At 58.8% G+C, this 56,467-nt stretch carries 55 protein-coding genes (1 of these 55 cut by a window edge); 22 read left to right on the forward strand and 33 right to left on the reverse strand.

Features of this window, described 5'->3' with window-relative positions:
• Positions 1-244: 244 nt before the first annotated feature.
• Positions 245-688 (forward strand): transposase, encoded by a 444-nt coding sequence (locus tag COA55_RS12845; RefSeq protein ID WP_290502488.1) that lies wholly within the window; start codon positions 245-247, stop codon positions 686-688.
• A 171-nt stretch (positions 689-859) separates the two neighbouring features.
• Here the strand turns inward: COA55_RS12845 and COA55_RS12850 are convergent, their stop codons facing one another.
• Together COA55_RS12850 and COA55_RS12855 are read right to left on the reverse strand one after the other, a co-directional pair.
• Positions 860-2,119, reverse strand: a complete 1,260-nt coding sequence (locus COA55_RS12850; protein ID WP_290502489.1) for a PepSY-associated TM helix domain-containing protein — start codon at positions 2,117-2,119, stop codon at positions 860-862.
• 76 nt (positions 2,120-2,195) lie between these two features.
• Positions 2,196-2,798: an HPP family protein gene (locus COA55_RS12855; protein WP_290502490.1), complete on the reverse strand. Its 603-nt coding sequence runs from the start codon at positions 2,796-2,798 to the stop codon at positions 2,196-2,198.
• A gap of 196 nt (positions 2,799-2,994) precedes the next feature.
• Between COA55_RS12855 and COA55_RS12860 the strand changes: the two genes are divergently transcribed.
• Together COA55_RS12860 and COA55_RS12865 are read left to right on the forward strand one after the other, a co-directional pair.
• Positions 2,995-4,758: a monovalent cation:proton antiporter-2 (CPA2) family protein gene (locus tag COA55_RS12860; RefSeq protein WP_290502491.1), complete on the forward strand. Its 1,764-nt coding sequence runs from the start codon at positions 2,995-2,997 to the stop codon at positions 4,756-4,758.
• A gap of 151 nt (positions 4,759-4,909) precedes the next feature.
• On the forward strand, positions 4,910-7,042 hold the full coding sequence (locus COA55_RS12865; protein ID WP_063519713.1) for a TonB-dependent siderophore receptor: 2,133 nt from the start codon (positions 4,910-4,912) through the stop codon (positions 7,040-7,042).
• Between the two features lie 212 nt (positions 7,043-7,254).
• Here COA55_RS12865 and COA55_RS12870 read toward each other — a convergent pair whose 3' ends face one another.
• The 7 genes from COA55_RS12870 to coaD all read right to left on the reverse strand — a co-directional run bounded on the left by COA55_RS12870 (position 7,255) and on the right by coaD (position 12,926).
• Positions 7,255-7,674, reverse strand: coding sequence for an SRPBCC family protein (locus tag COA55_RS12870; RefSeq protein ID WP_290502492.1), 420 nt, complete (start codon positions 7,672-7,674; stop codon positions 7,255-7,257).
• A gap of 162 nt (positions 7,675-7,836) precedes the next feature.
• Positions 7,837-8,868, reverse strand: a complete 1,032-nt coding sequence (locus COA55_RS12875; RefSeq protein ID WP_290502493.1) for a nitronate monooxygenase — start codon at positions 8,866-8,868, stop codon at positions 7,837-7,839.
• Positions 8,869-8,897: 29 nt separating this feature from the next.
• Entirely contained in the window at positions 8,898-9,422 is a 525-nt protein-coding gene (locus COA55_RS12880; protein ID WP_290502494.1) for an AAA family ATPase, read from the reverse strand.
• 8 nt (positions 9,423-9,430) lie between these two features.
• Positions 9,431-9,979 (reverse strand): GNAT family protein, encoded by a 549-nt coding sequence (locus COA55_RS12885; protein WP_290502495.1) that lies wholly within the window; start codon positions 9,977-9,979, stop codon positions 9,431-9,433.
• Positions 9,980-10,025: 46 nt separating this feature from the next.
• Positions 10,026-10,439, reverse strand: coding sequence for a PaaI family thioesterase (locus tag COA55_RS12890; protein ID WP_290502496.1), 414 nt, complete (start codon positions 10,437-10,439; stop codon positions 10,026-10,028).
• A gap of 88 nt (positions 10,440-10,527) precedes the next feature.
• The gene (ggt, locus tag COA55_RS12895) at positions 10,528-12,225 is read right to left on the reverse strand and encodes a gamma-glutamyltransferase (RefSeq protein WP_290502497.1); all 1,698 of its coding nucleotides are present in this window, start codon (positions 12,223-12,225) and stop codon (positions 10,528-10,530) included.
• A gap of 209 nt (positions 12,226-12,434) precedes the next feature.
• Entirely contained in the window at positions 12,435-12,926 is a 492-nt protein-coding gene (coaD, locus tag COA55_RS12900) for a pantetheine-phosphate adenylyltransferase (protein ID WP_007150106.1), read from the reverse strand.
• A 447-nt stretch (positions 12,927-13,373) separates the two neighbouring features.
• On the opposite strand from coaD, the gene COA55_RS12905 reads away from it, so the two are divergent.
• The 4 genes from COA55_RS12905 to COA55_RS12920 are packed head-to-tail and all read left to right on the forward strand — an operon-like array spanning position 13,374 to position 15,721.
• Positions 13,374-14,351 carry a hypothetical protein gene (locus COA55_RS12905; RefSeq protein WP_290502498.1) on the forward strand — a complete coding sequence of 326 codons (978 nt, stop codon included), beginning with the start codon at positions 13,374-13,376 and terminating at the stop codon, positions 14,349-14,351.
• Between the two features lie 2 nt (positions 14,352-14,353).
• The gene (locus COA55_RS12910; RefSeq protein ID WP_290502499.1) at positions 14,354-14,905 is read left to right on the forward strand and encodes an ATP-binding protein; all 552 of its coding nucleotides are present in this window, start codon (positions 14,354-14,356) and stop codon (positions 14,903-14,905) included.
• The gene (locus COA55_RS12915) at positions 14,902-15,306 is read left to right on the forward strand and encodes a roadblock/LC7 domain-containing protein (protein WP_063519699.1); all 405 of its coding nucleotides are present in this window, start codon (positions 14,902-14,904) and stop codon (positions 15,304-15,306) included. The genes COA55_RS12910 and COA55_RS12915 overlap by 4 nt, the downstream gene beginning before the upstream one ends.
• Before the next feature lie 55 nt (positions 15,307-15,361).
• Positions 15,362-15,721, forward strand: a complete 360-nt coding sequence (locus COA55_RS12920; RefSeq protein ID WP_290502500.1) for a hypothetical protein — start codon at positions 15,362-15,364, stop codon at positions 15,719-15,721.
• A 141-nt stretch (positions 15,722-15,862) separates the two neighbouring features.
• On the opposite strand, the gene COA55_RS12925 is transcribed toward COA55_RS12920, so the two are convergent.
• On the reverse strand, positions 15,863-16,930 hold the full coding sequence (locus tag COA55_RS12925; protein WP_290502501.1) for an SDR family oxidoreductase: 1,068 nt from the start codon (positions 16,928-16,930) through the stop codon (positions 15,863-15,865).
• Between the two features lie 103 nt (positions 16,931-17,033).
• Between COA55_RS12925 and COA55_RS12930 the strand changes: the two genes are divergently transcribed.
• From COA55_RS12930 to COA55_RS12940, 3 genes are all read left to right on the forward strand, one after another.
• On the forward strand, positions 17,034-17,432 hold the full coding sequence (locus COA55_RS12930) for a MerR family transcriptional regulator (RefSeq protein WP_290502502.1): 399 nt from the start codon (positions 17,034-17,036) through the stop codon (positions 17,430-17,432).
• A 167-nt stretch (positions 17,433-17,599) separates the two neighbouring features.
• On the forward strand, positions 17,600-18,151 hold the full coding sequence (locus tag COA55_RS12935) for a DUF4334 domain-containing protein (protein ID WP_290502503.1): 552 nt from the start codon (positions 17,600-17,602) through the stop codon (positions 18,149-18,151).
• A 175-nt stretch (positions 18,152-18,326) separates the two neighbouring features.
• Complete coding sequence (locus tag COA55_RS12940; protein WP_290502504.1) at positions 18,327-18,704, forward strand: hypothetical protein; 378 nt, start codon at positions 18,327-18,329, stop codon at positions 18,702-18,704.
• 56 nt (positions 18,705-18,760) lie between these two features.
• On the opposite strand, the gene COA55_RS12945 is transcribed toward COA55_RS12940, so the two are convergent.
• The 4 genes from COA55_RS12945 to COA55_RS12960 all read right to left on the reverse strand — a co-directional run bounded on the left by COA55_RS12945 (position 18,761) and on the right by COA55_RS12960 (position 23,634).
• Complete coding sequence (locus COA55_RS12945; RefSeq protein ID WP_290502505.1) at positions 18,761-19,624, reverse strand: PA4780 family RIO1-like protein kinase; 864 nt, start codon at positions 19,622-19,624, stop codon at positions 18,761-18,763.
• A gap of 186 nt (positions 19,625-19,810) precedes the next feature.
• Positions 19,811-21,421 carry a GMC family oxidoreductase gene (locus COA55_RS12950; RefSeq protein WP_290502506.1) on the reverse strand — a complete coding sequence of 537 codons (1,611 nt, stop codon included), beginning with the start codon at positions 21,419-21,421 and terminating at the stop codon, positions 19,811-19,813.
• A gap of 61 nt (positions 21,422-21,482) precedes the next feature.
• The gene (locus COA55_RS12955; protein ID WP_290502507.1) at positions 21,483-22,016 is read right to left on the reverse strand and encodes a twin-arginine translocation signal domain-containing protein; all 534 of its coding nucleotides are present in this window, start codon (positions 22,014-22,016) and stop codon (positions 21,483-21,485) included.
• A 175-nt stretch (positions 22,017-22,191) separates the two neighbouring features.
• On the reverse strand, positions 22,192-23,634 hold the full coding sequence (locus COA55_RS12960) for a coniferyl aldehyde dehydrogenase (RefSeq protein WP_290502508.1): 1,443 nt from the start codon (positions 23,632-23,634) through the stop codon (positions 22,192-22,194).
• Positions 23,635-23,962: 328 nt separating this feature from the next.
• On the opposite strand from COA55_RS12960, the gene COA55_RS12965 reads away from it, so the two are divergent.
• The 5 genes from COA55_RS12965 (at position 23,963) to COA55_RS12985 (ending at position 27,899) form a co-directional block, all read left to right on the forward strand.
• On the forward strand, positions 23,963-24,664 hold the full coding sequence (locus tag COA55_RS12965) for a TetR/AcrR family transcriptional regulator (RefSeq protein ID WP_290502509.1): 702 nt from the start codon (positions 23,963-23,965) through the stop codon (positions 24,662-24,664).
• A 444-nt stretch (positions 24,665-25,108) separates the two neighbouring features.
• Positions 25,109-25,723 carry a hypothetical protein gene (locus tag COA55_RS12970; RefSeq protein WP_290502510.1) on the forward strand — a complete coding sequence of 205 codons (615 nt, stop codon included), beginning with the start codon at positions 25,109-25,111 and terminating at the stop codon, positions 25,721-25,723.
• A 64-nt stretch (positions 25,724-25,787) separates the two neighbouring features.
• Positions 25,788-26,603, forward strand: coding sequence for a hypothetical protein (locus COA55_RS12975; protein ID WP_290502511.1), 816 nt, complete (start codon positions 25,788-25,790; stop codon positions 26,601-26,603).
• A gap of 594 nt (positions 26,604-27,197) precedes the next feature.
• Positions 27,198-27,536, forward strand: coding sequence for a hypothetical protein (locus COA55_RS12980; RefSeq protein ID WP_290502512.1), 339 nt, complete (start codon positions 27,198-27,200; stop codon positions 27,534-27,536).
• A 114-nt stretch (positions 27,537-27,650) separates the two neighbouring features.
• Positions 27,651-27,899 (forward strand): hypothetical protein, encoded by a 249-nt coding sequence (locus tag COA55_RS12985; protein ID WP_290502513.1) that lies wholly within the window; start codon positions 27,651-27,653, stop codon positions 27,897-27,899.
• A gap of 248 nt (positions 27,900-28,147) precedes the next feature.
• Here COA55_RS12985 and COA55_RS12990 read toward each other — a convergent pair whose 3' ends face one another.
• Positions 28,148-29,134, reverse strand: coding sequence for an alpha/beta fold hydrolase (locus COA55_RS12990; RefSeq protein ID WP_290502514.1), 987 nt, complete (start codon positions 29,132-29,134; stop codon positions 28,148-28,150).
• A gap of 105 nt (positions 29,135-29,239) precedes the next feature.
• On the opposite strand from COA55_RS12990, the gene COA55_RS12995 reads away from it, so the two are divergent.
• The 5 genes from COA55_RS12995 to COA55_RS13015 are packed head-to-tail and all read left to right on the forward strand — an operon-like array spanning position 29,240 to position 31,738.
• Positions 29,240-29,962, forward strand: coding sequence for a 16S rRNA (uracil(1498)-N(3))-methyltransferase (locus COA55_RS12995; protein WP_290502515.1), 723 nt, complete (start codon positions 29,240-29,242; stop codon positions 29,960-29,962).
• Positions 29,952-30,344 carry a DUF1294 domain-containing protein gene (locus COA55_RS13000; protein ID WP_290502516.1) on the forward strand — a complete coding sequence of 131 codons (393 nt, stop codon included), beginning with the start codon at positions 29,952-29,954 and terminating at the stop codon, positions 30,342-30,344. The genes COA55_RS12995 and COA55_RS13000 overlap by 11 nt, the downstream gene beginning before the upstream one ends.
• 40 nt (positions 30,345-30,384) lie before the next feature.
• Positions 30,385-30,810, forward strand: a complete 426-nt coding sequence (locus tag COA55_RS13005) for an MAPEG family protein (protein ID WP_290502517.1) — start codon at positions 30,385-30,387, stop codon at positions 30,808-30,810.
• Positions 30,810-31,145 carry a TfoX/Sxy family protein gene (locus tag COA55_RS13010; RefSeq protein WP_290502518.1) on the forward strand — a complete coding sequence of 112 codons (336 nt, stop codon included), beginning with the start codon at positions 30,810-30,812 and terminating at the stop codon, positions 31,143-31,145. Before COA55_RS13005 ends, COA55_RS13010 begins: the two co-directional genes overlap by 1 nt.
• Positions 31,146-31,162: 17 nt before the next feature.
• Positions 31,163-31,738, forward strand: a complete 576-nt coding sequence (locus tag COA55_RS13015; RefSeq protein WP_363970580.1) for a DJ-1/PfpI family protein — start codon at positions 31,163-31,165, stop codon at positions 31,736-31,738.
• A 38-nt stretch (positions 31,739-31,776) separates the two neighbouring features.
• On the opposite strand, the gene COA55_RS13020 is transcribed toward COA55_RS13015, so the two are convergent.
• The 18 genes from COA55_RS13020 to pilG form a co-directional block, all read right to left on the reverse strand.
• Positions 31,777-32,436, reverse strand: a complete 660-nt coding sequence (locus tag COA55_RS13020) for a YoaK family protein (protein ID WP_290502519.1) — start codon at positions 32,434-32,436, stop codon at positions 31,777-31,779.
• Between the two features lie 160 nt (positions 32,437-32,596).
• A complete protein-coding gene (locus tag COA55_RS13025) occupies positions 32,597-33,085 on the reverse strand; it encodes a helix-turn-helix domain-containing protein (RefSeq protein WP_290502520.1) in 489 nt (162 codons plus the stop codon).
• A 116-nt stretch (positions 33,086-33,201) separates the two neighbouring features.
• Positions 33,202-33,741, reverse strand: a complete 540-nt coding sequence (gene gloA, locus COA55_RS13030) for a lactoylglutathione lyase (protein WP_063521287.1) — start codon at positions 33,739-33,741, stop codon at positions 33,202-33,204.
• A 190-nt stretch (positions 33,742-33,931) separates the two neighbouring features.
• Positions 33,932-35,470, reverse strand: coding sequence for a DUF1254 domain-containing protein (locus tag COA55_RS13035; RefSeq protein ID WP_290502521.1), 1,539 nt, complete (start codon positions 35,468-35,470; stop codon positions 33,932-33,934).
• A gap of 205 nt (positions 35,471-35,675) precedes the next feature.
• Complete coding sequence (locus COA55_RS13040) at positions 35,676-36,635, reverse strand: slipin family protein (protein WP_290502522.1); 960 nt, start codon at positions 36,633-36,635, stop codon at positions 35,676-35,678.
• A 61-nt stretch (positions 36,636-36,696) separates the two neighbouring features.
• Positions 36,697-37,161 carry an NfeD family protein gene (locus tag COA55_RS13045; RefSeq protein ID WP_290502523.1) on the reverse strand — a complete coding sequence of 155 codons (465 nt, stop codon included), beginning with the start codon at positions 37,159-37,161 and terminating at the stop codon, positions 36,697-36,699.
• 338 nt (positions 37,162-37,499) lie between these two features.
• Complete coding sequence (locus COA55_RS13050) at positions 37,500-37,988, reverse strand: peptidylprolyl isomerase (protein WP_290502524.1); 489 nt, start codon at positions 37,986-37,988, stop codon at positions 37,500-37,502.
• An 87-nt stretch (positions 37,989-38,075) separates the two neighbouring features.
• A complete protein-coding gene (locus tag COA55_RS13055) occupies positions 38,076-39,596 on the reverse strand; it encodes a BCCT family transporter (protein ID WP_290502525.1) in 1,521 nt (506 codons plus the stop codon).
• A 179-nt stretch (positions 39,597-39,775) separates the two neighbouring features.
• Positions 39,776-40,768 (reverse strand): lysophospholipid acyltransferase family protein, encoded by a 993-nt coding sequence (locus tag COA55_RS13060; protein WP_290502526.1) that lies wholly within the window; start codon positions 40,766-40,768, stop codon positions 39,776-39,778.
• Positions 40,761-41,768, reverse strand: coding sequence for an MBL fold metallo-hydrolase (locus COA55_RS13065; RefSeq protein WP_290502527.1), 1,008 nt, complete (start codon positions 41,766-41,768; stop codon positions 40,761-40,763). Before COA55_RS13065 ends, COA55_RS13060 begins: the two co-directional genes overlap by 8 nt.
• Entirely contained in the window at positions 41,765-42,220 is a 456-nt protein-coding gene (locus tag COA55_RS13070) for a chemotaxis protein CheW (RefSeq protein ID WP_063520034.1), read from the reverse strand. Before COA55_RS13070 ends, COA55_RS13065 begins: the two co-directional genes overlap by 4 nt.
• Positions 42,221-42,300: 80 nt before the next feature.
• Positions 42,301-43,326, reverse strand: a complete 1,026-nt coding sequence (locus tag COA55_RS13075) for a chemotaxis protein CheB (RefSeq protein ID WP_290502528.1) — start codon at positions 43,324-43,326, stop codon at positions 42,301-42,303.
• Positions 43,323-50,516, reverse strand: coding sequence for an Hpt domain-containing protein (locus COA55_RS13080; RefSeq protein WP_290502529.1), 7,194 nt, complete (start codon positions 50,514-50,516; stop codon positions 43,323-43,325). Before COA55_RS13080 ends, COA55_RS13075 begins: the two co-directional genes overlap by 4 nt.
• Positions 50,517-50,682: 166 nt before the next feature.
• Positions 50,683-51,561: a CheR family methyltransferase gene (locus tag COA55_RS13085; protein WP_063519387.1), complete on the reverse strand. Its 879-nt coding sequence runs from the start codon at positions 51,559-51,561 to the stop codon at positions 50,683-50,685.
• Between the two features lie 31 nt (positions 51,562-51,592).
• Positions 51,593-53,617: a methyl-accepting chemotaxis protein gene (locus COA55_RS13090; protein ID WP_290502530.1), complete on the reverse strand. Its 2,025-nt coding sequence runs from the start codon at positions 53,615-53,617 to the stop codon at positions 51,593-51,595.
• A 58-nt stretch (positions 53,618-53,675) separates the two neighbouring features.
• On the reverse strand, positions 53,676-54,224 hold the full coding sequence (locus COA55_RS13095) for a chemotaxis protein CheW (RefSeq protein ID WP_007150053.1): 549 nt from the start codon (positions 54,222-54,224) through the stop codon (positions 53,676-53,678).
• Positions 54,225-54,235: 11 nt separating this feature from the next.
• A complete protein-coding gene (gene pilH / locus COA55_RS13100) occupies positions 54,236-54,604 on the reverse strand; it encodes a twitching motility response regulator PilH (RefSeq protein ID WP_007151610.1) in 369 nt (122 codons plus the stop codon).
• 32 nt (positions 54,605-54,636) lie between these two features.
• Positions 54,637-55,020, reverse strand: a complete 384-nt coding sequence (gene pilG / locus COA55_RS13105) for a twitching motility response regulator PilG (protein ID WP_063521389.1) — start codon at positions 55,018-55,020, stop codon at positions 54,637-54,639.
• 322 nt (positions 55,021-55,342) lie between these two features.
• On the opposite strand from pilG, the gene gshB reads away from it, so the two are divergent.
• Positions 55,343-56,296, forward strand: coding sequence for a glutathione synthase (gene gshB, locus COA55_RS13110; protein WP_290502531.1), 954 nt, complete (start codon positions 55,343-55,345; stop codon positions 56,294-56,296).
• A 105-nt stretch (positions 56,297-56,401) separates the two neighbouring features.
• Positions 56,402-56,467: the 5' portion of a TonB family protein gene (locus COA55_RS13115; RefSeq protein ID WP_290502532.1), read on the forward strand. It continues 813 nt past the right edge of the window; 66 of the gene's 879 nt are visible here — the first part of the coding sequence; it begins with the start codon at positions 56,402-56,404; its stop codon lies beyond the right edge, outside the window.

Genomic DNA, 56,467 nt, shown 5'->3' on the forward strand with positions numbered 1-56,467 from the left:
CTACCGTCTGTACCCTTGGGTCAGATGCTCCTTTGGTCCCTCCACCCCGGCAAGTCCTGCATGGTTGCAGGAAGAGCATTCAAACATACAAGCACCTCTCGAGGTGCGAACAGAAGCCTTTCCGCAACACCCACAGGTTTGGGCATAATTTATATGCCGGGGTTCGCACCTCGAGAGGTGCTCCTACAGGAAAATCAGACATTGCTTATATTGTGTTGTGATGGGGCAGGTAAGCATGCTTGTCATGACAGCTATCTATCACGGATCGCGTCTGCGTCAGGGGCGATTTTCAGAGCAGGGCCGGATTTACCATGTCACCACGGTGACCAAGGGTCGTTACCCCTATTTTTCCGACAGTCAGCTGGCCAGTCTGGTATGCCGCACGCTGCTCTGGAGCGACCTGTCTGGCGCGACAACAACGCTTTGTTATGCGCTGATGCCGGACCATTTGCATTGGTTGTTCCAGCTTGGGGAAGGCCAATCGCTACCCGGGGTGATGTTACGGGTGAAAGGCCGAAGTGGACGGCTTTGTGGCGCCTCTCTCTGGCAGCGGGGTTACCACGATCATGCGGTTCGCAAAGAAGAAAATATTCGGGATATTGCGCGGTATATCGTCGCAAATCCTTTGCGGGCTGGCCTTGTGCGTTCGCTAAAAGATTACCCGTACTGGAACGCCGTCTGGCTATAGCCCCCGGTAGGAGCACCTCTCGAGGTGCGAACCGCGCTTTGCGCGGAAATCGTCCGCAGGACGATCAGGAATATCAACACTCGACAGGTTTCAGAAAAGATAGGCGAGCAACGTAAGCGTTGTCGTCTCGCTTCGCTCGGTTCGCACCTCGAGAGGTGCTCCTACAGGTGCTTATTGGTAGGTGGCGGAGTTCAAGGCCATTTCCTGTTTACGCTTTCTGCTGGCCACCCTCGCCTTGCGTTTCTTCCACCAGATTACCAGGCCGGTGATGGAGAGCATGGCCACGGCGATGCCCATGATCGACACGATGATGCGGCCGGGCAGGCCGGCAATACGGCCGGAGTGAAGCGGGAATTGCAGTTGGTTGAAGACATCGGCGGCGGTGCCTTCCCAGGGCACTTCGTCACCGATCAAGTCCGCGCTCTTGCCATCATAGTAGAGGCTTTTCACCTTCATGCCGCCGCTGTCGTGGTCTTCACCCGGGTAGTAGAAACGCACGCCGAAGACTGCGAAATTGTCGCTATAGAAGGTATCGCCGATGGGCTCTTTCCAGCCGCGGTTGTCTGCTTCGGTGCGGGCTTTTGCAAATAATTCAGGCCAGCTTACCTGGGGCTCTACCGGATCATGCAAGGCGGTGGGTGTGCGTGTTTCAAACGGCCCGGGGGTGGTTTCTGACACCATGGACATGACCGGGTAAAAAATTTCCCGGTACAGGTTCAGGGAGAAAGAGGTAAAGGCCAGCATCAGCAGTAGCCCGAACACCCACAGCCCCACGGCCCGGTGTAGATCGAAGTTCAGTTTGTAGGCGCCCGCGCCACGACGAATCATCCAGGCCGGTTTCCAGCGTTGCATCCAGCTCTTGCCGCCGGGCTTTTGTACGCGGCGTTTGCGCGGCAGGGTCAGCGCCATGGCGATAAAGGTATCGAACAGCCAGACCATGGCGGCGGCCCCCATCAACCAGATGCCCCAGCGATCAATGCCCTTCCATTCCGGCAGGTGCAGGGTGAAGTGCAGCTTGTAAAGGAACGACATCAGGTGCTCCGGGTGCAGGGAGATTTTCCCCCACTCGCGCTTGCCGACAATCTCGCCGGTGACCGGGTCCACGAAGGCGTGGTCGTAACCCAGTTCATAACGCCGGCCGGTATCCGGGTTCACTTTGGCATCCACCCAGATTTCCGCGTTATGGCCGGGTTCGGCTTCCAGGCCAAAGAAGCTGGCACGCACCCGGGGATCGGCGTCTTCCACATGGCGCACCAGCTCGAGCATGGGCAGTGGTTCGCCCTGACTCTGGCTTTTAAACAGGTGGGGGTTGAGCCACTCGTCCAGCTCGTGGTCCCAGGAAATCAGTGCCCCGGTCAGACCGGCAATAATCAGGAAAACGGCAATGAAAAGGCCGAACCAGCGATGAAGCAGAACCAGAAATGCGCGCATGGGAAATCCAACCGGGGCTGACAATGCGGCGCAGCCTAGCATAAAAAGGAATCATTCTCATTACAGAATGTGTTGATCAGACGCCCGGTTGGCGGGGGGCCCATAGCGGGTAGCGAATGCCGGCCAGTCGATTGATCACGAAGGCCTGGCCCACCAGCAGGGCCACCGCGCTGAGCAACACCGGCAGCTGCTGCAGTTCGTGCATCAATCCCAGTGACACAATCAGCGCGGTGGCGCCGGCGGGCGGGTGGGCGACCCGGAACAGAATCATCAGTGCGCTGGTGAGCCCCAGCGACAGGCCGGCAGCGGCCACCCGTGACCATTCAACGCCGGTGATAAAGGCGGCCGGGGCATCGTGCAGGCCGCATAACCACAGTGATGCCCACCCACACAGGGCGCCAATCAGATGACCGCTGAGTACATTGCGAGGGGAAGCTGCTTCCGCCAGGGGCAGGTGGAACAGCAGGAAGGCCGTCGCACCCAGTGAGGGAAAGATAAACGCCTGCTGGGTCACCAGCGCCACACTGGCGATCAGCGCAATGCTGAGGCCGCCGTTGACCAGGTTGAACAGCGCCAGCACGACGCGGGGATTAAAGCGCTCACTCATGGTTTCCAGATGCAGCTGCCGCAACAGTCCACCGACCAGTTGTTGGCGGAGCTGATCACTTTCCTTACTCATGGTGCGCACTAATCCGGGGCAGAAAAAGAGCGCGCATACTAAGGCCTTGCGGCCGTTTGGGCAATTATGGTGCATTTTTTGCGACAAGCGGGTGTGGCGGATAGCGGGCGGCTTCATCAAGGTGTGGCAACGGTTTTTTAACAACGCAGGCCAGGCAAATCCGCTAGCATGAGCCAAGACAAAAAAGGAGATCGGTGTGGACGGATTTTTCTCGCAGGCGCTGGTGTTGCTGGGGGCGACACTGGTGTTGTTGCCGTTGTTTCAGCGGCTGGGGCTGGGCAGCATCCTTGGCTACCTGGCGGCCGGTATCGCAGTAGGGCCGCTGGGGTTTGGCCTGGTCAGTGGCGGTAACGATGTGCTGCATTTTGCCGAGCTGGGGGTGGTGCTGATGCTGTTTCTGGTGGGGCTGGAACTGGCCCCCCAGCAGCTGTGGGCGCAGCGTCGCCGCCTGGTGGGGCTGGGTGCCAGCCAGATGGTATTCAGCGCGCTGTTGTTGGCTGGCGGGTTTTGGCTGGTGGGTTTCAGCACCAACCAGAGTCTGGCCATCGGCGCGACGCTGGCGCTGTCGTCCACGGCCTTTGTAGTGCAGATGCTGGTGGAGAACAATCAGCTGGGTACCCCGCAGGGCCGCTCCGCGTTTTCCATTTTGCTGTTTCAGGATCTGGCGGTGATTCCCATCTTGCTGCTGTTGCCGGTGTTGGCTGGCGCCCAGGCCGGGGAAGGTAGTCCGCAATTGCTGGCGGGCCTGGCGGCACTGGTGGCCATGGTGCTGGCGGGCAAGTATGCGCTGAACCCCTGGCTGGGCTGGCTGGCCAAGCTGCGCAACCGGGAGTTGATGACCGCCAGTGCGTTGATGCTGGTGCTGGGGTCTGCGGCGTTGATGGAACACCTGGGCCTGTCCATGGGGCTGGGTGCATTTGTCGCGGGTGTGTTGCTGGCCAACTCGCCCTACCGGGAACAATTGGAAACCGACATTCAGCCCTTCAAGGGGCTGCTGCTGGGGCTGTTCTTCCTGGCGATCGGCATGACCATGGACCTGCGTTTGCTGTTGGACCACCCGGGTAATATTGCCCTCTTCCTGGTGATGCTGCTGGGCCTGAAGGCGCTGGTGCTGATAGTGATCAGCCGCCTGCGCGGTGGTGAGTGGCGCAGTACCTTCATGTTCGGCATTTTGCTCAGCCAGGGCGGGGAGTTCGCCTTTGTGCTGCTGACCCAGGCGCAAACATTGAACCTGCTCGACCCGGCCATCGCCGGGCAGCTCAATCTGGTGGTGGCATTGTCCATGGCGTGCACACCGTTATTGCTGAAGCTGATGGCGATGTTGTGGCCCAAGGCGAGTAGCAAGGGGCCACGCAAGGATCTGGAAGAAGAAAGCATGCCTGCGCACCACCCCCAGGTGGTGATTGCCGGGCTTGGCCGCTTCGGGCAGATCACCGCGCGGATTCTGGTGGGGCGCCAGATTCCCTTCACCGCACTGGATTCCGACCCGGATGAAATCGATATGCTGCGGCGCTACGGCAACGACGTGTACTTTGGCGATGTAACCCGGCTCGATCTATTGCACAACGCGGGCCTGGAGCATGCCAAGGTGCTGGTGCTGGCGGTGGACGATGTGGACGCCTCCCTGAAAGCCGCCGAACTGGTACGCCACCACTTTCCCAACGTGACCATCGTGGCTCGCGCCCGCGACCGCTATCACGCTTACAAGCTACATGCCCTGGGCGTGGATCAAGTGATTCGGGAAAGCTTTGAATCTGCCCTGCTCAGTGCCCGCCTGACGTTGATGCAGCTGGGCGTTCCCGAATCCACCGCCATTGATCTGGTACGCAGCTTCCGGGATCTGGATGAGCGCCTGCTGCTGGAACAGATTGAGCATCGTGCCGATGTGGACATGCTGGTGGAAACCAATGCCAAAGGCCGGGCGGAATTGCAGTCGTTGCTGTCGGAGGGAAAGCCGTAGCGGTGTCATACAGCAATCAGTATTGAGAATAGTTTGCATCTGCATTACTATCCCGGCCCAAGTTTCCGGTCTGCCGCGCTGACGAAAGGGACGTTATTGGCGGCAAGGCTCCGAAGGCCGGGGGATCGCAGAATTAGCCACAGGCACTACCATGATCATCTATGCTCGCGTTTTGAGTCGCTCTCTGGCGGCTTCCCTGCTGCTGTGTCCGCTGGTCTCCACGGCCGCGCAGACTGATACCGACAACAGTGTCCACGAAATTCCTGAAGTGACGGTCAACGCTGAAAGCAACCAGGGTACCCTGGCAGATACCTCGGAGAGCTACGCCCCGAAAACCCCGGTGAGTGCGCCCACCGGCCTGGCGCTGACCCGCCGGGAAACACCCCAGTCGGTGTCGATGGTAACGCGGACGCTGATGGATGATTTCCAGATCGTCTCAGTCAGCGAAGCGCTGGCGGCCGCGCCGGGTGTGGTGGTGGACCAGGTGGAAACCGACCGGGTGTATTACAACGCCCGGGGTTTTGAAATCACCAACTACCAGTACGATGGCCTGGGCATGCCGCTGCCCTATGAAATCGTCAACGGTGATGTGGATACCAGCCTGTTTGAGCGGGTGGAAATCGTGCGCGGTTCCAATGGTCTGATGACCGGGTTGGGAAACCCGTCCGCCACCGTCAACTACGTGCGCAAGCGCCCTACCCTGGATAATCACACGACGCTTTCTGCCAGTTACGGTTCCTGGGATAACCGCCGCATGGAAGTGGACACTTCCGGCAGCCTGACCGAGAACGGCCGAGTACGTGGGCGCATGGTTGGCGCCTATCAGGATCGCAATTCCTACCTGGATCGTTACGAGAATGAGCGCGGCGTCTTCTATGGCGTGGTGGAAGCCGACCTCACCGACTCCACCCTGTTCACGCTGGGCTACAGCTACCAGAACAGCAACGCGGACAGCCCCATGTGGGGGTCGCTGCCCCTGTTCTACTCCGATGGCTCTCCCACTGACTACGACGTGGAAACCAGCACCGCAGCGGATTGGGCGTACTGGGACAGCAACACCGAATCCGTATTCGCCGAACTGCAGCAGCGTTTCGATAACGGTTGGGAAGCCAATGCGGTGTACACCTACCGCAAAATGGAAGGTGAATCCGAACTGTTCTACGTCTACGGCACCCCGAACAAGGACGAAACCGGCCTGTTCGCCTACCCCAGCTACTATGAAGACAAGGTCACCGAGCGTGTGTTCGACTTGTATGCTCGCGGCCCGTTTGAAGTGGGCGGCCGTGTTCACGAAATGGTCGTTGGGGCTAACTATGCGAAAGGCCGCATTGAGGAAACCTCAAACTATGGCCGGGGTATTGGTACACCGCTGACCCCGGATCAGGCTTTTGGTGGCAGTTACCCCAAGCCGCCCTTCGATGCCTCTATTGACGGCAGCAAGTGGGATGATCGCTACCGCAGTGCCTACCTGGCAACTCGTCTGAGCCTGGCCGACCCGCTGACCCTGATTGGCGGCGCACGCTATGTAGACGTAACTAGCGAAGGGGAAGGCTACGGTACCAGCAAGGATGCCAGCGCCAGCGAAACCGTGCCCTATGTGGGCCTGATTTATGATTTGACCGATGTGCATTCCGTTTACGGCAGTTACACCAAAATCTTCAACCCGCAGACCGAAGAAGATATCACTGGCCAACGGCTGGAGCCGGTGACCGGCGAAACCCAGGAACTGGGTCTGAAATCGGAATGGCAGGATGGCCGTATTTATACTGCGTTGATCGCCTTCCGTACGGATCAGGAAAATCTGGCGGACCCTGCCGGCATGATCGGCCCGGACACCTACTACGGTGGTGTGGACGTGGAAAGCTTCGGCTATGAAGGGGAAATCAGCGGTGAAATTCTACCCGGCTGGCAATTGGCTGGTGGCTACACTTGGCTGGAAATTGAAGACCAGGACGGCGATGAAATCCGCAACTACACCCCGCGGGAAATCTTCCGCCTGTCCACGACCTACCGCCCTGCGGCTATTCAGAAACTGAAAACCGGTGTGCAGGTCAGCTGGCAGGACAGCATTTACCGGGGCGGCACCGGCGGTGTACCGAAAACTACCCAGGACAGCTATGCGCTGGTGAACCTGATGGCCAGCTATGACTGGACCAAACACCTGACCACCACCCTGAACGTGAACAACGTGACCGACGAAAAATACTATAACTCGCTGTATGTGGGGCAGGCTTTCTACGGTGCACCGCGTAGTGCCAATGTGCGGTTCGACTATAAATTTTGAGAAGGCTGGGTGGGTGACGTCTACGGCTAACTCGCCCTGAGACAGCAAAAAAGCGCAACCGTTTAACGCCGACGTCTGCACAAGCAAGGGCGTCGGCGTTTTTTTATGTCTGAAACGTTAATACAGAGAGACGCGAGTGACGAGGTGCGAGGAACGAAAAGCAAATGCGATGGTGTTGTTCGCAACTCGTAACTCGCAACTCGTTACTGGAATTACAGTTTCAGCTTGTTCAGGCCCCGGCGAATGCCCTGTCCCAGGCCGGCTTTGATGATCGGGCCGATCAATGGCAGCTTGCCTTCAAACTCGATGGTGTAGTCCAGCTGGCTGCCGCCATTGGCCGCTTCGGAAAAGCGCATGATGCCTTTATGGTGCTTCAGCGGGCTGCCCTTGGTGATGGTGTATTCGATGCGCTCGTTGGGGACCACCTTGGTGACGGTTTCTTCGAACGGCGGCGCCACCAGAATCTGCATTTTCCGGGTGGAACCCACGCCGTTGGGGCTGTCCTGTCCGTCTTTAATGCGTTTGATCTTGGCTGGGGCAAAAATCAGCTCCAGGTTTTCGTGCACGCTGAGAAAGTCGAACAGCTTGTCCACGGAGAACGGAAACGTCTTGGAAATCTCGATGCGTTGCATGGCGGTTGCTCCCACTGGGGCCCGGCACGCCGCCGGGAAAGAGTGACACTGCCTAGGTGGCAGTAAACAGGGTGTTGATTTTGACGGCTGGCCGTTTGCCCGCAAGGTTAATTTGGGCCATAGCGCAGCCCTCGGCAGTTGCTCCGACCGGGCTTGCGGTCATCAGAACCCTTCAGCCAACCAGGCGGTCACCAAAGCGGCGCTGTCCTCACGGCAGCCGCCGGCATTCTGCCCGGCCCACAGTGGCGAACAGTCACCACTACCCTGCGCTTCTGCGGCGGCGCGTAATGGCCCGATAGCGTTGCCCGCCAGCGGGAATGCTGGCGCCGCATCCGGGAAGCAGCTCAGCTCGCGCATCAGCCGATTGACCATGCCCCGGGCGGGGCGCCCGGAAAAAGCCGTGGTTAATGCGGTGTGTTGGGCCCGGTCGCTGTTCAGCCATTCTCGATGCACGGGTTTGGTGGTGGCTTCCGGACACAACAGGTAGGCCGTGCCCACTTGCACGGCGGTTGCGCCTAACGCCATGGCGGCCCGCACGCCGGCCGGGCTGGCAATGCCGCCGGCGGCGATCACCGGAATGGAGACGGCATCGGCCACCTGCGGCACCAGACTGAAGGTGCCCTGCTGGCGGCTCAGGTCATCACTGAGAAAATGGCCCCGGTGCCCACCCGCTTCCAGCCCCTGGGCAATCACCGCATCGGCGCCTTGTGCCTGGAGCCAGAGTGCCTCTTCAACCGTGGTAGCGCTGGACAGAACCGTGGCCCCGGTGGCTTTTACCCGGTCCAGCAGGCTGGCCTCCGGCAAGCCGTAATGAAAGCTCACCACCGCCGGTGGAAAGCGTGCCAGCACTTCGGCGCAGTCGGCATCAAACGGCTTGCGCGAAGGGCCTTCGGGAATCGCTGATGGATCGGCGCCGAACTCGTCATAGTAAGGGAGCAGGGTTTCTGCCCAGCGTTGTTCGCCTTCCGGGTTGGGCGCCGGGGAATCGTGGCAGAAAAAATTCACGTTCCAGGGATTGTTGGTGGCGGCGCTCAGTTGCGTCAGCTGCTGCTCCAGACCAGCGGCATCGAGCATCCCGGCGGGCACGGATCCCAGCCCTCCGGCCTCACACACCGCTGCGGCCAGACGCCAGTCTTGCACCCCGGCCATGGGCGCCTGGATCAGTGGTAGAGAGGTGTTGAACAGAGATCGCATAAAATATTCCAGGTCGGCAGGAAAAAGGGTCAGCGAATCACAAGATCCAGTATAAATGCGGCCCGGTCGTTAACCGGGGCTCTGGGGACTTCAACCAGTGTGTAGCCGAAATGCCGATAGGCGGTCTGCATGATTTCAAAGGTAGCGACGGCTTCAGCAAACGACTGTTTGCGTTCCTTGTCGTTGGTAAAGATAGCGTCCCAGGGAGGGAAGAGGAAGACAGGGTTGTGGTATCGATACTTTTCACAGGCCTCAATCAAGGATCTGGGAACAGGCAGGCTTTCAAGGAGGGAGTAACCATAGATATCGACCAGCCCCCGGTCAAAAAAGACCGTCTCCTCATGGTCTGCAAAATGGGCATGCTGGGTTAGCTCAGCCGACAGCATTTGGTCACGAAAGGCGACCTTGTCCAGCCAGGGAACAGCCTTGCCGCCCTGTTCAACCTGCGATTGAATCACCCGGCGGCCGACTTCCTCGGAACAGTGAAAACCCAGGCTGGCAATATGCTCGATGACCGCGGTCTTGCCAGCGCCGGGTCCCCCGGTCAGCACCATGGGTGTTGTCATTTGCTGGAACCTGAGGGGCTTGCATGGCTGTCCGATGCGAGCAGTGAGTAGAGCGCCTGGTCCAGGAATCGGCCATAAAGCCTTTCCGATTGCCTGAGCGTGCCTTCATGGATAAAACCTAATCGTTCCGGCAGAGCCCGGCTTTGCCAGTTGTTGACGGCACAGCGAATCTCGATCCGGTTAAGGCCACATTCCTTGAAACCGATAGTAATGAGTTGCCGGACGGCAGTTGTGGCAATGCCTTGACCGGTGTGGTCCTGCCCGAGCCAGTAACCGATGGATCCTCTGCAGTGCGGTTTGTTAACGCTATGGAACCCGGTAACGCCGCATAGGGTGCCTGCATGAATAATGGCAAAAGTGGGCACACCATCGGCGGCGGCCATGCTTTTGGCGCCTTCAATAAAGTCTCGGGTGTCATCGACGGTGCGCACCTGATCCAGCCAGGGTAGCCACTCGCGCAGGAAGCAGCGATTGCAATCGGTGAGTGCAAACAACGCGGGCGCAAGGTCTTGATTGATTGGTTGCAGTATGACGTCGGGTTGCACGCGGCTATCCATCCGATGGCAGGGATTTTACCGTGCCGGGGGTGAGTTAATTTTTTGTGTCTACTTTGCTGATGGTGCCTTGGGCTACCGCGACGAGCCGTTCTTCGCCGTTATTCAGGGCGATCACTTCGCACTGGCAGACGGCCTGTCTCTTGCCACTGGAAAGCACGGTGGCGCGGGCGGTTAGTCGTTCTCCCAATGCCGGGCGCAGATAGTTGATCTTGTATTCGGAGGTGACAGAGTCACCCAGTACGGAGCCGCCGGCATAGGTAAGTGCATTGTCTGCCAGATAGCTGACAACACCGCCGTGGACAAAGCCATGCTGTTGTTTCAGTTCATCGCGAACGGCCAGGGTCAGCACGGCCTTGCCGGGCTCGAAGGCCTCCAGCTCCGTGCCAAGCAGAACACTGAATGGCTGGCTGCCGAGGATGTTTTTGCCGAATGAGAGAAGGTCGGTCATTGCGAGCCCCCGTATAAGGAACAGGAGGCTGCTTGCAGCGGGGTCGCTTGCAGGCAGCCCTTTGCCGTCAATTGGCGTGGGTTAATGGTTATTCCGTACCGGTTGCCGGCAATGTTTGTGGTGCCCGGACCTCGGCACTGCCAATGCCACGGGGGTCGCTGGCGGCGGTGACTTCGCCGCTGTTCTTGCCACTGCCCTTGCGCCACAGAATGGCCTGCATATTGCCATAATTGCGACCGGTGGAGACGACCTTGTGGCCCATCAGCATCAGGTCCTTGGCGGCCTGGCTGCCGACGAATTCCGGTTCGGCCTGCACTTCATCAGGCAGGAACTGATGGTGGAAACGCACGCGACTGACCCAGTCCTCGACCGGTTTATCGTTGGCGGCTTCAAGGACGCCCAGCATCACCATGGAGATGATGCGGCTGCCGCCGGGGGTGCCGAGAATGGCGATCCGGTCGTCGAATTCCACGAAGGTGGGGGTCATGGAAGACAGCGGGCGCTTGCCGGGGGCGATGGCGTTGGCCTCGCTGCCCACCAGGCCGTAGGCGTTGGGGGTGCCGGGTTTGGCGGAGAAATCGTCCATTTCGTTGTTGAGCAGCACTCCGGTGCCGGGGGCCACAAAGCCGCTACCGAACGGCAGGTTAATGCTCAGGGTGGTGGCGACCCGGTTGCCGTCTTTATCCAGTACCGAGAAATGGGTGGTGTGAAAGCCCTCTTCCACGCTGATCGGCTCGCCCAGGCTGCTGCTGGGGGTGGCTTTGTCCAGGGTGATGCTGCTGGCGCGCTGTTTGGCGTAATCGGTACTCAACAGCTTATCCACAGGCATATCCACAAAGTCCGGGTCGCCCAGATAGCGGGCCCGGTCCTGGTAGGCGCGGCGCATGGCTTCGATGGCCAGGTGCGGGGTCATGTCGCCGGTGTCACCGGCGTTGAACTGACTGAGGATATTCAGTGCTTCGCCCATGACGATGCCGCCGGAGGACGGCGGCGGTGCGGAGATAACCCGGCCGCCACGGAACTGGCTGACGGTGGGTGAGCGTTCCACCACGGTGTAGTTGGCCAGATCGTCCAGGGTCCAGATGCCGCCGGCCTGCTGCACGCCGTCCACCAGCTGTTTGGCCACTTCACCCTGATAGAACCCTGCGTTGCCCTGTTCAGCGATGGCAGTGAGTACCCGGGCCAGATCCGGTTGCCTGATCAGGTGGTTGTTGGGGGGCACCTTGCCGTTGTGCAGGAAGATGGCAGCGGCTTCCGGGAAGCGGTTGAGCACGTCTTCGCGGTAACCGGCCAGCTTGCGGTAATGCTCCTCTACGCGGAAGCCTTTCTCGGCCAGTGCAATGGCCGGGGCCAGAGTGGCAGTGAGGGGAAGTTTGCCGTACTTGTCCGCGAGATGGGCGAAGGCGGCGGCCTGGCCAGGGATGCCGGCGGCGCTGGGACCGTTTACCGCCCAGTCGCGCATCACCTTGCCATCCTTGTCCTGATACATGGTGGCCGTGGCGGCACCGGGGGCGGTTTCGCGTGCGTCTACAAAGGTCTGTAAACCGTCCTGTTCCCGGTGCAGCAGCCAGAAGCCGCCCCCGCCCATACCGGCAGAATAGGGTTCGACCACCGCCAGGGCAGCTGCCACGGCCACGGCTGCATCGAAGGCATTACCGCCCTGCTCGAGAATGTTGAGCCCGGCTTCTGTCGCCAGAGGGTGGGCGCTGGCCACCGCATTCTTGCCCGGCCCGGCCGCCTGGGCGGTGAGGGTGAGCAGCAGTAGTAACGGGATCAGGATGCGCATCGGGTGTCCTCCTTGAGAGCCGGTGGATGTGGAGCGGTGTCCGGCTTTTTTGCTATAGCAGCTGCGAGCCACAAGCTACGAGCTGCGAGTAAAACCGTTAGCGGCTTGCGGGCTATTGCCATTCTCAAGCAGCGCAGAGTGGCAGTCGGCTGAGGGTGCCCCGCTTTTTGATCTTCTCGCAGCTCGAAGCTCATAGCTCGCAGCTGCTCTTACTTCTGCCGCGCCTTGCGCTTCTCTTCCAGGGCCTCGGCGACCAGGGGTGGCACAAAGTTATTCACATCCCCGTCCAGCAGCGCGATTTCGCGAATCAGGGAGCTGGAAATAAAGGACAGGTGCTCTGCTGGCGTAAGGAACACGGTCTCCAGCTCTGGCGCCAGCTGGCGGTTCATGTTGGCCAGCTGGAACTCGTATTCAAAGTCACTGACCGCGCGCAGGCCCCGCAACAGGATGTTGCCGCCCTCCTCCCGGCAAAAATGGGCCAGCAGCTTGGAAAAGCCGGTGACCTTCACATTCGGCAGGTGCGATAGCACGCGCCGGGTCAGATCTACGCGCTCTTCCAGTGTAAACAGGGGGCCCTTCTTCTCACTGGCGGCGATGCCTACCACGACTTCATCGAACATTTTGGCGGCCCGTTCCACCAGGTCCAGGTGGCCGTTGGTAATCGGGTCGAAGGTACCGGGGTAAATTACGCGGTTGGTCATGCTTGGCTCGCTTTGTCGCGGTAGAAACCGTACCCGGGAGCACCCCGGATACCCACTGTGCCGCAAGCATACCCGATGCGGTGGCAGAGTTGCAGGCCTGTCCGGCGCGGCCCCACAGGCCGTATCGGCCGTCAACAGGGGACAAAATTCCTGAAAATGGCGATCTGGTGTAAGCATTTGCTTACACAAAGTCAGGGAAAAGACGTAGGTCCAGAGGCTTGCTTTTTAGTGGAGGGCCTGAAGAGCAATTATTTTTATAGGCTCATCCTCTTTTATCGTCCGCTTGTCGCCATCTGTTTGCTGGTGGAAATCGCACAGGACTAATTTGGGACTCAGGTCACATTACTTAATAACCGGCTTTAGCATCGGAAGCCGCCGGTCCCAGTGGGGGGGTCACCTGGCTGGGATCATCAGGGACAGATGCCGATTTCATGGACTATGAGAACGATGAAAAATCAACGGCTGGGCTTTGTAGGATTGGGGGATGATACGGCAAGCGCCTGCCTGTCCATGTTGAAGATCATGGATGGCCGGTCCGAAGTGAGCTGGAGTCATAGTGATCCCGACAGCGCAGATGTGCTGATGATTTCCTGCGATCAAACGGATGAAACACAGCGCTGGGCTCGCAGCGACAAGCCGCGCATTGTCGTATACGACAGTAATCAGAAAAAACCGGCGTCGCCGTTTGTTCTACAGCACCCCTTCCGGGTTATGCAGTTGTTGTCTGTACTCGACGAAGTGGCGGGCACCTTGGCGCTCGAAGGGCCGTCGGTACCCCAGCCCCATTCGCCCTCACAGGGCGTCGTGTCCTCTTCCACCGTATCCAATAGCGTTTCCCCTTTCTGGTTATCCCTGCATGAGGTGGTTAATGGAAGCGTGTCTAACCCGGCAGGGCTGCTGGTGTCGTCGTCGCCACATGGTTTGTTGTATTTCAAACCGGCGTCCCAGCGTTTCTATGCCAGCAAGGCGCTGTTCCGCCAGTTGGCTGCCGCCTCTGTAGAGTTGGGCCCTCTGACGCCGACTACCGAGGTCGTGTCGGACGAGATGGTCGCTTGCCCGCTGTTTTCTCTGTGTTGGATGGTGTCCCGCTACAGTGCCACGCACTTGGCGCCCTGGATGAACCCTGAAGGGGCCTTTCATCTTAAACGGTGGCCCAGTTTTGGCACGCTGGAAAAAAGCCGTACCCACTTGTCACTGTGTGCGTTGATGACCAAACGGCCGTTAACGCGTGAACAGGTTCAGCAAGTTTCACATTGCAGCGAGGAAGAGCTGGACCGCTTCATTAATGCCTGTGAGATGAGTGACCTGATGGTGTTCGAGGAAGCTGTTCAGGTGTCGCTGCCGCAGGCGTCTGCCGAAGAAGGAAAAGGACGCTTTGGTGGTTTGATCAAAGGATTGCGCAGTCGATTGGGGTTGAGTGCTTAGCAATGACAAATGACGAATTCAAAATTCTTTTCACCGGCCCCATGGGGGCAGGGAAAACCACGGCAATTACGGCGTTAAGTGACCAGGAATGTGTCTCCACGGATGTGGTGAATACCGATATCGATCAGTGCGACAAGGAAATGACCACGGCAGCGCTGGACTATGGGTACATCAATATCCCCGGTGGCGGTGGTGTGCGCTTGTATGGCACACCGGGCCAGGAGCGTTTCCGGTTCATGTGGCCGATTCTTGCCAATAATGCTGCTGGCGTGATTGTGCTGCTAAATGGCGAGCACCCGGATCTGGATAGCCACCTGTCAGTGTTTGTGGATGCATTCTGGGAGCAGGGTGCCATGCCAATGGTTATCGGTGTAGGCCGTCTGGCCAGCGAGGATTTTGAAGTGATCGAACGAATCACTGATACCTTGCTGGAACGCCATATTTCACCGCCCATTTTTTCCGTGGATGTCAGGGAAAAAGACGATGTTCTGTTACTGGTCGAGGCGTTGCTCTGCCAGATTGAAGTTAACGAAATGGGGATGATGCAAGCATGAAAGCTACCTCTCCGCTTGGAAAAACTGAAACGGCGGTTGCCCAGAAAGAACTGGAAAACTTTCAGGAAAATACCAAAGGCGTTACCTCCGCCGTGCTACTCAGTACGGATGGTTTTGAAGTGGCCTCGTTGCAGGTGAATAAGGATAGTGCAAGCCGGCTTGCGGCCATGGGCAGTTCATTGGCGGCGATCAGTTCTGCCATCGCCAAGGAAGCCGGCATTTCTGAATGCAGCCGGTTGATCGTCGAATCCGATGAAGGTGTGGTTGCGGTCATGAAGGTTCCGAATCTAAAACCTCCACTGGCACTTGCCGTGGTGGCTAACGATGCCTCTCTGTTGGGGCAGCTTCTCTGGGGGGCCAAGAACTGTTGTGCCGCTCTTGAGGAAAAACTAAAAAAGTAAATTTTATAACCCGTTAAAAATTTCGGGATAACACAAGTGTTGAAGGAGATTTACCATGGCGAATATCAAAGAAAGTATGGATACATTGCTGCAGTCTGATGGTGCCATGTGTACCGCCATTGTTGATGCCAACAGTGGTATGGTACTGGGTCAGTCCGGCACCGGGCTGGACCTGGAGCTGGCAGCGGCGGGTAACACGGAAGTGGTCCGCGCCAAATTGAAAACCATGAAGTCCCTGGGGCTCAATGACAAGATTGAAGACATCCTGATTACCCTCGGGACCCAGTATCACATTATTCGTCCGGTATCTTCGAAAGAAGGGCTGTTTATCTATCTGGTGCTGGACAAAAACAAATCGAACCTGGCCCTGGCCCGCCGTAACTGTCAGGAAGTGGAATCCACGCTGTCGTTGTAATCTGCTTTCACCCCGCCATGCCGATCGGGTGGCGGGGTTTTTTCTTTTCCTTTTCCCTTTTCGTGGCTTAACGGTTTCGTCCGGCGCACCTTCTGGCAGACGGCGGATCGCAGCCTGGCTCCTTCGCGTGCAAGCACGCTCCTACCGCCACTCTGCAGGGCTCAGCCCGGTGTGCTGTTGGCTGTAGTGCCGGGTACTCATTTCAATGACTTTTTCCATCTTGGGGACAGCAATCTGATGCTGCTTGAGAAAGTCTTCTGTGGCCGCCGTATCGAAACGCGTGGGTTGAATAAAATGAAGCGCTTCCGGGTAGGTGTTCATCAATGCCGGCAGGCCGGGTATGCGTAACAGTGCGGCGAGTACGGGCATGGGAATATAGCCACGGGGTGCGCGCTTGCCCATGTGGGAAGCCGCCTGCGCCAGCAGGGGCTGCAGGTTGGGTGTCTGCCTGTCCAGGGCCAGCAGTTTTTCAGGTACCACGTCGGCAGTGGCGGCCAGGCGGATGATGTCTGCCAGATGGTCCACTGCCACCAGGGGAAGCCAGTGTGCCCGGGTGCCGGGTACCAATGCCAGGCGGCCGCAGGCCAGGTTGTCGAGCAGGCTGTATAACGGTTGGCTGTTATCCAGCTCGCCGGTATGGCTATTGCCGGCAACGGTGGCGGGCTGAACTTCCACAAAATCGAGTGCGTGCTGTCTGGCAAAGGCCCGGGCGCGAATGGCCGCTTCCAGTTTACTGGCTTCATAGCCGCCAGCCCGCCGGTAAACCTTCGGCCATTCAGTGTGTGATGGGGTGGCGGGATCAATGCCAAGCCGATTCAGGTGCGCGTGATTTTCCAGCATAAAGCCGCTGATAAACACCAAACGGCATTGCTGGCGGCGGGCCAGTTCGGCCACGGCCAGGCTGCCGGTTACATTGGTGCGGCGGGCGGTTTCGGTATCGAGCCGCCAAGCGAAACGGGCGCCGAGGTGGATGACGGCATCGAGTTTGGGGAGCGCGGTGGTCAGGCCCAGTTCCGGTTGGTCCAGATCGCCGCTGATCGCCTGGAGCAAGTGGCCTTGCCCGCCGAGGCTGTCCACCTGCTGGCGCAGGGTGTCGAGTTGAACCTCGGGTTGTCGCAGCATGGCGACCACGGCGTGGTTATGGCGGGTCAGGCTGGCGCATACGTGGCGACCAATGAAGCCGGTAGCCCCGGTGATAAAGAAAGTCATGATGATGTCCTTTTCCTGTTTTCAGTGAGGTGCGGAGAAAGCTCATGACTACGCTAAGGTGTAGAGTATGCTCTAAGGTCAACAGGGAATAAGGGAGTGCCCTATGCGCATTGCAGAACTGGAACAGCGGACGGGTGTGAGCCGCCATACCTTGCGCTATTACGAGAAAGAGGGGTTGCTGCTGGAAGTGGGCCGCCGGGGCAATAATTACCGGGATTATTCGGAAAAAGCGGTGCAGCGGGTGGGCATGGTGCGCCAGCTGAAGGCGTTGGGGTTTTCGCTCAAGGAAATCCGTGAGGTGCTGGACGCCCTGCGCAGCGACAGTATTGATTGTGATCAGGGGGCGGCGTTGATGGCCGAGAAGAAAGCGGCGGTGGATGGCAAGATCGCTGAACTGAAGGCGGTCAGTGCCATGCTGGGTGATGAGCAGAAACGCTTGCTAGCCAGTGCCGAGGCGCAGCGGCGGCGCCAGTCCTGTCTCAGTGATTCAGCGGCTGACTAAACGCATTTGCCGTTGTTGTTTCCTTGCTGCGGGCAGCGCAGCGTTTCCTGTCAATTCTGGTGGTTTTGGTTAGTGCCCTGGTCGGACAAGTGCGTTTTTTTACTGGCACACGGATGGCGCGGCCATTAGCGTGATTTCCCTCTATTCACTACGTGCCAGGAATGCCCATGAGTCGTGCAACGCAAGCCAATCCTTCTGTTCAGGCTGTGCCGGGCCTGTCGTTCACTGCCGCAAAAGCACAGGGGCACGCGACCCGGGATGAGGCGCTGGCGATTTTTGATGCCCTGGAGCCAGTGGCGCTGGATTTCATGATCGGTGCCTGGGAAGGCGAAGGGTTTGAAACCGGGCACCCGCTGGACGGGGTGCTGGAGCGTTGCCACTGGCATGGCAAGCGTTTCGAGAGCGAAGAGCATGTGCACCCGCTGGTGTTTCGCAAGGTGTCCGGCAAGCTAACCTCGGTGAAGCCGTTGCTGGCCATGCCGGGGCTGGGATTGCTCGACCAGATGCCCTTTTTGAAGTCGTCGTTTGTGGGCAAGGTGTTCCAGTGGGTGCTGCCGCTGTTGTCCGGGCGCAAGTCCGCCGCGCGTCTGCGCACTACGACTTACCGGGGAGTGGCCACGGCGACCATGCAGTATGACAACCTGCCGATCAATGATGTGTTCCGCAAGGTGGACGACCACACGGTGCTCGGCATCATGGACCTGAAAGGCATGAAGTAGCCCTTTTTCTTTGTGTTGCGCCGGGATGACCGCTGAGGTTTCCTGCCGGATTGCGCCCTGAAACATCCGCTCATGGCATCCGTGGCGCAGGTTATCTGTGCCCTGCTGGGGGCTATTTCAAAATGCGTACAAATTTGCTCTAGTGAGGGTTCGCTTCAATGACAAGGAGGTTGTCATGCGAACCTGGATGATGGTGTTGTTGATGCTATCGCCGCTGGTGTCTGCGGAGTCGGTGGGTCGCCTGGAAGGCCGCAGTGACGACGGCCAGACGTTTGCTCTTGGTATGCAAAGCAGCGGCGTTGTCCGGTTACCCCAAGCGGCAGATAGCGGCGTCGACTCGATACACCGGTTCACGGATGAGCCTTGTGTCTTCATGAAGGGCGAGACCATGATGCTGGTGTGCTCCGGCTCGCCCGGCAATGGCCTGAGTGGTTCGTTGTACCAGCAGGAGGGGGAGCCGGAAAAGGAAAGCGGTGTAGTCACGATGAAGTGCGTACGTGGCTGTTCCGACAGGGTGCCGGCAGTGATGCAATACATTCCTGTCCAGTGTTGATTACCAGGGCACACGGGGGCTGAGCGTTTGCGCCAGACCCGTGTGTTCCACGTTGCTCAGTATCCGCCGTCCTCAGGATTGTCGCTGAGCCGCTCGCGGCGTTCCTGTTCTTCCTCGAAGGCCGCCTTGATCTCTGCCAGCACCTCATCCACATCGGCAATGTGCTCGTCGTCGTCCACTTCGCCGGTCAGTTCGCTGTCCGGTGTCAGCTCGCCGCTTTCATACAGCGCCCAGATTTCCTGCCCGTAGCGGCTGCCACGCAGTGACGGCGCGTACTGGCTGTAGTAACGGGTCATGTTGTCGACATCGCGGTACAGCATGGCTTCGGCATTGTTGTTGGCGGCGGCATCCACGGCCTGGGGCAGGTCAATGATCACCGGGCCGTAGTCATCCACCAACACATTGAATTCTGACAGGTCGCCGTGAATGATGCCGGCGCAGAGCATGCGTACCACGTATTGCATCATCAGGGCGTGGTCTTCTTCGGCCTGCTCGGCGGACATCACCACATCGCTGAGTCGCGGGGCCACATCGCCTTCATCATCGGTGACCAGCTCCATCAGCAATACGCCTTCGAGCATGTCGTAGGGCCTGGGGACGCGGACACCGGCCTGGGCCAGTAAGCGCAAGGCATCGACTTCGGCGCTTTGCCAGATCTTTTCCTGCTGCTCGCGGCCAAACTTGGAGCCTTTTTCCATGGCCCGGCTGCGGCGGCTGTTGCGTACCTTGCGCCCTTCCCGGTACTGGGCGGCTTTCTTGAAGTTACGCTTGGCGGCTTCTTTATAGACTTTCGCGCAGCGGATGTCCTGGCCACAGCGGACCACGAAGATATCGGCTTCCTTGCCACTCATCAGACGGCTGATGACCTCATCGACGAGACCGTCGTCGACCAGGGGCTGTAAACGTTGCGGGGTTTTCATGCCGCACTTATACCTTATTTGGCGCGCGGCTTCGCCTGCTTCCTGTGGTTTTCGTGCGGGAACCGGTGTTGGGGGCGACTAGGGCTCATATTGATGTGGCTACAGCATGCGGTTGCCACTGTCGGAGTTTGCTTGCAAACGAACCTCGACACCGGTTCGGTTGCAAGCAAACTCCTGCAGTATGGCTCAGGCTTTCAACTTTTCGGCCAGGCCGGAGGCGTTGCGAGCGCTGAGGCCGTAGATGGACAGCTGGGGGTTGGCGCCGATGCTGGTGGGGAACACGGAACCATCGATGATGTAGAGCCCGTTCAGGTGCTTGTAGCTGCCGTCGCTGTTGACGGTGCAGCGGCTCTCGTCCTGGCCCATGGTCAGGCCGCCCATCACGTGGGCGCTGCCCAGGCCGGTGATGACCGGGGCATAGTCCAGCTGTGCCACGCCTTCGCGGGCCGCTTTCCAGCTTTTGTAGTAGCCGGCATGGGAATGGCTGGGGCGCACTTCCTTGGCGCCGGCGGCGAATTGCATTTCCAGCATGCTCAGGTGGGCCCGCTTGGTGCCCTCCAGCAGGTAGTCATTTACCGGGTAATCCAGCAGCGGTTCACCATTGTCACGCAGTTCCACGACGCCACCCTGGTTCTCGTCATGGAAGCCGTCGCGGATCATGGCAATGGAGGCGGCCAGATTGGGCAGACGCTCGATTTCATCCCGTGCCCGTTCACCAAAGCCACCGATCAAGGCACTGGAGAGGCCCGGGTGCATGGGCATCATTTCCATTTTGTAGCCCGCAGGACCATCCACGCCGTGTTTGAAGGTGAACTCGTCGGAATACATGGACTGGGGGGCGCCGTAATACGGGGCGATTTCCTTGTCGTAGAGGCCGAAGGCAAAACTGGTGGGATGCAGGAAGGTGCGTTTGCCTACCAGACCATTCGGGTCCGGGGCGTCGGAGCGCATCAGCAGTGCCGGGCTCTGGATGCCGCCGCCGGCAGCAATCACGGTTTTCGCTTTCAGGGTCACGGTGGCGCCGGTGGGTACCTTGTCGTCATTCAGCGGCCGCACGCGCACCCCGGTGACGGTGTCACCTTCGATAATCAGGGTGTCCGCCTGGGCGCTGTGGATCAGCGTGGAGCCGTGATCCAGGGCGCCGGGAATGGTGGTGACCAGCATGGATTGCTTGGCGTTGGTGGGGCAGCCCATGCCGCAATAGCCGATGTTCCAGCAGCCGCTCACGTTGCGGGGAATCAAGGCGGAATGCCAGCCCCTGTCGTCGCACCCGCGTTTCATCACATCGTTATTGGCGTTGGGGGGCATGGCCCACTTTTCTACCTTGAGGCGGGTTTCCATTTGCTGGAACCAGGGGTCCAGCTGGGCACGGCTGAGGCCCTGCACGCCGAACTCGTCGTGCCAGTATTGCAGGGTTTCGTGGGGGGTGCGGAAACAGCTGGTCCAGTTGACCACGGTGGTGCCGCCCACGGTGCGTCCCTGCAGGATGGTCATCCCGGCATCCTTGGTGGCGCGCAGAGCGCCTTCCTGGTACAGGTCCCGGTAGGCTTGGCCTTCATCGAGCTTGAAGTCGTCGGAGCTTTTCAGTTTGCCCGCTTCCACCAGAATGACCTTGAGGCCACGCTGGCTGAGAATTTCCGCACTGACCCCGCCGCCGGCACCAGTGCCGACGATGATCACGTCGGCTTCCAGTGTGCGGTTGTCGGTGATGGTGCGCCCGTCGAGCACGTCCCAGCCGTTGGCCGGGTCTTTCCACGGGTCTTTCACATTGATGGTGAGGGTGGTCAAGTCCTGCATGGCGTTATCCTTTTTCTTTGGCTAGCAGTGCACACGCAATAAAGGCCGCAAGCGGCGCGTGTCAGGCAACGATTTTCCGGGGTGGGCCGGGGTAGCCGGTGCTGTGGGCGGCTTCAGGTTTCACATACCAAGCCATATAGATCGGCTGAGTCAGGCCCTTGAAGGCCATGCGGCTGAGGCCCCTTTCACTGGCGGCCCACTCGGTGAGGGTCTGCGTGAGTTCCGCTTCGCTCTGATCGGCAAAGCTGGCCCAGGTGCCGGTGATATACCAGCGGGCAGCGCCCAGCTGCATCAGGTCCAGCACCTGGAACAGCGCACCACGAGTGCCGGGCATGCCCCCATCGAGCAGGTCATCGAAGGCTTTCATGCCGTCTTCGGCAGTGGCGCCCACATCGGTGAGGGCGGAGCCAAGCACCGCCCCCACCAACGGGGTGAGTAGATCCACGTCTTGCTGTCGAAAGTGTTTGTAGCCGGGTGCGGGTCCGTCGTTACTGGAGCAACCGGTGAGCAAGGCCAATCCGGAACCGGTGGCCAGTACTGCACTGCCGGCGGCGCTCAGCTTGAGGAAGCCGCGGCGATTGATTCCCTGATCCATAGCGCACTCTTCTTTTTTTGAGTTGAAAGTAGCAAGTTGAAAGTTACAACGCGGTTGAGATTGTTGAGTCTTGTAATGCCTGGTCCGCGATTAACGGTAATGGCGCGGGTGTGGTCGTCCCAGGACAAAGGCCTTTCCCGCGCTTTTAAACTTTATACTTTGAACTTGAAACTGATCATTTCAGCATGAATTTGTCGATCATCTTGTGCATGCCACGGCCATAAGGCGGCAGGATAAACTTGGTGGCGTTGAACTTGCCTTTCTTGTAAATACCCTTGGCCTTGGAGAAGGTCTTGAAGCCTTCCGGACCGTGGTAGGCGCCCATACCGGACGGGCCGATACCACCGAACGGAATGTCATCCACACCCACGTGGGAGATGGTGTCGTTCAGGCAAACGCCGCCGGAGTGAGTGCTCTTGAGCACCTTGTCGCCGTTGGCCTGGTCCCAGTCGAAGTAGTACAGGGCCAGTGGACGGGGGCGCTCGTTCACGTAATCAATGGCGTCGTCCAGGGTCTTGTAAGGCACCACGATCATCAGCGGGCCGAAGATTTCGTCATGGCTGATCTGCATATCGTCGGTGACATTGAGCACCATGGTATGGGGCAGCTTCTGGCTGCCGCTGAAGTCTTCGTTGGCCGGGTTGATCTCGATTACCTCGGCGCCTTTCTCGCGGGCTTCGCTGACGTAGCCTTGCAGCCGTTTGAGCTGGCGCTCGTTGACGATGGCGGTGTAGTCCGGGTTGTTCACCATGGTGGGGTAGGACTGTTTTACCTGGGCGGTCCAGGCATCCACGAATTCGCGTACCCGGTTTTCCGGGCAGAGGATGTAGTCCGGGGCCACACAGGTCTGGCCGGAGTTCATGCACTTGCCGAAGGCAATCCGCTCGGCCACATCCTTCATGGGGAAGTCCTGACCGATGATGCAGGGGCTCTTGCCGCCCAGCTCCAAGGTCACCGGAGTCAAGTTGTTGGCGGCGGCACGCATGATGTGCTTGCCCACGGCGGTGGAGCCGGTGAACAGCATGTGGTCAAAGGGCATTTCGGAGAAAGCCTGGGCCACATCCACTTCGCCGTTGACCACGGCCACCTGCTCTTCCGGAAACGCCTCGCTGACCAGTTTTTCCAGCAGGGCGCCGGTGCGCGGAGTGGCTTCACTCATTTTCACCATCACCCGGTTGCCGGCGGCCAGCGCGGTGAGCATGGGCACGAGGGCCAGCTGAATCGGATAGTTCCAGGGCACGATAATGCCCACCACGCCCAGCGGCTGGTATTCCACCCAGGTTTTGCCGGGCCAACTCAGGGCGCTGACGCTACGTTTTTCTGCCTTCATCCACTTGCGCAGCTTCTTGCTGTTGTACTTGAGTGCTTCCAGGCTGAGCATAATCTCAGCCAGCTTGGTTTCGTCTGCAGCGCGGTTGGAAAAATCGTTGCTGACCGCTTCGACCCAGGCATCGATGTTATCCAGCAGCAGCGGCTTGAAACGGCCCATCAACTCGATGCGCTGTTCGGCGCTGGGGTAAGGGTGCTGGCGGAACGCGGCCTTCTGGGCATCAAAGATGCGGTGCATGCGTTCGATAGCGGTATTGTTGCGTTGCAGTTCTTTGACTTCGGCGACCATGGTCACTTGCCTCCCGAGGCTTTTTTTATCCTGAGTCCGCGACTTCCTCGCGGCGTCTGACGCAAGCCTTTGCCGCCACAGGCTCTTTTTGACAAGAAAGGTTTCTTCAGTCGATCGCATTCCCTGATGCGACGCTTCTTCAGAAAATCCCCTGTGACAGCAAATTCTTACGCCATCCATCCACGCTGAAATCGCGGCTTCAGGATTATGTATGATGACAAGACCGGCAGTGCTGATTGCCGATCAAAAATTAACCTTGAGTCTGATTTTTAGAGTAATTACTCTAGGAGTCAACCTGCGGTAATGAAATCACAACATTTGGCCTACAATGACCAGCACCAAGGAACGGATCCTCAACACCAGCCTCGCCCTCTTCAACCGGCAGGGTGAACGCAATGTGACCACCAATCACATCGCCGAGGCCCTGGGCATCAGCCCGGGCAACCTCTACTACCACTTCCGGAACAAGGGCACGATTGTGGCGGCGCTGTTCGAGCGCTATAGCCAGCACTTGCTGACCCTTCTGGAAGCCCCCCAGGGGCCGCTGACCTGGACCATCAAGACCTACTATTTCGAGGGGTTGCTGGCGTCCATGTGGCAGTACCGGTTCTTCCATCGCGACCTGACCCACTTCCTGCACGCCGATGCGGAGCTGGCCGCCCGCTATCAGGCCTTTGTGGAAATCGTACTGGAGCGGGGGCGGGTGATTTATGGCGAGCTGCGCAGTAGCGGCATCCTGGAACTGGACGACGAACAGTTGCAGGGGTTGATGGTGAACACCTGGGTGCTGATGTCATCCTGGGCCGGGCTGGTACACGGCCTGCGCCCGGACGCGGCGGCGGATGAAGCCCTGGACGAAGCCCTGATGCGTCACGGCGTTTACCAGATCATCTGCCTGGAAGAGCCCTTCCTGCGCGGCGAGGCCCGTGAGCACCTGGAAGAAATGAAGGCCCGCTACCGGGCGGCGAATAATACCTCGACCCTGCTGCTCGGCCATGTGCCCGGGCTGGACAGAACCGGCAGCGAATAGCTGCCCTTCCATCTGCCACTGCAAAAAACGGTTTTACCACAGAGGGCACAGAGCTCACGGAGGAAAACCCTCTTTTCTCGGTGTGCTCTGGGCTCCTGTGGTGAAGACGCAGGGCCTCGCCCTTTTCCCGATATATCCCACCCGCCCCTTTCAAATGCAGACGTTGATAACCGATGGCTGTTTGCCTCTATGGAGCGGCCTGCACGCTTCTTGTGCATGGGCTGAATGCTATTCCCAATAACTCTGTCTTTATGGTCAGTGTTATTGGGGAAGGGAAAAAAGAGGTCAACATATTGAATCATGTGTAAACAGAGCGGTTTGTAACTGACTGACTTTTCTGCTTTTATCTTTCGATATGCAATTTTGTATTTTGTGATATGAAGCCGGCGCGTTCATTGGATATTCGAGCCGGCTTCCTAATAACTGTTAATTAGTGGAAAGAGAATGACCGCCGTAGATTTTTTTAGCATCGTTAAGGATATATTTCTGTCTGGGGCTGCAGCCATTACAGCCTATGCAGCCTACAAGGGGATTGAGAAATGGCGCTCAGAAATTGAAGGAAAGGCAGATTTTGAGGTTGCGAGAAGCTTTATCAGATCTGTGTACAAGCTAAGGAATTCGATTGAAACTTGCCGATCTCCGTTCGTATCAGCTGGGGAATTTCCGGAGGAGTATAGAGGTGGTCTTGGCGGTCACTCAGATAAAGAAAAAGGCGATGCCTGGCTATATGTGTACAACAATCGCTGGGAGCCTGTTTTTGAGGCAATCCAAGAGTTCGACGGAGCAACCTTAGAGGCGGAGGCGCTTTGGGGTAGCGAAGTAAAAGAACGAGCTCAATCATTGCGCCAATTAGCAGCTCGTTTGAGAGTTTCAATTGATACCTATCTTAGGAATGAGTATTCAGGCAACCAGGACTTTGAGGACAGAGATTTTGGGACAAGAATCAGAGCCGATCTAAATGCTTCTGGCCTTGAATTTGACACATTAAGTCCGGCAATAGCAAGAGCGATTGAGGATATTGAAAGCATTATTCGTCCTCATCTAAGAAAAATTAATTAACAAGGCAAGGCAGCGGACGTTCCGCCGCTGCTTGCAGCGTTAGGCCACAATCGGAGAGTATTGAGTGTCATCAAATCTAGACCGATTTAAGAAAGACTTCGATAAGTTGTTGCGGGAATCTGTTCTTATCGAGCAGTCGTTTGCGCACGAAGCGTATGGAGATGAATACGAGGCAGCGGTACTCGAAACCTGCAAAGGCAACGAAAAGGCGGCTAAAGAACATTTAGATGCTTTGCCCAGCTTCAAGGACGCCTATCAATCTTGGTACTCTGAGAGCATCGCAATATTAAAGCAACTTCTTCCGGACCGGGTTCCGGATTTCATCCGCTTGTACGAGAAGCCGAAGGGTCGAAAAGAGATCAGCTTTGAAAACTACCGCATTGAAGATGCACTACAGGGATTGCGGATCACACGCAATCGATACGAGGTGATTGCAGATTTCAAGTCGGCCATGCCCCATCTCAAGCAGCAAATAGCTATTCTAAAGTCCCTGAAGGGGCGATTCGAAAGCTCTTTATACGATATTCGACAGCTTGTTCAAGCTGATCTTCTTGATTCTGAGCTCGACGCCGCCCGGGAACTGTTGAAACACAAATTTTTGCGCGCGGCTGGCGCCGTTGCAGGGGTTGTTCTCGAAAAGCACTTGCTCGAAGTCTGCATGAATCACAACTTAAAGATCTCCAAGAAGCACCCTACGATTGCAGATTTGAATGATGCCCTTAAGAACGCTGGGGTAATAGAAACGCCTCAATGGCGCTTTCATCAGCATCTCGCGGATATCCGGAACCTATGCGATCACAACAAGAAAAAGGAACCAACCCCCGAACAGGTCGACGATTTGATAGAAGGGGTGTCTAAAGTTGCGAAGACAGTTTTCTAGTCGAGGCCTAACAATCGCGTGTACGGGGACTAGTTTTCCGCTGTCGCTACAAACTAGCCCGTAACGCGAGCGTAAGGCTTGAGCATGTGGAAGCACGTAATTGTATCTAGCATCCAATCAGCCTTCGTAGGGGCTCTGTTTCTAATAATCGTTAGCCTGCCCTCCTTTGGCGGGGCCGCAACTTTTTTTGGTCTCATTACTTTCCCTATAGCTTTTGCTGTTTGCCTATTGTTGGCATACCCATTAATTCGCTTGTGGCAGTTTTATTCTTGGTCAAACTGGTTGAGCTTTTTCGTCTATACCGTGGGAGGCTTTGTTGTAGGCTTATTTACTCCTGTAGTTATGTTTGGTGTTTCGTGTACAGCATTTAGCTTTCAGTCCATTGCTTTTCTTAGTATTTATGGTGGGGTGGGGCTTGTTTGTTCGGTGTCAGCTTGGAGCTACGTGCATAGAAATGTTGCCTTATAAAAAGCTGCTCAAATTCGTTCCGGGCGCAAAAAGCGCGCCCTCCACCTGACAGCCTGCACTGCGTTTCGGCTGCCGTTTAGCAAAGCGTTATACGTTCTCATAGTTCAGTTGAGGGAAATGATGTCGATGTTGGAAGATCAATTAGGTGAAGCAAAATCCAGCGCGAAGAAGCATGCGGAAGCATCCGCCGAAATCATATCTTCACAGGGGTTGGCGGATGCATTGGATTATTGCAGGGGGCAGGGCCTCGAGCCACCCCAGTGTTCTTTGACCGCTGCCTCGCAGAATGCTGAGGCTCTTAGGAGTAAGGCCAAACGGATGCTAAGTGACGCGAAGTGGTGGGAGCGTCGATTGGAGCGAAAAGCCGTACAAGATTTTGAGATGCGTCAAAGGCAGTCCGGAGAAGCCAAGGGCCCAATTTCTGACGAAGCCTTTCAATACTACAAAGACAAGGGAAGGCGCTAGTGCGTATAACAATTTGGTCGAGGCGACGCCGGCACACGAGGTCGCCTGAAATTGGGCCGTCCGGGCGGCGCGCCTCACTAAGCCGTTATGTGTGATCAGGCTAGGTGTAGGCGGATGAAGTGGTTTTCTTTTGTGGTGGGAGTTCTATGCATTATTTATGCAGGCCTCTATTTTCTAGGACTTCTTCCCGTCGGTTTTTGGCAGTCAACAATTGATGTTGTTATTGGGCGAGAGCTTGGTGCGTATTATAAAATTGTACCAGCAGAGTCGTCTGAGTATCAGGGGATAGTGGCTCTTTCCCTCGGGGTGGCTCTTATCGCTTTATCAAGGTGGAAGATTCAAAGGTGTAAAACTGATGAGTGATTTCTGCGAGAGAGTTTCACATAACAAGCGACTGTGATCCCAAATCAACCCTGTAGCCGACTTTATTTCATGTCATCTGCCATGGCCTCTGGTCGCGAACCATTGCATTCAAGATCGTCATCATCTTTCGCATGCAGGCAGAGGGGCTCGGAGTCAGACTTCACATTTCACTGAGCTCCATGGCATCCTGGCATGACCCCATGTTGTTATTGGCCCTGACCCCCTCTCTCTGCCGAAAACCACCCCTGTCAGCGAAACCCAAACCCCTGCACAAACGCCAGCAGGCGTTGCTCCAGCCAGTAACGTTGGCTTTTATCTCCTACAAACCCTACATGCCCGCCGTAATCACTCACTTCCAGAGTGACGGCCGGCCCCAGTTCTTCCTGGCGCGGTAGCGTCTCCGGGGTCATGAAGGGATCGTCGCGATTCTGCAGCATCAGGGTCGGGGTGCGGATCTGTAGCAGCTTGGGGCCGGCGGAGCATTGTGCGTAATAGTGGTAGGCACTACGGAAGCCGTACAGCGGCGCGATAATCTGGTCATCGTAACGCCAGAATGAGCGGATGCCGCTCATGTTCAGGCGATGCAGGCGTTTGGCTTCCGGCGGATTCACCTTGTCCAGATGGGTTTTCTGAACGGCAAAATTGCCCAGCAAGGCTTTCAGCAGGTGCTGGCGGTACAGTTTCGACAGGCCCTGATCCAGCCGATTGGCGCAGATGTCCAGCCGCAGCGGAGAGCAGACCGTGGCCACGGCGGTCAGGTCGCCATTGTCCCGGTGGGCCAGCCAGTTCAGCAGGCGGCTGCCGCCGAGGGAAACGCCAATGGCAATGCGGTGCCCGGTGGGGTTTTCATGGAACACATGCTTGATCACCGCATCCACATCGTCCACTTCCCCGGCGTGATAGCACAGGGCGGTGTCGTTGGGTTTCTTGGCGCCCCGGCTGTTGATGGCCACGGAACGAATGCTCGCCTCGGCCAGCACCTTCTGCATGCCGCGCATGTAATGGGAGTCGCTGCAGCCGGACAGCCCATGGAGTAACAGCACGGTGAGCTGCCCGGGGCGACTTTCCGGCCCGGCCCAGTCCAGCAGCAGATAATCACCGTCCTTCAGGTTCAGCCGTTCACTGCGGCGTTCTACCTCGGGCAGGCTACGGCCCATGGGCCCCCACAGGGTTTGCAGGTGCGGGTTGCGTAGCCATAGCGGTGGTCGAAATGCGGACCGTACGATCTCGCCCATAGACAGGGTCTCATCCAGTGGTCAGGAAAAATCACGCCTGAGGCGCGGCGTACGTATGGTAGCCTTTTGTTTTTCCCGCTGGCAGCTATTCGTGATGGAGATTCCATGCCGCGCCGTTTTTTTGATGATCAGGATTTTCACTCCGGGCAAGCCGTAGCGTTGGGCGCCAGCGCCAGCCACCACATTGGCAAGGTGTTGCGTATGGCGGTGGGCGAGGAACTGGTAGTTTTTAACGGCCGCGGGGGGGAATGGCTGGCGTGCATAACGGCCATCAACAAAAAAGCGGTCACCATCGAGCCGCAACGCTTTGCCGATGAAGACCGCGCCGCCCCGCTGGCGGTGACGGTGGCGCTGCCGATGATCAAGGGTGAGCGTATGGATTATGCGATCCAGAAAGCCACCGAGCTGGGCGCCCGTTCCCTGGTGATTCTGGATACCTCGCGCTGCGAGGTGCGCCTTAAGGGCGAGCGGCAGGATAAAAAGCTGGGGCATTGGCAGCAGGTGGCGATCAGTGCCTGTGAGCAGTGCGGCCTGAACCGGGTGCCGCAGGTCACCGGTGTGAGGTCGCTCAAGGATTGGCTGAGCGGGGATCTGCCAGGCTTGCGACTGATTGCCCACCCGGGGAAAAATCCGTTCTCCCCCGCTGCCCTGAAAGGCGTAGCGGAACTGGCCCTGCTCACCGGCCCGGAAGGCGGTTTTTCCGATGACGAATTGCGCGCGGCAGAGGAAAACGGTTTTGTCGCCTTTGCCCTGGGTAACCGGGTATTGCGGGCGGAAACCGCACCGGTGGCGTTACTGGCCGCGCTGTGGGCGTGGCATGGCCGCTAGGAGAAAGGGCCGGAGAGCGCGTCGTCGCACTGCCGGTGGAACATCAGGCATCGCTACAGCGCTGATTGGCGTAGCCGGGTTTGCATTGCTGCTCGGCCTTTATGCTCGCCACGACCCTCTGCTGCCCTGGCTGGCGGCAGTGTATGCCGGGCTCTCGGTGTTCACGCTGGGGTTGTATGCCTGGGATAAGCGTGCGGCGGTGCATGCCCGCTCGCGCATTCCCGAGCAAAGCCTGCATCTGTTATCGCTGGCAGGAGGCTGGCCTGGGGGCATGTTGGCCCGCCCCCTGTTTCGCCATAAAACCCGCAAGCAACCGTTTACCGGCATTTTCTGGTGCACGGTGCTGCTGAACATGGCAATGGTGGCTGCGTTGCTGTGGTAGCGGCGGGCTGTATAGACAATAACGAAAAAGGGAGAACACAATGCCGTTAACCAGCCCGATAATTACACCGGTGGTGGTCCTGGTCGCCTGGTCCATGGTCATGTGGCTATGGATGTACATCACCCGCCTGCCGGCCATGAAAGCGGCCAACATGAAGCCGGACCCGAATGCCCCGCGCGGTGAACAGATGAGCACCCTGCCCGCTCGTGTGCGCTGGAAGGCGGATAACTACAATCACCTGATGGAACAGCCCACGGCGTTTTATGCCGTGGCCCTGTCGTTGGCTCTGCTTGGCCAGGGTGATGGCATCAACCTGACGTTGGCCTGGGCCTATGTGGGTATCCGCGTGGTGCATTCGTTGCTGCAGGCACTGATCAACAAGATCGAGCTGCGCTTTGTGTTGTTTGCCCTGTCGTCACTGGCCCTGATTGGGTTAACCGTGAATGCGTTGCGCGCCGTGTTCTGATGGCCTTTGATACTGATCTGGCGTTGCGGGTACGCGAAGGGCTGCGCACTGTCAGTGGTGCCCTACCCGATGAAAAGCGCATGTTCGGTGGCCTCTGTTTCATGATCGCCGGCAACATGTGTTGCGGCGTTTTGGGAGACCGGATGATGGCCCGAGTCGGGCCGGACGCCTACAGCACCCTGCTTGCCAAGCCAGGAGCCGGCGAGATGGATTTCACCGGCAAGCCCATGAAGGGCATGCTGATGATCGACGCCGATACGGTGGCCGATGATGCTGCCTTGCAGGACTGGTTATCTCACTGCTTTGCTTTTGTGCGTACCCTGCCACCCAAATAAATCATTCAGGAATGACCATGCTGCAAATCGGGATTGTGATCTACGATGATGCCGAAGTACTGGATTTTGCCGGCCCTTTTGAAGTGTTCGCTACCGCCGCCCGGCTTTGTGATAGCCCGCCCTGGCAGGTGTCTTTGATCAGTGAAAACCCTGAGGTGATGGCGAGAGGTGGCTTGCCGGTGAAAAGTCACTTCACCTTCGCCGATCATCCGCCTCTGGATGTATTACTGGTCAGTGGAGGGGTACATACCGCTGCCATGAAAAATTCCGTGTTACTGACAGCCCTGCGCGAGGCCGGCCACGGCGCCCGCTGGGTAACGTCGGTCTGTACGGGTGCCTTTCTACTGGCAGAGGCCGGGCTGCTCACCGATCAGCGGGTAACCACCCACTGGGAAGATATCGCTGACCTGCGCCATGGTTTCCCGGCGCTGGATGTGCAGGAAAAAATCCGCTGGGTAGAGGATGGTAACCGTCTCACGTCGGCGGGTATTTCCGCCGGTATCGATATGAGCCTGCATCTGGTGGAAAGACTGCATGGCCGGGAATTGGCGGACAAGACGGCCCGGCAGATGGATTATGCCTGGCAGCGGTGATGCGTTGGCTCGCCAGCCAGGCAAAAAGATCGGGTGACTTAACGATATCGCCGGCTGTACGCCCAATACACGCCGGCCAGGGAGACGGCCAGGGTGGCCGGGGCCATCAGCGCGGTGAAATGCAGCAACCGGAACAGCCAGGTACCGACCACGCCGCCACAGATGAAGCCGCCAATCAGCAATACGAACAGCAGCAGTCGGCGGCCATTGAGGGGGATGCCGCGCAGGCGGTTGCCCAGCATGATGCCCAGGTCGGTGAAAATCCCGGACAGGTGGGTGGTGCGGATGATGGAGCCACTGTAGGTGGTCACCATGGCGTTCTGCAGGCCGCAGGCCATGGAGGCGAGATAGATGCCGAGATCACTGCCCTGTTGCAGAGACAGCATGGCCACAACCAGCAAAGCCGCTTCGATCAGCAATGAGAAACCGTAATGGCGGCCCAGTTTCAGGGCAGTGCTGGTGATGAGTATGCCGCTAAGGGCGGCACCGGCGAGAAAGCTCAGCAGGGTGAGCAGCAGGTGCAGGGCCACGGACAGATCAACATCCGCCAATGCCAGGCCCAGTAGCGAGGAGGTGCCGGTAAGGTGTGATACCGATTGATGGCTGAACCCCAGCAGGCCCACCGCATTGACGCTGCCGGCGAGAAAGGCCAGCAGAAAGGCCCCGACTTCCACCCAGGGTGGTAAACGCGTCAGCAAGGCATCCCCCCGTCTGGCCGATTATCAAAAACGGCAGTGTAGTACGGGCGGCTGACGCCAGGGCCAGAGGCTTGTGTGGCAAAAAAAATCTGGCTACTCGCCCACACTTTTTCCCAATCGTGGGATAAAAAGACGCAGAGAGACCCTTGGCGGCGCTAGCTCACTTCTTCTTGTTTTTCTTTTTGCCTTTTTTTCCTGATGCTTTCTTGTCTTTTTTATCTGACTTTTTGTTTTTCTTCTTGGACTTTTTATCGCCCTTGTCCGACTTGGGCTTGATTGGCTTCAGTGCCTTGCCCTTGCCCTTGCCCTTGCCTTTCTTGCTGCCCTTGTCTTTTTTGGGTTTGCTGGTGTCTTTGGCCGGCTTGCTGTCGGCCGCGTCGTCTTTGCCGGGGGTAACAGTTTTGGCAACTGGTTTACTTGCCGATGGTGTGACCGGGTCGAACAGCTGCAGCGCAACGGTGCGAAAGCGGCGCAGGCAATAGCGCACCTGGCCAATAGACAGGCCGGATTCATCGGCGGCCTGTTGCTGGGTGCTGCCCTTGTCCAGGGCCAGTAAGGCTTTGGCACGGGGGCCGTTGGGGGCGGGCTGATTGCTTTGGGTTTGGCAGGTCTTGCGTTGTTGTGCGGTCAGTAAGGAAGTGGTGGCCACGGATTGTCCCCTCGGTGAGATTTGCGAGTTAAGCCAAAATCCCACCTTAGGGGCAAGCGCGGAGCGAGGCAAAAAAACTTTTTTACTGTAAAAAAAGTGAAATGTTGTTGCCCGGATTACGCCTGCTTTTCCATCATGTCAGCTTGCAGTATTTCAATCCAGTAACCGTCCGGGTCCTTGATAAAAGCAAGGCCTTTCATTTTTCCGTCATCCGGTTTTTTGACGAACGTCACGCCCATTTTTTCGAAGCGCTCCGCTGCTGCGTAAACGTCGGGAACGGTAATGCCGATATGGCCAAAGCCCTGGGGTTCGGCGTTGCCATCGTGGTAGGAAAAGGCGGGGTCATCTTCAGTGCCCCAGTTGTGGGTCAGTTCCAGCATGGCCTCGCGGCCGAAAGTAAAGGTCAGACGTTTGGCATCGTTGCCAGGTACTTCACCGGCTTCTTCTTCGCTCAGATAGCCGAGAAAATAAAGGCTGAATTGCATCTCGGGAAAATCCAGCTTGCGCACCAGGCGCATGCCCAGCACCCGGGTGTAGAAGTCCAGGCTTGGTTTCGGATCCTTGATCCGCAACATGGTCTGGTTGAACAGGTACTCATGGGTGACCTCATCCGGGTGTTCGAACAGGCCTTCCGCTTTTTCAAAATGACGGGACATGGGGGCTCCAGATCAGTCAGTGCATAGGGTGCTACAGACTATCGGGACGGCGGGGAGGGAATGCAACCCGGTAGCGGGTGAAAGTGCGCCCGCAATAGCTTGAAAGCAAGCCGTGCTGCAAGAATGGGTCCCGCGCGACGTTTGGTGATGGAGCTGAAAAAGGGGCGCTGAATGCGCCCCTTTCGGATGCTTACGGGCTGACTTTCTTGATGACTGGAGGTTTCCAGGTGCCATCGAGAATGGCTTGCTTGCCCCAATAGGCGCGGATGTAGAGAGAGAAGGTGCCCTGCGGTGCGGGCAGCCAGTTACTTAACTTGTCCTCTGATGGCTTGTTGTGCCCGGCGTACAGGGTAAGGGAGCCGTCATCGTTACGCTTCAGGTCCTTGTTCTTGGTGCCCAGGGAGTAACGCTGAAGATCATTGGGATAGAACAAATGTTTATCGTTGTACAGCGTCAGCGACCAGAAGCCCTTCACCGGCGGGGTTTCTCCCTTGGCAAAAGTAATGCTGTAGAGGTTGTCCCCGGTTAGCTGTTGGCCATTGCCGTCGTTGTCTGTATAGAAATACTGGGTTTCGTTGGGGCGGTTATCAAACATGTTGGAGCGGGCGGTGCCGGTGCGCATGGTGTAATCCACGCCCCACTCTGCATTGTTGACGGAACGGTTCCAGCCATTGCCGGCAGGCTTGCCGTTGTTTTCCCATTTGAAAAAGTCGGCAATCACCGTCTTTTCCGTTTCGATGGCAACATCGCGAATGGCTTGCTTGATGTCAGGATCGCGCTCGGCGGCTGCAAGCAATGCACGAATATTGGCGTAAATGGCTTCCTCGCCTGGCAAGGGTGGCACCTGATCCAGTACGGCGGGTAATTGCTCGAAGAATTTTTCCGGCACCACCCACTTGGTCTCTCCATCGCTTTGCGGGGCCGGGAAAGAAGGAAGTTGCGACCAGTCGACGGTTTTCATTTCCCCATCGAACTCTGACAGTGGGTAGGCATTGATTTGGCGAATCACCGGTTGAATGGCTTTCCTGTCTTCTTCTGTGGAATCCATGAACGCCCGGGGAATCATGTTGGCCAGCTCCGTCGAGGAATGGATCACATCATTGATCCCTTCGGGAACCTCTCCTTCCCAGTCCGGGCCTACCAACAGGTAAAAGCCGGGTTTGGTGCTGTAGGGGCTGCCAAGCTCGCCTACCTGATCGGTGCGCTGGTCATAAATTGCGTAGACCCAGAAACGGTCGCCAAAATCCGGTACTTGGATAACAACGGGTTGCTCGTTCAGTGAGAAGAAACCCAGACCATAAACCACATCCTGATTGGGGCAGGTGACAAAGGTTTCTGCCGGATCAATGTAGTCACTGAGCATGGCAATGTGCCCTTGAGGAGCCACCGGTACGATGCCGTTGAGTAACCCGGGTTTGGGTGCCTGGGTAATGCCCGCGCGTCGATTCGCCTGGTTGACCATGGGCCAGGCCCAGACATAGGCCTGAGCGGCAACCACCCTGGCGTAAGACTCTGACATGGATGCCCCTTCTTCGGGCTGGTTCAGGTCTTCAAATGAGCGAGAAAGGGTTTCACTAGCAGGAGCTGTGGTGGTTGCTGCGGGGGTGTTTTCGCGAGGTGTTGTGTTTGCCGATGCAGAGTCTTCAGAGCTGTCGTTGTTGCAGCCGACGAGGGCAACAGCCCCAAGCAGACCCGCGGCCATGATGCCGGGTTTCATAATACTCTCCATGTCAGAATTCCTGTTCTTATGAAACCTATAGCAGGGGGCGGTTAATTACCATGGGGCAGATAACAGGCTTTTTTATTTAGACGGGTTTACCAGGAAAGTGTGAACAGGGCGAGGTTTACGGGGCGTTAGCAGGAAAGAAGAGTGCGAAGTAAGGAAGGGATAATCCTGCGAGCGATCGCATGGCGGTCGCTCGCAGGGGCGGGAATCAAGCCGGGGTTTTTTCCACGGTCTTGAGGACTTTCTGCAGGCTGGCGACGGTGCCACCAATATCGCTGAGGCCCTGGGGCAGCAGCATGGTGGTGGATTCCTTGGCCACTTTCTCGAAGGCGGTAACGTATTGCTCTGCGATGCGCAGGCTGACCGCTTCCTGGCCGCCGTCTTCTTTCACGGCCGCAGCAACCTGGCGCAGACCTTCACCGGTGGCGGTGGCGATCAGCTCGATTTGCTGGGCGCGCCCTTCCGCTTCGTTGATCTGCTTCATTTTTTCACCTTCAGAGATGTTGATCATCTCCTGCTTTTCACCTTCGGAGCGGTTGATCGCCGCCTGGCGGTCACCCTCGGAACGGTTAATGGCGGCCTGGCGTTCACCTTCGGATTCAGCCACCACCGCGCGACGCTCCCGCTCGGCACGGACCTGTTTCTCCATGGCGTCCTTGATGGACACGGGCAGGTTGATGTCGGCCACTTCATAACGCAGGACTTTCACACCCCAGGGTTGGGCGGCTTCGTCCACGGCGCGGACCACTTCCATATTGATTTCGCCACGCTCTTCGAAGGTTTTGTCCAGATCAATTTTACCGATCACCGAACGCAAGGTGGTCTGAGCCAGTTGCTGGGCGGCCATGACGTAGTCGTCTACGCCGTAACTGGCGGCTTTGGGATCGATGACTTGCAGGTACATGACGCCGTCAATAGACACTTCGATGTTGTCTTTGGTGATACAGCTCTGGCGCGGTACGTCGCGAACGATTTCTTTCTGGGAATGTTTGTAGGCGACACGGTCGATAAAGGGGGTCAGAAAGTGCAGCCCCGCATCCATGGAGGTCTGGTATTTGCCCAGCCGTTCCACCACATACACCTGCCGCTGGGGCACGATGCGAATGACCATGAAGAGCAGCACGACAACGCCGAGAGCGAGAAGTCCGGAAATAATCAAACCAGCCATGAATACAGTTCCTTGTTATTGCGTAGAGTGGTGAAAGAAAGAGAAATCCGTAATGGGTTCGTCAGTCGTTTTCAGGTTTAACCGCCGGCCAGGGTTCCACGGTCAGCCAGAGTCCTTCGTGCTGGGTGATGCGCACCATGTCCCCAGGATTCAGCGGTTGGTTGCACTGGGCCTGCCAGCGTGCGCCACGATAGTTCACGGTGCCTGTGCCTTTGGCAAAGGCTTCAGCCACGGTGGCACGGTGGCCGATCAGGCCGGCGCTGTCTTCCTCGCCCTGGCGTTGCCGCTCGCGGCCCATCAGTTTGTCGTTGAGCACCCGGCGCACAAACACCAGCAGCAGCACGCTGATAACAGCGAAAATAGTGAGTTCCCAGGTGGTGTCATCAAGCAGGCCGAGAAATTTCAGGCTGCCTACCAGCAGAGCAGCGATGCCGAAAAAGATCACCACCAGGCCAGAGACGGCAAATTCGGCGATCATCAGGGCGAGCCCGGCGATAATCCAGTAACTGTATTCCGGCATATCCATACCTGTGTTCCTGTGCATTATTCTGATGCACAAAGATAGCACGTTGGTGACAGGTCCGTCGGTAGGAAATGGCTGAAAATGCGCAGTTGCAAGCCTCAAGCTTCAAGTTACAACGCGGGGAAGGGGGTTGGGTTGGGCGATGTGCTGGGCCGCGCTTCGGGGAAAAGTGACGAGTCACGAGTTTCGAGTTTCGAAAAGCGAAAACAGTGAGCCCGGTTTTGCCTTTCGCAACTCGAACCAAAGGTTCAAGCACCTGCGGTGAGGTCGCGGGGGAAGGCCTGTGAGTTTATCCGGCCTTCCCCGCGTTGTTGCGTGCCGCGCGATGCGTGAAGCGGCTTTTAGTGCTGATGCCCGCCCACGCCATGGGCATGCTTGTGGGCTTTTTCGTCGTCGGTGGCATCACGGATATCGGTGATTTCCACCACGAAGCGCAGGGACTTGCCGGCGAGTGGGTGGTTGGCGTCCACGTCCACGGTTTTCAGGCCCACTTTCAACACGGTGAGCATGCGCGGGCCTTCATCGGTGGAAACGGTGACCACCTTGCCGGGTTCCAGTTTGCCTGCGTGTTTCAGGTATTTGCGGGAAATACGCTGGAACAGCTCGTTGTTGTATTCGCCATAGGCGTCTTCCGGGCTGATGGTGACATCCACTTCGTCACCGGTATCCTTGCCTTCCAGAGCCGTTTCCAGCCCCTTGATGATGTTGTTGTAGCCGTGCAGGTAGGCCATGGGCTCGCCGGTGTCCCGGGAGCTTTCAATTTCACTGCCGTCATCGGCGTTGAACAGGCTGTATTGCAAGGTGACCACCTTGCCGTTTTCGATAGTCATGCAAGCCACTCCAGGGGCTGAAAATAGGGGGAGCCGGATGCGAGCCCGGGGTGGCAGCATTGTGCCGCCGCCCTGAGCTGCAGGCAATTACCCTTGTTGCTTGCGCAACAGTTCGCCGGCCAGTGCGGGGCCGGTCCACAGGCTGGGCAACAGAACCAGTGAGACCGGCACCGCCGTAACCACAATGAACTTCTGCAAGGCGTCAATGCCGCCATCACCGATGCTGATCAGAATGGCGGCGCTGGCGCCCATCATGATCCCCCAGAATACCCGTATGGCGGAGGGGGGCTCTTCTGTGCCGGTCATTACCACGGACACGCTATAGGTCATGGAGTCGCCGGTGGTGGCCACGAAGATGGTGGTCAGCACCAGAAACAGGCCGGACAGCAAGGTGCCCCAGGGCAAGGCCTGGGTGGTGGCCAGCAAGGCGGCAGGCAGATTAAAGCCTTCGAACGGTTGGGAAATAATACCCGGTTGGGCAATTTCCAGGGAGATGCCGGTGCCGCCGACAATAGTGAACCAGAAGCAGGTGACGAGAGGGGCCACCAGCGCCACCACGCCGACCAGCTGTCGCAGGGTGCGGCCGCGGGAAATGCGTGCCACAAACAGTGCCATCAAGGGGCCATAGCCGATAAACCAGCCCCAGAAGAACACCGTCCACCAGTCCAGCCAGCCAGGGTCACTACGGAAGGTGGCCATGGGGAAAAACTCACCCAGGTAGGTGCCAAGGCCCTGCACAAAACCGTCGATAATGAACGCGGTCGGGCCGGCGATCAGGATAAAGACCATTAGCACGATGGCGAGGGTCACATTGAAACGGCTGAGGATCTGGATGCCCCGGTTGACGCCGGTAATGGCGCTGATGGTGTAGATCAAAACCAGGCCGAGGATAACCGCGAGTTGAGTGCTGAAATTATCGGCGATACCAAATAAATCATTCAGGCCGAAGCTGACTTGCAGGCCAAGAAAACCGATGGGACCAACCGTGCCGGCGACCACCGCCAGCACACAGCAGGCATCGACGATTGCCCCGCCGGGGCCGTGGATGATGCGCTCGCCGAATACCGGGTACAGCAGGGTGCGGGGTTTTAGTGGCAGGCCCTTTTCATAGTGCAGCACCATCAGGGTGATGCTGGTCAGGCAGCCGAGAATGGCCCAGGCCAGAAACCCCCAGTGCATGAAGCTTTGCGCCAGCGCATTGGTGCCCTGCTCCATGGGCGTGCTGCCTTCCCCAAACAGCGGCGGTGCCGAGATGAAATGGGCAATGGGCTCCGCTGCCGCCCAGAACACGCCACCACCGGCGAGCAGGGTACACATGATGATCGACACCCACTTGAAGGTGGACAGCTCCGGTTTGTCCATCCCTCCCAGGCGAACGTTGCCGGTGCGGCTGATGGCCAAGTACAGGGAGACGAAAAAAGTGGCCAGCATAAGCAGCTGCCAATAGGCGCCAAACAACCTGGTGGACCAGGCAAAGCTGGTTTGTACCCAGGCGGCGGTTTGCTCAATATCCCAGAGGGACAGGCTCACAAACAGCAGGATCAGGCCGCCGCTGAGAATAAAGACCGGCACATCCACGGCCTGAAAGGTACGAGACAAGAAAGACATTGCGGTCTCCTGTGAGACGCGACCGGGGCGCAGGCGATGCTGCGGTGAACAAGGAGACCAGAACGGAAAACCCGGTAACTGCGGCCAGGACCTTGGGTCACAGGTGAATGAGCGCGTTGCGTAAACGCATGAAACAATGGCGTTATTCTACACCACCCAAGCGCTGGCCGGCAGCGGGTTTACTGCTTTGCGTCGGGATGCAGGTCCAGCGCCTTGCGATCTGTACCCTTGCGAATCTCACTCAGCAGGCGGTTGGACTGCCGGTACCAGTTACGGCGGCCACTAGGGCTCCATTTAAAGCGTTTGTAGGTCCACTGGTACTGGCTCAGGTTGCGGTCAATGCAGCGTTGCAGGCCGCTGTTCATGGCGGTGAGAATTTCGGCGGTGTCGTTGGCCTGCTCAATGGCCGGGGCCTCTTCGAAGTGCAGGTGGATATCTTTCACGCCGCCTTCGCCGCGAATGCAGGACACGATAAACACATGGGGACGGTAACGCTGTACCAGTTTGTCGATCAGCGCCGGTGTGGGCACGTCATAGCCGAAGAACGGTACCGAGGGGTTGCTGCGGTTGCCCGGGTTATGGTCGGAAAGAATACCCAGGGTGCCGCCGGCTTTCATGGCCGCCAGCGCTTTTTTGACCCCCTGGCTGTTGGTGGGAATCAGTACCGAGCCGGTACGCTCTCGTGCTGCCTTGACCATGGCATCCATCAGCGTGGCCGGGTGAGGCTGGTACATGATCAGGGTCTTGTCCCGGCTGCCCTTGTCGCCCACATACAGGTTGCTGATCTCCCAGCTGCCTTGATGCAGTGACAGCATCAAAACCGGCCGTTCGCTGGCGCAGGCATCGAGAAAGGCCTGCTCGCCGTGGATATGGGTAACCCGCGACAGGGTTTCCTCCACTGGCCGGTGCCATACATGGCTGAATTCGGTGAGCGTGCGGCCCAGTTCGCGCAGGCTCTGGCGGCCGATTTTTTTGGCTTCCGCGTAGGACATTTGCGGGTGGGTGGCCAGCAGGTTGATCAGCACCACCCGGTAGGCGCTGGCATAGCGCAGCGGCACCAGGGTCACCAGGGTAGCAACGGCGGCACCGAATCCGGTGACCAGCGGCAAGGGAAGCCAGGCAAGCAGGCGGACCACCATCCACAGACGGCGGCCGGGGTATTGTTTATTCATGTGTCAGTTCAATGGTCAGGGTTTCGCCATGCTGCGGAACCCGAAAATGTGCGTGTTCAATGTGTTGTTCTGTCAGGGCTCGGGCCAGCGCTTTTGGCGGTGCATCCATGGGTTCGTCAGTGAGCACGAAGGTGCCCCAGTGCATGGCCAGGGACTGGCGCGCCTGAATATCCTGATGGATTTTTACCGCTTCCGCCGGGTTGATATGCACCGGCGACATGAACCAGCGCGGCTCGTAGGCCCCGATAGGTAATAATGCCAGATCTACCGGCCCGAATACCTGACCAATTTCGTTAAACAGCGGTGCATAGCCGGTGTCACCGGCAAAATAGAGGCTGAAATCCGGGAAATTCAGGCGCCAGCTGCACCACAGGGTCTGGTTGTGGTCGTTGGGGCCGCGCCCGCTGAAGTGCTGGGCGGGCAAACAGAAAGCCTCCACCTGGCCGTGGTAGTCGCTCTGCCACCAGCCCAGCTCGATGATCCGTTCCACCCCCAGCTTGCGCAGCCAGGCGGCGATACCCTGGGGTACGAACCAGAGAATGTCGCGGCCGAAGCGGGCCTGTAGTTGCTTTACCGATGCCTTGTCCAGGTGGTCATAGTGGTTATGGGATACCAGCACGGCATTGATATCGGGTAGCTGGTCAATGGTCAACGCCGGCGGTACTGCCCGCTTTGGCCCGGCAAAGGTGAACGGAGAGCAGCGATCGGAAAACACCGGGTCGGTGAGCAGATTCCAGCCCCGGTGCTGGAACAGATAGGTAGCATGGCCGATCCAGGTGATCTGTGGGCGGTTGCCCGGCTGACGCAGCTGCTCCGGGTCCGGGGTGTGCAGGGGGAAGGACTGGTGGCCGGGAAAGCGCCCGCGCGATTCCCACTGCCAGCGCAGGAAGGCGCCGAGCCCGTGATGCGGAGTGGCAAACCGGTTGCGAAAGGCGTGCTTGCGGCGCTGGCTGACGGGTTCCTCGGCGGCCAGCGCGGCCAGTCGCTGACGGTCGATCATGCCGGTTTCTGTAGCCCCGCCACGGCGCCCTCAATGGCGTCCAGATCCGGGATCACCGCCAGGTCGCCGCCCACCTGAATGTACATGGCTTCTGCCGGGCCGGTATCCACCGGCTCTTCCACCGGATCGTCCTTGGCCACTTTCATCAGGCGGGGAATCCCCTGCACGATCACCGCATAAAAAGGCGCCTGGTTGGCGACGGTATTGAGTACCGCGATGCGGGCATCCTGGCCGATGGTGACCTGGCCGGACTCGTTGAGCTTCTCAAACGACAGCAGCGGAATTTGCTGGTCGCGCCAGCTCAACCAGCCCAGCAACCATTCGGGACCATGGCCCGGGCGATCCGGCTGACGCAATGGAATCACCTCGGCCACAATAATATTGGGCACCAGCCAGGGGCGCCCCTGCATGGGGATCAGCAGGCTGGAAATATCGGAGGGCAACTGCGCCATAGTGCTGTTCCTTTTCTTGTCATCGCGTATGTCGTCGCGGGCCGGTTGTGGCCGAGCGCGAGTCGTCACTGTTGTTGGTGCTACTGATGCTGCGGAAGCGGAGCCTGTGCCAGCTCCCTTCTTACCCGCTCCACCAGCTGCAGTGCAAGTTGTTCGGGGGAACCATTAAAGCTGACGCAGCCGGTTTCTCGTACCGAGTCTGGCTGGCTGCTGACGGCACAGGTGTCTGCGCTTTGTGCCCACACCGGGCAGCCGGTGGCGGCCAGGCGCGGTGCGGCGATGGCGCCGTCGTTGCCCATGCCGGAAAACAGAATGGCGCCACAGGCGTTGCCAAAACCCTCGCCCACATGCTGGATAACCTGGTCGATAGAGGGCGCATAGGGGCCTTCCCAGTTATCGCCGGTGGACTGGATACGGCCGTCGTGGCGAAAGCGCACGGCGTACTCTACCGGCACAATGGCCAGCTCGCCGTGTCGCAAGGCCTCCCCGTCCACACCGATCTTGCACTGGATCGGGTTATCCCGCCCCAGCACGCCGCACAGGGTCTCCAGAAAACTGCCGTCGATGTGTTGCGCCAGCACGAAGGCCACGGGCAGATTGGCCGGCAGGCAATCGAGAAACAGTTTCACCGCAGCCGGGCCACCCAGGCTGGCGCCCAGTACCCACACCTGCCGGGGGCGGTCGCCGGGGCGAATGGCCTGGAATTCCCGGGGTTGGGGGATGCGTATCTGGGGTGGCCGCTGGGGGATCACGTCCAGGCGCTCTTCCACGGCCGGTTTGCCGATAAAACTTACCAGTTTGGTGACCAGGCGCCGTTCCCATTTGGGGTAGCGAGCATCCGTGCGGGCCGGGGCCTGGCCATCACAGAAAAGAATCGGTACCTGGGCGCGCTCCAGCAGGTCGTCGAGGAAGTGCTGCCAGCGGTCTTCGCTGGACAGGTCCACGACCCACAGATCCAGGGCGTCAGGTTCCAGCCAGCGATCTTCCAGAGCGTCCGGTTCGGTGCTGACCAGTACCTGATAGCCCTGGCCCTTTACCGCACTGGACAGCAGGTGCCCCTGCAATGTGCTGTCAGCAATCACGCCGACACGGCCGGGCGCGGTCATCCGTTATCCGTTTCCTGCAGTTCACCCAGCAGTTCGCGAATGGTAGATAGCAGCTCGTTCTCCTGGAACGGCTTGCCCATGTAGCAGTTCACGCCAATGTCGAAGGCCCGCTCGCGGTGTTTCTCACCGGTGCGGGAGGTGATCATGATGATCGGTACGTCCTGCAGGCGGCTGTCGTGGCGGACGTGGGTGGCGACTTCGAAACCGTCCATACGGGGCATTTCGATATCCAGCAGCATCACATCCGGGCGAATATCTTCCAGCTTGGCGATGGCGTCGATGCCGTCCTTGGCGGTGACCACTTCGTAGCCATTACGCTCCAGCAGACGGGTGGTCACCTTGCGCACGGTGACCGAGTCATCAGTGACCATGACCAGCGGCGTGTCACGCTGCGGCAGTGTCTCTTCCTCTGGCTCCTGAGGCAGTGTCGGCACTACCTCGCCGGACGCCAGAGCCGTGGTCTGGACGTGGGCGGCGCGGATCAGGGAGTGGATATCCAGAATGATCACCACGGAACCATCCCCGAGGATGGTAGCGCCGCTGATGCCGGCTACCGTGGCCAGCTGCGGGCCCACCGCTTTCACTACGACTTCGCGGGAGCCGACCAGGTCGTCCACCACGATGGCCACTGTGTGTTCGGTGCTGCGAATCAGCAGTACCGGCATGGGAGTGGTCTGGTTTTCCAGGTGTGGCACCCGGTTGCCGTGAACAAAGTGGCCCAGGTACTGCAGTTCGTAATCCTGGCCCACATAGGTGTAAACCGGGTTGTCTTCCTCGAAGTAGTGCTGCAGTTCGAACGGGCTGATCCGCACGATACCTTCGATCTGGTTCAGCGGAATCGCGTAGGAGTCCTCCGCCGCTTTCACCATCAGGGCGCGGTTCATGGCCAGGGTAAACGGCAGGCGGATGATGAAGCGCGTGCCCTGCCCTTTACGGGAATCAATGGTGACCGAGCCGCCCATCTGTTTGATTTCACTGGCGACCACATCCATGCCTACGCCGCGCCCGGAAATCTGGGTCACAGCGGCGGCGGTGGAGAAGCCGGCGTGGAAGATGAACTGCTGAATTTCCTGCTCGGAAAGTTGCGCGTCGGCGGCGATCAGGCCTCGCTCGATGGCTTTTTGGCGCACCGCATCGGTATCGATGCCCTTGCCGTCATCGGACAGGGTAATGACTACCTCGCCCCCTTCGCGGCCCAGCTCCAGATTGATGCGGCCGGTGCCGTCCTTGCCGGCAGACTGGCGGCCTTCGCTGGTTTCGATACCGTGGTCCACGGCATTACGCAGCATGTGCTCCAGCGGGGCGACCACTCGTTCCATCAGGGAACGGTCCAGCTCGCCTTCCGGGTTGAGCACATCGAAGTCCACGCGTTTGTCCACTTCGCCGGAAATCTGCCGAACGATACGGCGCAGACGCGGCACCAGGCGGCTGAAGGGCACCATGCGGGTGCGCATCAGTTTTTCCTGCAGCTCGGTGTTGATCCGTGCCTGCTGCAGCAGCAGGGTTTCGGTGTCCTTGTTGCGGTCCAGCAGGGTGTTCTTCAAATCCAGCAAGTCAGAGGCGGACTCGGACAGCTGCTTGGTGATCTGGTGCAGCTCGGAGTACTGGTCCATTTCCAGCGGATCGAAGTCCTCGTCGTACTCGCCGAGATCCACGCCCTTCTGGTAGTTGGACATGATCTGCGCTTCGGTTTCCGAATCCAGCCGGCGTAGCTGTTCGTAAAGGCGCTGTACCGTGTTGCCCATCTCTTCCACGTTGAAGGCGAACTCGGTGATGCCCTGCTCGACCCGGCCACGGTTGATGGAGGTCTCCCCCGCCAGGTTGACCAGGGCCTCCAGCACATCTGCGCCAACCCGTACCATTTCCTGCGGTTGCGCCTGATTCTGGCGCTGGCGCCGGTCATCCTTTTGCGGCTGCTGGGGCGCCGGTTGTTGGGGCGCTGCTGGCAGGGTGCTGGTCTGGGGCTCATTGTCCGCAGGCGCAGGCGCAGGCGCTGCAGCGCTGGCTTGCGCGGCAGCGGCGACTGATTCCATGCCCCGATTGATCTGGTCGTGCCAGTCGAGCATGGGCTGGAAGTCGCTCTGGGCGGGCGTCTGGCGACGGCTTTCCAGTTCCAGCAAATAGGTTTCGAAATCGTGGCTGATGTCGCCCAGCTGTTTGAGGCCGGCCAGCCGTGCGCCCCCTTTCAGGGTGTGCAGTGCACGCTTCAGGTCGTCGATGAAGTCGGTGCTTTCCGGGTTATCCTTCCAGGAGGTCAGGCAGGCATCGATGATTTCCGACAGTTCTTCAGATTCTTCCAGGAAAATTTCCAGAATTTCCGGGTCGCTGTCCGATTGCCATACGTCATCGGCGGCAGACGTTACTGGTGCCGGTGTGTCGTCATCGCTCACCGACGCGGTGGTTTCTTGGATGGCGGGTTGAGCGGCAGGCGTCGCCGCCATGGCGGGCAGGGTGAAGCCTGCCGGATCGGCCACATAACCATGAATGGCAGTGATCAGTACGTCGCCACTGGGCAATGGCCGGTTGGCTTTCAGGGCTTCTACCATTTCCGCCAGCTGGTCGTGGCAGCGGTGGAGCAGATCAAACAAGGCGGGCTCAATGGCCAGCTGGCTCTGGGCCAGGCCTTCGTACAGGGTTTCCAGTTCGTGGCCCAGGTCACCCAGTTCCGGCACTTCGGCCATGCGGGCACCACCCTTCAGGGTGTGCAGATCCCGTTGCAGGGATTGCAGCTCAATCAGATTGTCCTGTTGGCTGATCCACAATTCCAGGCTGTTGCCGGCGGATTCGAGAATTTCATCCGCTTCTTCCAGGAAAATGTCCACCAGCTCCGGGTCACGCTCCGGTTGAGGGGGCGCATCGGTGGGCTCGGGCGCGTCCTCAACCGCAACGGGCGCGGGGGCGTCTGTGGCATCGGTGAGGGGGGCGGTCGAGCGGTCGTCAAATCCGCCAGTGTCGGCGGGCTGCGTGTTGGCATCGTCGACGCTGGTGGTGATCGGGCCGGGGGCTTCGCCACGAATGAACGCCTGAATGGCGGCCACCAGTGCCGGTGCATCGGCCGGAGTGGTGTTGGCCTGCAGGTTTTCGATCATCACTGCCAGGCTGTCATGGCACTGATGCAGCAGCTGGAACAGGGCAGCATCAGACTCCAGTTGCCCGGCGTTATAGCCTTCGTAGAGGTTTTCCAGTTCGTGGGCCAGATCGCCTACCGGGGCAACACCGGCCATGCGGGCGCCGCCCTTCAGGGTGTGCAGATCGCGCTGCAGGCTGCTCACATTACTGCTGTCGCCGGCTTCCCACTGGTCAAGAATGTGGCTGGCAGACTCGAGAATTTCTTCGGCCTCTTCCAGGAACAGCTCGACCAGCTCCGGGTCCAGGTGGGCTTCGTAGCGGCTGCTGTCTGCCGTGTCGTCAGGTTGCTCCGTAGCGGCGGCTGTATTGCTCTGCTCAGTGTCGCCGCTGTCGATGGGCAGTCCGCCGCCGGGGCCGCCGTCCGGGCCGTCGCTTTCGGCCAGCTCGCGCAGGGCATCCACCAGTCCCAGTTCCGGGCGTACGGTCTGGCCAGCAGCCAGGCAGTCCATCATGTTCATCAGCGCGTCCTGACCTTCGCCGGCCAGGGCAAAAAGACGTTCGCTGTACGGCAGCCGGCCGTTTTCCACGGCGCTGTAGCAGCCTGCCAGGGCAGCGGCCAGGTCGTGAATTTCGCTGAGACCGGCGGTGGTGGCGCTGTTGGACAGCAGCTCCAGTTCGTCGCGCAGACGTACCAGTTCATCGGTGTGCGCGGGGTGTTGGGCCCACTGGCTGAGCAGTTGCTCTGCATCCACGATCAGGTCCATGCCTTCGGACAGGAACACGGAAAGGATGTGCGGGTCCGGGCCGGCGCTGCCGGTGTCCTGCAACTGATCGCGTTGTTGATTCAGTGACTGGATCAGGGCGTCGGCGCCGGGCAGATGGGCCGGCGGGGTCGGGTCCATCTGCTCCAGGCTGGTGAGAATCAGGTCGTGGCTCTGAGCAAGCAGGTCCACCTGTTGCTGGCTGGCGCGGCGGTTGCTGCTGATCAGGTCCCGGGCCAGTTTTTCGGCCGGCTCGGCCACTTCGGCCACGGCTTCGATTTCAGCCATGCGCGCACTGCCCTTTAGGGTATGCAGGGCGCGATGCACGCTGTCATCGACCTGATGCTCGGACAGGTCCGGGTCGTTGCTGGCCAGCCATTGAGCGATCAGGGCCAGATTGCGGCGGGCCTCGCTGGAAAAGATTTCCAGCAGGACGGGGTCCGGCCCGTCTTCTCGGCTGTCATCGTCAGGGGCATCGTCGCTCATGTCGGGAATATCGGACAGGCTCTCAGCGGCGATCTTGCTGGTGCTGGTTTCGTAGTCCGGTTCCTGCTCGGGCAGATCCAGGGTGATGCTGTCGTCGATGTCGGTGAGGTCGTTGTCTACGGACAGCAGCTGGATGTCATCGCTGCTGTCACCTTCGTCCCATGGGTCCAGGGTGTCTTCACTGGCGGCGGCGTCAAACGCGGCCAGGTCTTCCGCGGACAGGCTGTTGTCGGCGGAGGTGGCGTCTGCGTTTTCAGCGGACGGCAGCTCGGTGAGCTCCAGGCTGTCGCTGTCGGGGTCGCCCTGTTCGTCTGCTTCCAGCGCGATGGTGTCCTGGGCATCCAGGCTGATATCAGCGGTAGAGTCTGTCGCGGCGCCGTCGACGCTTTCTGCGGCTTCTTCGCTTGTGCTGTCGGCAGCGCCGACAACAGGGACTTCGTCGATCTGGACGCCGGCGGCCAGGGTATCGGCAGCATCGGCCAGGGGTTGTACATCAAACGGGTCCGGCTGGCGCAGGGTAAAGGCATCAACCAGGGCCGGCACGCGATTACGGACTTCCTGCACCAGGGCGATCAGCACGGCGGTGGGCACAATGGTGCGATCGATGACCCGGTTCAGCATGTTTTCCACGGACCAGCCCAGTTCGCCCACGGTGCTGGCACCGACCATGCGCCCGGAGCCTTTCAGGGTGTGGAAGGCGCGGCGGAATTCCACCAGGGACTCTTCGTCGCTGGTGTTGGCGGCCCAGCGCGGGAAGTATTCGTCCAGGGCGTCCAGTACTTCGCCCACTTCTTCCTGGAAGATCTCGATGATTTCGTCATCGATCAGGTCGTCGTCATCGTCTTCCGGGGAGGCGTCGGCGCTGACGACGACGTGGCCTTCAGGCTCTGCCGGTGCGGTGATTTCCAGCGTGGGGTCGAGCAGCTCGTCATCATTGCTGCTGTCGAAATCCGGCGCGTCGTCGTCACTGGCCAGCGGCTGCAGTTCCAGGGTGGCGTCTTCTTCCGGCTCGGCGTTGTCGGTTTCGTCGTCGGGCAACTCGCTGTTGGCAGAGAACCCGGACCAGGCATCCACATCGTGCTCGGCAACGGCGCTGGTGTCGGCGTCGTCGTGCGGGGTGTCCAGTTCCGCTTGTTCCAGTTCAATGCGTTCTACATCGATGGCGTTATCGGTGAAGTCCTGCTCTTCTTCCAGTGGGTAGCCGAGTGCTTCCACACTGGCTCGCGCCAGCTGCAGGATATCGTCGGTGGTGGCCGGATCGTCGCTGAGACGTTCCAGGTAATATTCCACCGAGGTGATGGCGTCGGCCAGGGTGTCCATGCTGCGCCAGTCCGGTTTGGGCTGGTCCGCTTGCAGCAGCTTTTCTTCGATGAACTGGACGCACTGGCGCAAAATCAGCGCGGGCTTGCCCAGCTGGATCACATCCAGGCCACCGCGGACCGCATTGAGGCGCTCCGGTACCACTTGCAGCGGATCGGTATTCCACTGCGAGGCTATGAATTCCACGATGCCGTCTTTGGCTTCTTCCAGCCCGGCGCGGCATTCGCGCAGCACCGCGTCCATGGCCTGGCCCACATGGCTGGGCATGTCATCGCCCTGGCCGTTGTAGCTTCGTGCATTGCGCTGGTCGCCACTGATGCCGGCCAGGGTCGCTTCCACGTAGAGCAGGGCCCCGGCGATATCCATCAGGCTTTCGCGTTCGGCGGGTGCGTTGCCGGCGACGATATCTTCCATGGCGTGGAGTTGTTCTTCCACCAGTGCCCGGGGCTGGCCCAGGCCCAGTACGGCCACGGTGTCGGCCACCTGCTTCAGGGTCAGGGTGAGCGGTTGCAGCTTGCTGGTATCGGTGTCACCACTGTGAACAAAGCTTTCCAGGGCGTCTTTGACGGTGGTCAGTTCTTCAGAAAGCGCCTGCACCACGGAGTTCATGGCCTGGGCATCCGGGCCGGTCATCCGTTGTCGTTCTTCGTTGACCAGATCATCGGAGGGCAGCGCGTCATCCAGCCGGAAACGGGCTTTTATGTCGCGGATACGCGGGCTGTCCACATCGGCCTTGGCCACGTAGTAGAGCAGGTTCTTGAGCAGTTCTGTGGGGGCGGGACGGTTCAGGCTGGCGGCGCCCTCCACGGCCAGTTCCCGCAGGTTGCGGTCCACGTGACCGAGCATCAGTTTCACTGAGGTGCCAAGAATGATGGCGTCTTCAGAGAGGCCCTCCACCAGCGCATTGCTGATGGACCACAGCGGTGCCCGTGGCGCATCGCCGGTGATCTGTTCCAGTTTGGTGAACACCTTGGCCATGTAGCCCAGGTTTTCGCCCATGTTGTCGTTGCGCAGCACGCCGAGCAGGGCGATCTGGAACATCTGACGAATTTTTTTCGCCAGCAGGATAAAGCGCGGATCGTTGAGCAGGTCGTCAGGAATCTGGCCCTGGCCAGTGGCGTCGGTGAGGTCCGGTTTGAACAGGGAGGTTTCCGACAACAGGGATTCACCGCGGGCGGCACGCAGGTCGTTGAGCAGCGGCAGCAGCACCACGGGCAGATCACGGCGGTTGCTGGCGACCCGGTCCAGGTACGGCGGCAATTGCAGGATCGCCCGCATCAGGGTTTCCTGGCTGTCGGTCACATTGCCCACGTTGCCCTCGAGCAGTGCCTGCGCCAGTTTTTCCATTTCCTCGGCGAGCAGCGCCGCACCGTAGAACTCCACCATCTGCAAGGTGCCGTACACCTGGTGCAGGTGGGTCTGGCAGAAACGCATACGGGTAGCGTCGTCCGGATTGTCCACGAACGATTCCAGTGCCTGTTGCGCCTGGTTCAGGGTTTCCTGGATTTCCCCGCGAACCCAGTCCAGAGCCAGATAGTCGTGACGGTCACTCATGACGTCTCCTGTCATACTCAAACCTGCCGTCACTGCGGGCAGGTTTCTTTAATACGCAGCACGTAACATGCAGCACGCCTCATCCAGGTCATTCCTGATGGGTGCCGCCCCAAGCGTTTTTCTTTTTCGTGCGCTGCGTGTTGCGTGCAGCTTGTTGTTTTATGTCTTATCTACAGCGCCGGAATGCCAACGTATCAGCAAAATGAATGCGTTCCAGATCCGGATGTTGCCAATCGGTCACTTCCCCGGGCCCGAGTACCAGGATGCCTCCCGGTGCGAGCCGCTCCGCCAGCCGGTTCACGATCTGGCGTTTACGCCAGCGACGGAAGTAAATCAGCATGTTCTGACAAAAAATCAGGTCCATGTTGTTCATCGGTGCCGTGCTGAGGTCCAGCACGTTGAGCCGCGCGAAGCAGATGCGTTCACGCAGTGCCCCGGTGATGGTTACGGTTTGCCCGTTTCCCGTGGGCTCGAAATACTTGTCCCGCAACAGTGGGTCGACCTGCAATACCCGGCGCGCGGCATATTCGCCTTTGCGGGCCTTGGCCAGGGTGGGCAGGCTGATATCGGTGGCGGTGATGCCGTAGAACAGTTTTCGCTCACTGGCGGAAAATTGTTCGTTGATCATCATGGCGAGGGAGTAGGCTTCCTCGCCAGTGGAGCACCCCACGCTCCACACATCCAGGCTGGCACCATCCGGCTGTTCGGCCATGAAGCGCTGGGTGAACTCTTCCACCAGTGCGTAGGAGCCGGGATGCCGGAAGAAGCTGGTTTCCTGAACGGTGAGACGATCGACCAGCACGGACCATTCCATGGCTCGCGACTGGGTCGAGCCCACCATCAGGTGTTCGTAATAGGTGTCGTAGTCCTCGATGCCCAGCTCGCGCATGCGAATGTTCAAGCTGGTTTCGAGGAAGGTCTTGCGTTCGTTGGACAGCGTCATGCCGGTGCGGTCTTCAAGCAGCGCCTGCCATAGCTGGAACTGCTCCGCATCCATGGCGGGCGTGCTTTTGATCGACCAGCGATCTGTCACTGCAGCACCCATGGCACGTCTCCCGAGACCGGCTCAGGCCGGATCAGGAGTGCTCCGGCAGGCGGAAGCCGGCAACGGAGTTACGCATTTCCTGGGCCATCTCGGCCAGGTTACCAATGGACCGTGCTGTCGCAGTGGTACCGGCAGAGGTCTGCGAGGTAATTTCCTGGATCACGTTCATGGTGTTGGAGATGTGACCCGCAGACGCCGCCTGCTGGCGCGCCGCGTTGGAGATGTTCTGGATCAGGTCCGCCAGGGTTTTCGATACGTTCTCGATTTCTTCCAGTGCCACACCCGCATCCTGTGCCAGGCGCGCCCCTTTCACTACCTCGGCAGTGGTGGCTTCCATGGAGATAACCGCTTCGTTGGTATCGGTCTGAATGGTTTTTACCAGGGTTTCAATCTGCTTGGTTGCCGCAGCAGAACGTTCCGCGAGGCGCTGTACCTCATCCGCTACCACCGCGAAGCCTCGGCCGGCTTCGCCAGCCATGGATGCCTGGATGGCGGCGTTCAAGGCGAGGATGTTGGTCTGGTCGGCGATGTCGTTAATCAGGGATACGATGTCACCAATTTCCTGGGAGGACTCACCCAGACGCTTGATCCGTTTGGAGGTTTCCTGGATCTGTTCGCGAATGGTGTCCATGCCGTGGATGGTGGCCTGTACTACTTCGGCGCCCTTGTTGGCGATGGCTACCGCCCGTTCCGCTACCGCTGCCGATTCGGCGGCGTTGGCGGATACCTGGTCAATGGACACCGCCATTTCGTTCACCGCGGCAGACGCCCCGGCAATTTCCTGGGCCTGGTGCTCGGAGGCTTCGGCCAGATGCATCGCCGTGGACTGGGTTTCCTGGGCGGCCGAGGCCACCTGTACCGCCGAGTTGTTGATGGTCTGTACCAGGCTGCGCAGCTGGTCAATGGAGTAGTTGATGGAGTCAGCGATGGCACCGGTGAAGTCCTCGGTTACTGTCGCCTGTACGGTCAGGTCACCGTCCGCCAGGTCGCCCAGTTCGTCGAGCAGACGCAGAATCGCCGCCTGGTTACGCTGGTTCTCACTTTCCAGTTCGTCTTTCAGCTTCGCCGCCTGGCGGGTCCGCTGAGCCATGATCAGGATGAAGATCAACAGGGCGATAACACCGGAAAGCGCACCCAGCGTTACCGAGGGGAAGAAACCGCTGGTGGTGTCTTCGAACTGGTTGTTCAGGTTGGTGGATTCCTGCAGCAGGTCCTGGGAACGACGGAAGATGGTGTCGGCCGCGTTACGTACCTGGAACAGCTCGGGGGCGGTTTCCAGGATTTCATCCACGGACTGGTTAACGAATTCGTCGAACAGGTCAGCAATTTCGGCCAGGTAATCCAGGGCGTCGGGGTCATTCACCTGGTCAATACCCATGGCGGCATCGCCTTCGATCATGCCGTTCATGACACGACCGAACAGGCTGGCATCACGGCCGAAGGAGTCCGCCGCGATCACCGCGCCGTCGCCGCCTTCCAGTACCTTGGCGATGGACCGTACGATGCGCTCAGCCAGCCAGGATTGGCGCTGCGCAAAGGCAATCTGTTCCGGTTCCGCATCGGTGGCCACCAGAATTTCCACGACGCCTTCGTATTCGGCCTGCAGGGAAGGAATGGTTTGGGCCAGAGTGTCTGCCACTTCGTGCAGATCCAGTACCGTGTCTTCCCCTTTCAGGATCACGCCGGCGTTGGCGTTCACTTCATCCCACAGGGTTTGCAGGCGGGCCATGGCTTGCGGATCGTTGACCTGCTCGTCCTTGACGTCGTCCCAGGCGGACTGGAAGCTTTTCTGGGATTTATCCAGCAATTCGAAGGCGTCGGCGTTACCGGCGGCCGCTTCCAGGGCGTTTTTGGCGATCTGCTGGGAAATTACCCGCATTTCGGAAGCGCGGGTAATGTTCTCCTGCGCCTTGTTTGCCGTGGTGGCGGATAGCAGGAAGTTGGCCAGTGCCAATAGAACAAAGATGGCAAGGCCCACATAAAGGGCAATATTCAGCGTGCCGCCGCCTGAGCCCCCCCGCAATTTTTCCAACAATGCTCCCGAATTGAACTTCATAGTCTGGCTCCTGGCCTGGCGTTCACTCTTCTTATATTCCCCGAGTTGTTCTATGCCGTTAGCCGGTACGGGCTACCTGCATAAAACGCGGGTCCTCTGCCAGCCGGGTGAGGCTGAACACGGACCAATACTCCCCTTCCCGTCGGTAGGCCCCGCGCACAAAGTTCGTGACGCTGGTGTCGCTGACCGGCAGTGATTCCACAAATTCATCAATGGGAAAATGTTGCATCCCCAGTACCTCGTCCACGGCCATGCCGGTGTAGAGGTCGTCCTGGTCCAGCACCAGCAGCCGGCGGCGCTTTTCCTGAACCGGTGAACTCTTTTCCAGAAAACCGCTGAGATCCATGACGGTCATCAGGCGGCCCCGGACGTTGGCTACCCCTTTCATCCAGCTGCGTGCGCCGGGTATGCGGGTGTAGGCCGGCACCGAGAGGATTTCGGAAACCTCATCCAGCGGTGCCACGTATTTCTTGCCGTCGAGCACAAAGCCTACGCCACTCCAGTAGCTGACTGCATCCTGCTGCATGGGCAGATCTTTGGCCTGCTCCCGGCAGCGCTGATTGTATTCAGCCAGTTTGATGTAGGCGGCGGAGGCGTTGCTGCTCATGGGTGGCTCCTTCAGGCGTCGGCCAGCATGCGGTCGACGGTTTGCAGGAGCACGTCTTCGTCCACCGGCTTGGTCAGGTAATCCCGGGCGCCCTGGCGTTTGCCCCAGACGCGGTCGGTTTCCTGATCCTTGGTGGTAACGATAACGATCGGAATATGGGCGGTGTCCGCCCCTTTGGTGAGCTGGCGGGTGGCCTGGAAGCCATTGAGGCCAGGCATTACCACATCCATCAAAACCAGCTCGGGAAGTTCGGAACGGGCCGTGGCGACGCCATCGGCGCCATTGGCGGCCTCGATAACCTCGTGGCCATGTTTTTCCAGAATCTCGCGCAACTTGTATGTCTCGGTGGGCGAGTCATCCACAATCAGAATACGTGCCATCTTACCCTCTTCAGGTTCAGCGGCTAAGCCGCTTAACCGTTGATATGCTGACGAATCGCACCCAGTAGCTCGTCCTTGGAGAACGGCTTGGTCAGGTACTCATCGGAACCGACAATGCGCCCCTTGGCCTTGTCAAACAGGCCATCCTTGGACGACAGCATGATCACCGGGGTTGCCTTGAAGGCGCTGTTGTTCTTGATCAGCGCGCAGGTCTGATAGCCATCGAGACGCGGCATCATGATATCGACGAAGATGATACTGGGCTTGCTGTCGGCGATTTTGGCCAAGGCATCGAAGCCATCGGTGGCCGTGATTACTTCACAACCCGCTTTCTTCAACAAGGTTTCGGCGGTACGACGAATCGTCTTGGAATCGTCGATTACCATCACCTTGAGGTCTTGGAAATTGTCAGTCATGGAAACTGCCTTTAACCGTGAACCGTAATTGGCCGCAACTTATTGTAATTTTTGGCCTTTCTAATAATTCGCTGGGCGGGGCCTGTGGCGGTGTCAGCCCAAGCGAAGTTTTTAACACAGATTCTACAATCAATCTATAAGACCCTATGAAACTTGAGAAAATGTCCCTCTGGCGGGTCGCTGAATAAGCTTCTCCGCGCATAGCGAACCTGTCTGTGCGCTGCTAACATTGCTCCGGTCATTGTGTTGCTATGAGCAATGGCCGTACCAATCCCCCGCCGGCAGCTTTCGGGTTGCCTGCGCCCTGTAGACCGGAGACTTCATGAGCCTGCGTGTTGGTGTGGTGATGGACCCCATCGCCAAAATCAAACCCTGGAAAGACAGCACCTTTGCCATGCTGCTGGAGGCACAGCGGCGCGGCTGGTCCCTGCTCTATATGGAGCCGGGGGACCTGTATGTTCGCGATGGTCGCACCTTTGCCACCACCCGGGCACTGTCTGTTACCGACAATAACGACGATTGGTACCGTCTGGCCGACGCCGTGAATCACGACCTGGCCGATCTGGACATTATCCTGATGCGCCAGGATCCGCCTTTTAATGCGGAATACATCTACGCCACCTACCTGCTCGAGAAAGTGGAGCGAGAAGGGGTGCTGGTGGTCAATCGCCCTGGCAGTGTGCGCGACAGCAATGAAAAGCTGTTCGCCACCGACTTCCCGCAGTGCTGTGCGCCCACCCTGGTGTCCAGCCAGTCCGCCTTGCTGCGCAATTTTGTACAGGAGTTTGGTGACACCGTGATGAAGCCGCTGGACGGCATGGGTGGCAGCAATATTTTCCGGGTCCGCAAGGACAGCCCCAACATCTCGGTGGTGATCGAAGTGCTCACCCAGCACGGCAAGACGCCGATCATGGCCCAGCGCTTTGTGCCGGAGATCACCGAAGGGGACAAGCGCATTTTGATGATCAACGGCGAGCCGGTGCCTTATGCGCTGGCGCGGATTCCCAAGGAAGGCGAGCTGCGCGGTAACCTGGCGGCGGGTGGCACCGGTCAGGGTCGGGAATTGAGTGACCGGGATCGCTGGATCTGCGAACAAGTGGGCCCGACCCTGAAGCGCAAGGGGCTGTATTTTGTCGGGCTGGATGTGATCGGCGATTATCTCACCGAAATCAACGTGACCAGCCCCACCTGTATCCGTGAGCTGGATGCGATTTTTGATATCAATATTGCCGGGCAGCTGTTTGATACACTGCTGGAGTTGCGGCCGTCGTCATAGACCCGGCTGTCGTGGCGGGGCACACTGGCCGGCTTCCTGTTGCGGTGGGTGCTGCCCTCCCCGGCTGAATGAAACCGCTGAAAATGTAGTAGCGAAAACAATAACATGGCATCAAATCCGGCATCTGTTACCGCCTCCGACCGTCTCACCTTCACCGTTTTTCTGGCGGTG

Origin of the sequence: Alcanivorax sp., assembly GCF_002733835.1 — a bacterium.
In the GTDB taxonomy this organism is placed as follows: Bacteria; Pseudomonadota; Gammaproteobacteria; order Pseudomonadales; family Alcanivoracaceae; genus Alcanivorax.

Bases quoted from the DNA above. Each gene is read 5' to 3' on its own strand.
- COA55_RS12845 (WP_290502488.1), top strand. From the start codon at position 245: ATGACAGCTATCTATCACGGATCGCGTCTGCGTCAGGGGCGATTTTCA.
- COA55_RS12850 (WP_290502489.1), bottom strand. From the start codon at position 2,119: ATGCGCGCATTTCTGGTTCTGCTTCATCGCTGGTTCGGCCTTTTCATT.
- COA55_RS12855 (WP_290502490.1), bottom strand. From the start codon at position 2,798: ATGAGTAAGGAAAGTGATCAGCTCCGCCAACAACTGGTCGGTGGACTG.
- COA55_RS12865 (WP_063519713.1), top strand. From the start codon at position 4,910: ATGATCATCTATGCTCGCGTTTTGAGTCGCTCTCTGGCGGCTTCCCTG.
- COA55_RS12870 (WP_290502492.1), bottom strand. From the start codon at position 7,674: ATGCAACGCATCGAGATTTCCAAGACGTTTCCGTTCTCCGTGGACAAG.
- COA55_RS12875 (WP_290502493.1), bottom strand. From the start codon at position 8,868: ATGCGATCTCTGTTCAACACCTCTCTACCACTGATCCAGGCGCCCATG.
- COA55_RS12880 (WP_290502494.1), bottom strand. From the start codon at position 9,422: ATGGTGCTGACCGGGGGACCCGGCGCTGGCAAGACCGCGGTCATCGAG.
- COA55_RS12890 (WP_290502496.1), bottom strand. From the start codon at position 10,439: ATGACCGACCTTCTCTCATTCGGCAAAAACATCCTCGGCAGCCAGCCA.
- ggt (WP_290502497.1), bottom strand. From the start codon at position 12,225: ATGCGCATCCTGATCCCGTTACTACTGCTGCTCACCCTCACCGCCCAG.
- coaD (WP_007150106.1), bottom strand. From the start codon at position 12,926: ATGACCAACCGCGTAATTTACCCCGGTACCTTCGACCCGATTACCAAC.
- COA55_RS12905 (WP_290502498.1), top strand. From the start codon at position 13,374: ATGAAAAATCAACGGCTGGGCTTTGTAGGATTGGGGGATGATACGGCA.
- COA55_RS12910 (WP_290502499.1), top strand. From the start codon at position 14,354: ATGACAAATGACGAATTCAAAATTCTTTTCACCGGCCCCATGGGGGCA.
- COA55_RS12915 (WP_063519699.1), top strand. From the start codon at position 14,902: ATGAAAGCTACCTCTCCGCTTGGAAAAACTGAAACGGCGGTTGCCCAG.
- COA55_RS12920 (WP_290502500.1), top strand. From the start codon at position 15,362: ATGGCGAATATCAAAGAAAGTATGGATACATTGCTGCAGTCTGATGGT.
- COA55_RS12925 (WP_290502501.1), bottom strand. From the start codon at position 16,930: ATGACTTTCTTTATCACCGGGGCTACCGGCTTCATTGGTCGCCACGTA.
- COA55_RS12930 (WP_290502502.1), top strand. From the start codon at position 17,034: ATGCGCATTGCAGAACTGGAACAGCGGACGGGTGTGAGCCGCCATACC.
- COA55_RS12935 (WP_290502503.1), top strand. From the start codon at position 17,600: ATGAGTCGTGCAACGCAAGCCAATCCTTCTGTTCAGGCTGTGCCGGGC.
- COA55_RS12940 (WP_290502504.1), top strand. From the start codon at position 18,327: ATGCGAACCTGGATGATGGTGTTGTTGATGCTATCGCCGCTGGTGTCT.
- COA55_RS12945 (WP_290502505.1), bottom strand. From the start codon at position 19,624: ATGAAAACCCCGCAACGTTTACAGCCCCTGGTCGACGACGGTCTCGTC.
- COA55_RS12950 (WP_290502506.1), bottom strand. From the start codon at position 21,421: ATGCAGGACTTGACCACCCTCACCATCAATGTGAAAGACCCGTGGAAA.
- COA55_RS12955 (WP_290502507.1), bottom strand. From the start codon at position 22,016: ATGGATCAGGGAATCAATCGCCGCGGCTTCCTCAAGCTGAGCGCCGCC.
- COA55_RS12960 (WP_290502508.1), bottom strand. From the start codon at position 23,634: ATGGTCGCCGAAGTCAAAGAACTGCAACGCAACAATACCGCTATCGAA.
- COA55_RS12965 (WP_290502509.1), top strand. From the start codon at position 23,963: ATGACCAGCACCAAGGAACGGATCCTCAACACCAGCCTCGCCCTCTTC.
- COA55_RS12970 (WP_290502510.1), top strand. From the start codon at position 25,109: ATGACCGCCGTAGATTTTTTTAGCATCGTTAAGGATATATTTCTGTCT.
- COA55_RS12980 (WP_290502512.1), top strand. From the start codon at position 27,198: ATGTTGGAAGATCAATTAGGTGAAGCAAAATCCAGCGCGAAGAAGCAT.
- COA55_RS12985 (WP_290502513.1), top strand. From the start codon at position 27,651: ATGAAGTGGTTTTCTTTTGTGGTGGGAGTTCTATGCATTATTTATGCA.
- COA55_RS12990 (WP_290502514.1), bottom strand. From the start codon at position 29,134: ATGGGCGAGATCGTACGGTCCGCATTTCGACCACCGCTATGGCTACGC.
- COA55_RS12995 (WP_290502515.1), top strand. From the start codon at position 29,240: ATGCCGCGCCGTTTTTTTGATGATCAGGATTTTCACTCCGGGCAAGCC.
- COA55_RS13000 (WP_290502516.1), top strand. From the start codon at position 29,952: ATGGCCGCTAGGAGAAAGGGCCGGAGAGCGCGTCGTCGCACTGCCGGT.
- COA55_RS13005 (WP_290502517.1), top strand. From the start codon at position 30,385: ATGCCGTTAACCAGCCCGATAATTACACCGGTGGTGGTCCTGGTCGCC.
- COA55_RS13010 (WP_290502518.1), top strand. From the start codon at position 30,810: ATGGCCTTTGATACTGATCTGGCGTTGCGGGTACGCGAAGGGCTGCGC.
- COA55_RS13015 (WP_363970580.1), top strand. From the start codon at position 31,163: ATGCTGCAAATCGGGATTGTGATCTACGATGATGCCGAAGTACTGGAT.
- gloA (WP_063521287.1), bottom strand. From the start codon at position 33,741: ATGTCCCGTCATTTTGAAAAAGCGGAAGGCCTGTTCGAACACCCGGAT.
- COA55_RS13035 (WP_290502521.1), bottom strand. From the start codon at position 35,470: ATGGAGAGTATTATGAAACCCGGCATCATGGCCGCGGGTCTGCTTGGG.
- COA55_RS13040 (WP_290502522.1), bottom strand. From the start codon at position 36,635: ATGGCTGGTTTGATTATTTCCGGACTTCTCGCTCTCGGCGTTGTCGTG.
- COA55_RS13045 (WP_290502523.1), bottom strand. From the start codon at position 37,161: ATGGATATGCCGGAATACAGTTACTGGATTATCGCCGGGCTCGCCCTG.
- COA55_RS13050 (WP_290502524.1), bottom strand. From the start codon at position 37,988: ATGACTATCGAAAACGGCAAGGTGGTCACCTTGCAATACAGCCTGTTC.
- COA55_RS13055 (WP_290502525.1), bottom strand. From the start codon at position 39,596: ATGTCTTTCTTGTCTCGTACCTTTCAGGCCGTGGATGTGCCGGTCTTT.
- COA55_RS13060 (WP_290502526.1), bottom strand. From the start codon at position 40,768: ATGAATAAACAATACCCCGGCCGCCGTCTGTGGATGGTGGTCCGCCTG.
- COA55_RS13065 (WP_290502527.1), bottom strand. From the start codon at position 41,768: ATGATCGACCGTCAGCGACTGGCCGCGCTGGCCGCCGAGGAACCCGTC.
- COA55_RS13070 (WP_063520034.1), bottom strand. From the start codon at position 42,220: ATGGCGCAGTTGCCCTCCGATATTTCCAGCCTGCTGATCCCCATGCAG.
- COA55_RS13075 (WP_290502528.1), bottom strand. From the start codon at position 43,326: ATGACCGCGCCCGGCCGTGTCGGCGTGATTGCTGACAGCACATTGCAG.
- COA55_RS13080 (WP_290502529.1), bottom strand. From the start codon at position 50,516: ATGAGTGACCGTCACGACTATCTGGCTCTGGACTGGGTTCGCGGGGAA.
- COA55_RS13085 (WP_063519387.1), bottom strand. From the start codon at position 51,561: ATGGGTGCTGCAGTGACAGATCGCTGGTCGATCAAAAGCACGCCCGCC.
- COA55_RS13090 (WP_290502530.1), bottom strand. From the start codon at position 53,617: ATGAAGTTCAATTCGGGAGCATTGTTGGAAAAATTGCGGGGGGGCTCA.
- COA55_RS13095 (WP_007150053.1), bottom strand. From the start codon at position 54,224: ATGAGCAGCAACGCCTCCGCCGCCTACATCAAACTGGCTGAATACAAT.
- pilH (WP_007151610.1), bottom strand. From the start codon at position 54,604: ATGGCACGTATTCTGATTGTGGATGACTCGCCCACCGAGACATACAAG.
- pilG (WP_063521389.1), bottom strand. From the start codon at position 55,020: ATGACTGACAATTTCCAAGACCTCAAGGTGATGGTAATCGACGATTCC.
- gshB (WP_290502531.1), top strand. From the start codon at position 55,343: ATGAGCCTGCGTGTTGGTGTGGTGATGGACCCCATCGCCAAAATCAAA.